The following is a 57671-nucleotide window of genomic DNA, read 5'->3' on the forward strand; positions in this document are numbered from 1 at the left end:
GGTGCATGCGTTCCATATACGTCCGAAAAGAAGAAGGCAACCAGTCTTCCACTTCCCGATAACCTTTGAGATGAATGTAAAAATCCTGATCGGACGCCAACATGACGGGAGCGATGTGAACACGCGCATATCCCACGAAATCAAAAAAATTGACAGGGCTTGCGGCCGGCAACAGAAAAAACTCAACCGGCAGTTTGGTGATGCGCGACCAACTCCGGTGCCCAAGCAATGCCAGAACCACTTGCGTCAAGGAGCCCGCTTTCGTTTCCATGCCGCGGGAAAGCAGGAAGTCGCGCGCTCTTTTGAGCGAAGGATCATCGGGCGTTTTCACCCCGGAATACAAAAGCGCAAGGGAGGCATCCAAAGTGGCGGAAACATTCCCTTCCTTCTCATCCGGAAACGCTTTCCAGGTTCCATCACCGGTTTGTTTGTCCAGAATACGTTCCAAAACCGGCGCCAAGGTGCCGGGGTCAGGACGCTTTAACACTTGATGCAACAGGACATAATACGCGTCGGTCCCAATTCCATTTTCAAAGCAAAACGGCCACGTTCCATCCGGGTTCTGTTTTTGGATCAACTCTTTTTTCAACCGGTGAATCATCGCTTGAACATGAAGAATCCATTGACTTTGCATCGCACTGCTCCTTCATTCCTGCTAGTTAAAACATATTCAGGGCGCGATGACAAATGACTAAAATTTGAGAATGGAATTTTCCATGATATTTTCCTGATTTTAGAGTAAAAATCTATTCCGTTTCCTGATAGAATAGAGATTACGATCAACATCGATTGCAGGAGGAAGGTTCGTGATGAAACGGATCAACAATGTGATGGTTCCGGTGGGCAAAAACGTAAAAGCGGTCGACAAAGAACGGCAGTTAAAGCTCCTGCTTCAATTTCCGCTGGTCGAAGAATTCAGGAAGCAACATCCTGAACTTCCGACAGAAGTTTATCAGCGTTCTTTCTCCTTCCTTCAGCAATTTGTGATGGAACGTTCCAATTGCCAACAATGTCCGGGGCTGGACCGATGCCCCAACATGATGAAGGGACATTACCCGGAACTGGAAGAGTATGGCGGTTATCTGGACTTGACCATGCATGAATGCAGCAAATGGAAAGCGGAAAAACAAAAATCGCTGATTCAAAGCCATTACATCGCCAAAGAAATTCAACAATCGACGTTTGAGCAGATTGACTACGACCACCCGGAACGGAACAAAGCCATTTTGACCGCCATGGATTACTGCATCAGTTTCAAAGAATCCCCTCTTTCTTACGGCCTGTATTTATACGGGGCGTTTGGGGTGGGCAAAAGCTACATTGCCGGTGCGATCACCAATGAATTGGCCAAACACAACATCTCTTCGATCATGGTTCATTTCCCCGCCTTGGTCGAAGAATTGAAAGCATCCATTGCCGATAATCAAATCAGCCGGAAAATCGAGGCGTTAAAAACCACGCAAGTCCTGATCCTGGACGATATCGGCGCCGAGTCCTTGACCCCCTGGCTGAGGGACGAAGTGCTTTCCGTCATTTTACAAAGACGGATGACGGACCAACGGCCGACCATCTATACATCCAACATGACATTGGATGAGTTGGAAGAACACTTCAGCTATACGGCAAAAGGCGGATGGGAAATTTTAAAAGCCAAGCGGTTGATGGAACGAATTCGTCCTTTTGTGCAACCGGTGTTGGTTCAGGGACGAAACCGGCGCTATCCCGCTGAATGAAAAACCTTCATCAAAAAACCCCTTTCCCGTGAGAAGGAGCTTTCTGATGAAGGTCACAACAAAGAGCGGAGCCATATTTCTGTCATGAATGCCCAAATCAGCCCTTTGGTCGACAACATCAGCAACCGCTGGTGTTCCAGGCATTCTTTCAGCCGTTCACAATGGATGATTCCCCAATCCGCCAAGATCGAGTCTTCATCCAGCAATTCTTTGACTTGTTCCCGGTGCTTCAGCAAAAAACGGGCCTCCATCGGCAACACCCGGTACTGCCGGGGCACATAGGCAATCACTTCACCCGGCAGCCAATCAAAAAACGCCTGTCTCAACACCGGTTTTTCGATCCATTGCCCCCCGCGAAACAGCACTTTCATTTCAGAAGGCAGGGAAATGGCGATTTCCATCAGTTTTCTGCTGACAAAGGGAAACAACATGTTCATTTGATGCGGGGACAATTGATGCAACTGAATAAGGGACTCCTTGTCCCGGTTTAATGAATACCCCATCGCTTGCCGGGCACTGGTTTTTTCTTTCAGCGAGCCTAGATAATTTTTGGCTTCTTTTGCCGCCTTGTCGGTAAAAAAAAGCGGAATCGGGATGTCTTCCGGATGATTGGCCCACGTCGGGCGAAGCATTCCCAGCTTTTCCATCAGCCGTCTGGATAACGTTTTGTTCCATATCCGCTTGGAAAAGCGTCCGGTTCCGTCATAGCCGAAAATATAGTCGCCAAAATACCCGGAAGCAAGCAGGTTGATCCCGTCCTTTTGGCTTTGCCTGCGGGCTTCTTTGATCATCAGGTAATCCAAGCCGGGATACGGCAAATAAAATTGGTTGGCATCTTTTGTTAACGCCTTCAAATCCCCCGGTTCAAGGATAATGAGCGGGACATTCGCCAATCGTGTCACCTTTTCCGCGCTGAAACGGACCTTGGACTTTTCGCCGCGCCATCCCCAATGATACGCAACGACCGGGATCTGGCAGGATTTTAACATCATGAGAATCGCCGAGGAATCAATGCCTCCGCTCAGCAAAACCCCCACCCGGTCGGCCGGTTCAATCCGGTCCTGGATCGTTTGGGTCAGGATTTCGATCACCAAATCCGCCGCTTGGTCCCATTTTAACTTGGCATAATCCGGCCGGGGACGCAATTGGTCAAACAGGGTCATCTCTTCATTCTCCCGGTGGACGCGGATCATGTGCCCGGCCGGCAGCTTTTTGATATCCCGAAAATAGGTCTGGGATGGCTCCTGGACTTCCGCAAAACAGGACCCCACCAGTTCTTCCTTTTTCACTTTGGACAAATAGGGACGGTCTTCTCCCAGTACCTGTTCAATCCGGGTGGACCAAAAGATCTGCCGCCTGGTCCGGCGCAGATAAAGGGAATATTTACACAACAAACTTCGGTAAATCAATCCGGTTCTTTCTTTCCTTTCAAAATAAACGACAATAAAAGCACCGTCGATTTGTTTTAAAAAACCGGGCCCTTCTTTCAACAATGTTTTGAATTCTTTTTTGGCCTCATGCCAGTTGTTGTTTTGGATCAGCTTCATCAAAGGTTCCAACCGGGGCGGATAACCCCAGACCTCACCGTAAAATTGGAAAAAACTCTGAAAAAAACCGAAATCAATGAATCCCTGGATCGGATCAAATTTTCTCAATGGACGTCAAACCTTTCCGGAATACGCTTAATTTCTCGAAAGTGCCATTCAACCTCCCATGATTCATTCAGGGGAATCTGCCGGAGTTCAACCCAGACATGCAAATTTTCAATCACATGGTCGTCACTTTTTTCCCCCAACACCATTTGCGCCGGAATCCCCAACTTTTTAAGAGACGCACACAATGACAGGGAACGGAGGAAAGAATCAATTTTTCCCGCATTCAACAGGGACACCACAAATTGCGACCAGACCATCACCCGCCTGGCGAACAAAAATTCCGCCAACGGATTTTTAATGCGCACGGGATCTTTGCATCGGATCGACTTGAGCCGGTCCATGGCTTTGTTTAAACCGTAAATCCGGTAAATCAAAAGCATCCAAACCGAAATCACGATCACCCGGAGCAACCGCTTGAACGGTAATGGAGGAACTTTGGCCGCCCGGTCCTTGGCAAACAAAAGAACAAAATACAGATTCACCCAAGAAAGCCTCCAATCCATAAAAAAAGCACAGTATTCCCGAACCCCTACTGTACTTTTCCTCTCACTTATCACTCTATCTGTCAACGGTTTGGCATGATTCAGCCATCAAGAAAAATCCCCCAGTTAATTCCATTTTAATGCAAATTTTTACATCTTTCAATAAACAACTCCTTTCAGCGGACGCTTGCAGCCATGGATGTTAAAAAAGGCGGAAGAATGAAAGCGTTGCCTCCGGGAGGACGTGAAAGTCCTTTCCAGGGCAACGCTTCAGCTTTGTTGAGGTGTAAACAGGTTCTCTCTCATTTTTTCCGCCGTGCATCCTTGTTTTTGATGGTTCTATGAAATGACGTGCCATCGCACAAGCACGAGAAATTTTACATTCCATCAATATGATAAAATCATTACGTTCCAAAAATGTCAAAGGAGCGTCCGGTAATGATTTTTTTGCCGTCTTCCATCTCCACCTGGATGACATCGATCAACGGAAGTTGAATTTCCAACCCGTCACCCGTCGACAATTTCACCATTTTGATGCGGTGCTCCGGTTTGTGCTCCACGTAACAAATCACACGGATTTCTTCTTTTTCCTGAAAATTGGTTTCATCTCGCAAATATTCGATTTGCGAACGTTGTCTCAATTCCGACAAAAATGGTCCGACCTTTTCCTTTTGGCCTTCAACCTGCACCTTCAACATAAGCAACTCCTCCCAAAATTTTGCGGTGTTTCAACCACTGAAACCAATCGGCATCTTCCTGACTATAGTTTATAAATCTATTTCTTACATTGCAAATCGATACAAAATTACTAATAATAGAAGGAATTTTGCAGATTTGTGCCAAACTAGATAAATAAATAAAAATAAAGCAAAAATGTTCACTCAGATTTTGCATATTTGCATGAAAAGCAACAAAAAAACAACCGAAAATAAACAAAAATTTTTTTATTTGCGGAGGTGAGTTCGTTGCTCCCTCTTGACCATGAGAATGCGGGGCGTGTCATTCGGAAAAGGCGGAAGGATTTGGGGCTCAGGCAAAGCGATTTGGTGGATAACATGATCAAACTCCATACCATCCGCAAAGTCGAAAAAGGCGAAGTGGTGAATGAGGATATATATCTGCACATATGCAACAAGCTGGATCTGGACATCAAGCAGTTATCCAAGTCTTATGATGACGAGAAGGAACGCGAAGAACAATTGAAATTCAAATTATTCGCGATCGAGCATGACATCGACATGGCGGGTCCGGACAAAGGTTTGGAAGAACTCAGGAAAACCGAGATTGACAAAAACTCCCCCTTGCTTCCCACATACCTCTTTTTAAAAGGAAAATGCATTGCCCGGAAAAAACATTGGAAAAAAGCACAGGCCCAATTTTTGAAAACGTTGAGCACACTGAAACAGTATCCCGATTGGAAATCAACCAACGTGCAAGCCGCAACCTACAATGAACTGGGCCGTTGTTGTTATTATTTGAACAATATCGAACAAGCCCTCCATTATATTGAAAAAGGGTTGGAATCCTATGACCCCTCCGGTGAACGCGAATATGTCGTGTACCATTTAAAAATGAGCAAAGTGATTTACCTTGAAAAATTAAACCGGAATGAAGATGCTTTCCGCACCTTGGAAGATATGTGGAAAGAAGTCGACAATATCGAGAGCATCGAGATCCGCAGCAGTATGTATGAAGTGCACGCCACCTTGCTCAGCAAACAGGAACTGCATGAAAAGGCTATCGAATATGCCACCAAAGGCCTGCATCTGGCCCGTGTGGACCAAAATGTGGACCGCGCGTTTGAGCTCTGGACGGCGCTCGGGGATTGTTATCAAAACATGGGGGATTATTACAAAGCAGAAGTTGCATTTCGCACAGCATTAAAACTAGAAAAAAAAATCGGAAAAAAAAATATGTTGGTATCTACCTATACGAAACTAGGTATGCTATACTTAAAAACAAAAAAAATCCCCTTCGCACAAAAAGCTTTGCAGAATGCCGTACAAACAGGACAAAAAACAAACGATGCTTTAAAATACTGCAATGCTCTCATTGCTCTGGGCGATTGCTACATGCGCCAAAACAAAAACGGCGATGCACGCAAATGCCTGCAAAAAGCACTCACGATCTCCGAAAAACATGCACTCAAAATCCTTGAACCGGAAATCCTCGTCAAACTTGCAAAATGTTGCGAAGAGGAAGATCCTGTCACTTATGAAAAATATAAAAACAGATTTTTTCAAACTTACTGCCAATTACTTGAAAAAGGCGAGGGAAAATTGTAACCCCTTTCCCTTCCTTTTCCTAGAAAGGAGGGATCCGGATGAAACGCCTTTTCGGCGGAGAACCGCCCGCTGTTTGATCGTACTTTTCCAATCCAATCTTAATCTTAAGGAAGGGAGTTTAACACAATGACTTTTCTCTTTGACGGAGAACCGCCTGCCGTATAATTCCAAACCAAGCCAACTTTTCTTTTTGCCTGAATGATCACAAAATTCGCGCAGCCATTTGGGGGAATGGCTGCTTTTTTTATTTGATCTTTATAGAAAGTTTATATTAATTTTACAGAATTGTCAATGTTCTCTACCCTTTCCCAGACCGGATTGGAAAAGTACCGGTCACTATATTATTCGTAACCCGGTTCGAATTTGCATCCCTTCTCTTCCACTTTTTTTGAGAAATTTGCCATAGTCTTTTCAATTGAATTCACCACAGGCATTCAGTATGATAAAATCATTGCTTGATCATAGGGAAGGGAAGTACCATGTTGAAAAAAACTCTGCTGATTGTTTGCACACTCCTTCTTGCATCCGGTTGTTCAGTCTTCGCCGATTACCAGCTTTCACACCAACTGGTTGAGTCGATCGAACAGTTGGTCGTGCAACACAATGACACTGAACATACCCGGAACAAGATGGAAACGTATTATAAAAACATGGAAAAAAGCATGAACCAATTTCAACGCAGCATTCAAGAAACGGGAAAAGCCGATCCCAATGAGTTAAAAGCGCTCTTAAGCGATATGGACCAAGTGATCGCTGAACTTCGCAACTATCAAACAGAAGAAGAAAAAGCCCTGAAGCAACTGGACCAATTGATGAAAAAAGCGGAAGAAATGTCCGGTGACAAAGGTCAGATGGCAAAGGACACCTTAAATTTGTTTAAACAGCTGGTTCAGCGTGAATCCAGACTGGCCGAAGTGAATATCGGGATTTTGACGGCGAATAAAAATTACTACACCGCCATCGCCAAGAAAAATACGCCTCCCAAAGACCAATTTGAATCGTTAAATCAGGAAAGAAAGAAATTGGAGAAAGAAACGGAAACGCTCATTCAAAAATTTAATCAGTCTTGGGGCCGCTTCAGCGAGGAAGTCACAGGACAGCCTTTGAATAAAAGCAACAGCAATCCATCCTTATAATCCGTTTTGCCTGCCTTTTCTCTCCACGATGCAGAGAAAAGGCTTTTTTGTATGCAGGTGATCATATTTTTCAAATCCTTCCAAAAAAGAGGGAGACGCCGCTTTCGGCCACTCCCTTTTGACACAGCGGAAGGGACCGGTCGGCTGCGACGGTCCCTTTGATCATAATAAGCAAACCGGTTTTTAAACTTTGACAATCTGTTTTCCCAGGTTCTCTCCGTGAAACAGCCCCAAAAAGGCATCGACGGTGTTTTCGAATCCTTCCACAATGTTTTCTTTATATTTCAGCCGGCCGGCATTTACCCATTCTGCCAACTGCTTTAACCCTTCATCAAATTTGTCGGCGTAATCGGAAACGATAAATCCTTTCATCAAAGCGCTTTTAATCAACAATTGCGGCTGGATTCTCGGTCCGATATCCGGTTTTTCCAGATTGTACAGGGAGATTTGTCCACAGAGCGGAATCCGGGCCTGATGATTTAATAATGAAAGGACTGCATCGGAAATGTTCCCACCCACGTTGTCAAAATAGATGTCCACCCCGTCGGGACAAGCTTTTTTCAGTTCTTCCCGGATGGAGTCCGTCTTTTTATAGTTAATCGCGGCATCAAAACCCAATTCGTTCTTCAAAAATTCCACTTTCGTCCCGGAACCGGCAATCCCGACCACTCGGCAACCCTTGATTTTGGCAATTTGTCCCACGGTCATGCCGACGGCTCCAGCGGCACCGGAGACCACCACCGTTTCCCCTTCCTTGGGCTGTCCGATTTCCATCAGTCCAAAATAAGCGGTAAGCCCCGGCATGCCCAAAACGCCGAGAGCGGTGGAAATCGGAGCCAGATCCGGATTCACCTTGGTCAATTCATCTTCCCCGGCCACGGCAAATTTCTGCCAACCGTAATTGCCGAGGACAATCTCTCCTTCATCAAACAGTTTGGATTCCGATGCAATCACCTCACCGACCACTCCGCCGGTAATCACTTCATTCAGCCGGTAAGGCGGTACATACGATTTTTGGTCGTTCATTCTCCCGCGCATGTAAGGATCGACGGACAGATATAACGTCTTGACCAGAACCTCTCCGCTTGACGGTTGAGGAATCTCCTCTTCCACCCATGCAAAATCTTCAGGCACCGGCATTCCTTGAGGACGTCTGGCCAGCAAAATTTTTTGGTTTCTCTCTTTCCCCACGGATAACTCCCCCTTCATTCGACATTTAATAACGATATTATTCCCGCAACCTGTTTCATTCAAACGGCTTTTCAAATAAAATGAAAATGAGAAGGGATGTGATGACCGCGATGCAGCCGATTCGTTGCCTTGAGTGCTACAAACAGCGTCCGGGCGGCCGTTGTGACTTTTGCCCGCTGCACCGGAAAAACCGCGACAAGTATCAAGCATTGGGAGACGGATGGTATTTGCCGAAAGAAGAGAAGCAACCTGTTGAATCAGATCACCTCTCTTCTCGCAAATCCCCACCAAGCCAAGAAAATAAACAAGACATAGTGAACCGCAAGCATCACCAATGAGAAGCCCAAGGTCATCCCGTCAAATGCCGGGAATCCTCCAAAAATATAATTCGCCAAATCCACATTCGCAAAGAGAAGATATTTTCCCCATTGGACATCGAACCCCCGGAGCAATTCCACCCAAAAATACCCGGTGAAATACAGAAACAGGGTAAGTCCGATGGACAGCGAATTTTTGGTTGTCAAGGCCGAAATCGCAAAAGCCATGGTCACCATCATCACCATTTCCACCCACTTGCATCCGTAGATCACCAGGGCACGCGCCAAAAGCATCCCCGAATCTCCCCGGACAGGTGAACCGAAAAAAACCCATCCGTACAAGGCGGAAGTCCCCGCCAGCAACAAAACCCCTGCCAGCAACAAGAGTAAAACCGAGGCATACTTGGACAACAAGATTTTCAAACGGGAAACCGGGCGAATCCAAAGATACGTCATCGTCCCCCAGGCATATTCACTGCTGACGGCATCCGCGGCAATGATCAAAGCAAACAATTCCACCACCGGCAAAAGAAAAGTGTTCGTAAGAAAAAATCCCCAGACATCTTCCTTGATGCCGCTTACGGATTGCAAAAACAAACAGACAAACGCCATGACAAATCCGGCAAGCAAAAGAATTATAAAGAAAACCGATGTACGGGTCCTCAGAAAAATTTTCATCAACTCATTATGTACAAGCCGGTTCCAGTGGACCATCCGCTTCACCTTCAATCATTTCCAAATACTGATCTTCCATGGTCTGATGAACCACCCCGATTCCGTAAACTTTGACTCCTTGTTTCATTAATTCGGCAGTGAACTCCGGAATTTGTCCTTTTTTTAACATGATTTCAAATCCCTTGGGGACAGGCACAAATTCCTTTTCCCAATTCAATTCTTGTAAGGCGGTTTTCACGTTTTCCAGCGAATCCACTTCAAAACGGACCCAACCTGCCTCCGCTTCCTTGTCCGGTTCTCTCTTTAGCGAGCGGACCGCCACGCATTTTCCCGCATTCATCACCGCAAACCGGTCACACATCCTCTGCATTTCCGACAACAAGTGTCCGGATATGAGCACGGCCGTTTTTTGTTCCCTTGCCAGCTTGCCCAATAAATCGCGCAACCGGCGGATTCCTATGGGATCGAGACCGTTGACGGGCTCATCCAATATCAACAGGCGGGGCTTGGGAAGAATCGCCTGTGCCAATCCCAAACGTTGTTGCATGCCCGGGGAAAAGGTATGCACCGGATCATGAACGGAATCGCCAAGATCCAGGAAAGCGATTACTTCATCGATCCGCTCTTTTTCGACATCCGGCATCATCCGCGCAAAAAGGCGTAAATTTTGATACCCGGTTAAAAAGGGATACCACTTGGGACGTTCCACAATGGCGCCGACCGGCCGGATCGCCTTTTGAAATTGGGTGCGGACTGAATATCCGTCAATGAACACATCTCCCTGATCCAACTTCATCAAACCGACAATCAACCGGATCAACGTTGTTTTTCCCGCACCATTCGGGCCAAGCAAGCCAAACACCTCTCCCGGGTAAACATCAAAAGAAACTTGGTCAATCACCTTTTGTTTTGCAATCGATTTGGATATATTTTTGATCTCAAGTATCGGTTGCCGGTCCATGTTTTTCTCTCCTTCATCCAACGGCCTTGTCTTTCAAATTGTAACAAAACCGCACAGAGTGACAAGGAAACGTTTGATGAACGAACCAAACAAAAACACCGCTCTCAAAGGAACGGTGCCGGATAAAAAATTTTGCCGCTTATCTTTCCAACACCGGGTAACAGCTTTTCAGCTCAGAAATGCCATCCTGTTGATGGATGGAGGCAAGTACCCGGTTTAAATCGGCTTTGACCGCTTCATGTGTCACCAAAATAATTTCCGCACGGTAACCTCCGTTATAAGGTTTTTGAATCACTTGCTCCATGGAAATGTGGTTTTCCGCAAACAGTTGAGTCAGCCGGGCCAGCACTCCCCGCTCATCGGCCACCACCAGCCGCAAGAAATATTTTGATCCTTTCTCCTGGTCGGTTTTTAATCGTTTGGTTTCATAAGGCGCCACCATTCTTTGCCCGTTGACGCCCAGTTTCATATTCCGGATAATCGTCACAAGATCAGACACCACGGATGTCGCCGTCGGCAAAGAACCTGCCCCCGGGCCGTAAAACATGGTTTCCCCGACCGCTTCCCCTTCGATCAAAATGGCATTATTCACCCCGTCGATGGAAGCGAGCGGATGTTTTTGGGACAGGAATGTCGGTTGAACGCTCACTTCGACCTTATCGTGGTCCCGTTTGGCCAAACCCAGCAGTTTTAATTCATAGCCCAGATCTTTGCCCAACTCGATATCCTCCATGGAAACTTTTGTAATCCCCCGCACATCCACTTCATCCGGATGGACAGCGATGTGGAAACCCAGCGTGGACAAGATGGACATTTTATATGCCGCATCCCACCCGTTCACGTCGGAAGAAGGATCGGCTTCCGCATACCCCAGCTTTTGCGCCTCTGAAAGAGTGTTCTCAAAGCTTGCTTTGTTTTGGCTCATCTTGGATAAAATGTAATTGGTCGTCCCGTTGACCACTCCCATGATCTTGTGGATCCGGTCGGAGGAAAAGCTGTCCATTAAAGCCCGCAAAATGGGAATCCCGCCGGCCACACTGGCCTCGTAATAAACATCGCATTGATTTTCCTGTGCCACCCGCAAAATCTCCGCCCCATAAAGAGCCATCAAATCCTTGTTCGCAGTAACCACATGTTTTTTCCTTTTCAGAGCCGTAAGAATATATTCCTTTGCCGGTTCAATGCCCCCCATCACTTCAATCACCACATCAATTTCCGGATTTTCAATCACTTCCCCCGGATGAAGGGTCATTTGATCCGGATTCACATCGGTTTCCCTTTTTTTGTGCAGGTCTTGCACAAGGACTTTATGAATTTCCACATGCAGCCCGGTCTCTTTATACAGATCCTGTTGATGATCCGAAATAATCCGCACGACCCCTTGTCCGACAGTTCCCAATCCCAATAGACCCACTTTGACGGCTTGTCTTACCATATTCTCCCTCCCGCTTGATGTAAACAATGGACAAAAGAAGGTTTTGTCCTCCGTATAAATACATATGTTTTCCGTATGGAGACAGTATAACGAATTCAAAAAAAATTAGCAACCGATATGAAAAAGAAAAAACAGGAGATGATGGTTTCTTCTTAATATTGTCATTTTTTTCTCTTATAAATTTGATAAGATTACTATATACAAGATCATGAAAGCGTTTTTTTGGCATAAAGAGAAAAAAACCGGCGAAGTCCTTGTCTATTTCAATAAGGGGGTTCTTTCGCTTATGATGTTTAAAACCTTATTGGCCAAAATGGGGAAGGGCGGAGCACAGACAGACTTGATTCTGGAAAAGGATCGAGTGCATTTGGGAGATCAAGTGAAGGGAAAATTATTGGTTCGCGGAGGCATCATTGATCAAGAAATCCACCAGATCGCGACCGATCTGATGATTCATATCCGGATGGAACAACAAGTGCATTCCTATTCCATTGCATCATTCCCGTTTCATTCTCCATGCTCTGTTCGTCCCTCGGAAGAAATCACGTTTCCTTTTTCTTTTCGACTGCCTGCAAACCTGCTCGTTTCCGGTTATACCGTCTCCTATCAATTTGTCACCCGGCTGGAAGTGGGTACCGGTGAGAAATACACAAAAACCGATCCGGTCATTATCACCCCGCCCCGTTCTTTTCAACCTTTGTTAAATGCTTTGGAGCAATTGGGGTTCCATGAAAAATACGGCTCCCGCAGCTATGATGGAAAAATGCAAACGTTTGAATTTAATCCCACTGCTTTTTTGAAAAAGAAAGTCCGTGAATTAGAAATGGCTGTTGCCATCGGAAAGGAAACGGTTTATATGTTGGTACAACTGCCATCTCTGGCGGCTTGCCGGGAAATCAAGTTGAAACGCGAATGGTTCAATCAACCGGAACGGCTGAAAAACTTTTTGCAGGCATCTTTATGGGAAATGGTGTATTATCCGGAGCACTGTCAACAAAGCAAAGAAATGTTTTATAAAAAATACTGTTCTCTCCCCGGGTCCATCGGCGCTTTTGCCGGAGAGTGGTCGGAGCATTATGAACACCCGGACTGGGTGATCAATCAGAAAAAGGCTTGACGACGAATCCATCGCCAAGCCTTTTTTGCAATCATGATTCCAATGGAGCTTTCTCCATGGCATCTTCTTGATGTGGTTCCTTTGAATCCAGCGGAGAGACAATGATCCGGGAAATACGCAACTGATCCATCTCTTTGACGGTAAACACCCACTTGTCAAACGATACTTGATCCCCTTCCTCCGGCACTTTATCCAGCTCGGAGAAAAGCCAACCGCCGATGGTGTCATTATCCGGATCCTCGATCGAAATGTTGAAATGTTCATTGACATCCTCGATCAACAAGCTGGCATCGATCAATGTGTCTTCTCCGACTTTTTGGATCAACGGCAGTTCGTTATCAAATTCATCTTGGATTTCTCCAAAGATCTCTTCAATGATATCTTCGGTTGTCAACAATCCTGAGGTTCCGCCGTATTCATCCACAACAATCGCCATTTCCACGCGATTCTTTTGCAAGTTATGGAAAATATCCTTTAACTCCATGGTTTCCGGCACCACCACCACCGGGCGGATGATTTGGGAAATATCCGGCTTTTCCCCTTCCGCAATGTATTTATAAATATCACGGATGTGCACTATCCCTTTGATATCGTCTTTATCCTGACCGCAAACCGGGAAGCGGGTATGATGGTTTTCTTTTATGATTTCAAAATTTTCTTCAAACGAATTTCCTTCAAAAAGGCAAACCATTTTCACCCTTGGTACCATAACTTCCCTGGCGATTCTTTCCGTAAAGTCAAAAACGTTATCAAACAACGTCAATTCGGTTTTGTCAATCACTCCGCTTTTATGGCTTTGCGCGATCAGCATCCGGATTTCTTCTTCCGTATGCGCTTGCTGATCCGCTTTTCCATCGACACCGATTATTTTCAACGCCAAATTGGCTGAAGAGTTCAAAATAAAGATGAAAGGCTTAAACAAATTGTAAAACCAATTGAGCGGTGTTGCCGTCCATAAGGTTGTTTGCTCCGACTGGCGGATGGCCAGGGATTTTGGAGCCATTTCCCCCAAAACAATATGCAAAAATGTGATGATCAAAAATCCGATCACCGCGGAAATGGTATGAATGACCCAGCCGGGCATGCCGAAGTAAGCAAGCACCGGTTCAATCATTCTTGCAATGGCTGGCTCACCAACCCATCCCAATCCAAGCGAAGCCAAGGTGATTCCCAACTGCGTTCCTGACAAGTATGCATCCAAGTTCTTTACAACTTTTTTGGCTACCTGAGCACGGCGTCCTTTCATATTGGCAAGTTGCGTCGCTCTTACCTTGACAATGGCAAATTCTGCAGCAACAAAAAAGCCGTTTAAAAATACGAGAAAAAGCACCAGGATTAATTTCAATATAATACTTATCACTTCGTCCAAATCTTTTTCCCCCTATTAAACACCGCAAAAATCATGAAGTAAAAAGAAATCAAATCTTATTATAACGCATTTTTTCTCATGGGCGTTGATCATTTGATGAAATCATAAACCGGGCAAATCGTCAAGATCACCAGTACCAACAAGGTCAGGTAGTAATCCCGCTTCTGCTGTTTCATCACTGGTGTCTTCTTCATGAAACCGTCGATCCTGACATCCATCCATGCAGAGGAAAAGCCGGCCGACCCATGAATGGAAGACACGGGGGAAGATTGTTCCAAAATCTTCAAAAGAGCGGAAGCCAACGGTTTTAAACCGCATTGCCCGATGGCATGCCGGTCGGCAGCCAGTTCCTTTTCTAAATCATATTGTTTTGACCAGGTTCTGATTAATGGAAAATAAAAAAACCCGGCAGATGCACTTTTGGCAAACCATATTTTTAACGGATCCCTTTGTTTGCAGTGATAAACCTCATGTTCCAACACGGCTTTCAGCTCTTCCTCATGAAGCGCTTCCATCATTCCTTCACTCACCAAAATTTGCGGGCGGAACCATCCGTACGCAAAGGCAAAAGGCTGAGGATGTTTCACCACCTTAAACGGGATTGAGGTCTTCTTTTGCATCTGGTGAACCAACGGGAAAAAGGCATCGGATTGCCATTTTAACAGTTGGTTGATCTTTCGTTTTGTTCGGATCAGAATCGTTGCCGAACGGACGGAAAAAATCATCAGACTGAGGATGAAAATCCCCTGCACAAGATCATGATGGATCCACCGGGACTCCCCAAAAAACCTGTCACAACAGTGATCCATCCATCCGGCCGCAAACCAGTTGAAAACACCCCATCCCACGGTAAAGGCAAAAAGCTTTTGGAACGAACTCATTTTCGTTCCCCTTCCTCTAACTCATTTAACAACTGTTTCAACTTTCTCAGTCCGTCCGGTGCGTTGCCCACCGCATCGACAAATTGGGCAATCGCAATATCCCCGAAATCATCCAAGATACCTTGGATCGTATGAGAGGAAAAATGACGGATCAAATCTTCCGGTTGATAACGTGCTTTGTAAAGATATCTCTTTCCCTTTTTCTTCCGGCTCAACACGCTTTTTTGGTGGAGGCGGTTCATCACCGTCATAATGGTTGTATAAGCGTAATGCTTGTGCGCCGGCAATTGATCCAACACCTCTTGCACGGTTTGCCAATCTTTTTGCCAAATGATTTTCAGGACTTCCAGCTCCAAAGGACCGAATAATTTGCTTAACATCTTGTGTTGTTCTTCTGTCATCATCGTCGTTTCCTCTCCTTCTTTCTTCATTGTATCAGCCTCCGAACCTTTCGGTGGAAAAATTCCATCGAAAAAAGAACTCCGGCTACCGGAGTTCTTTCAACCATGTTCGTTAATGATGTCCCATATGTTCGCCATGCCCGTTGTTTCCCTGCATGGGCATATGCTCCTCATGTCCGGACCCGCCGCTTTTGGGCACAATCTCCAGCAAACGGTCGATTTTCCCTTGAACCGCAAACGGAACCGATTTTTCGGAACCGATCAGATAGGCGTGATTGTAAGGGCCTTCGGTCGGCTCCTTCTCATACCCGGGCTGAAGTGATGTTAAATATTGTTGCAGCGCCGCGGATAAATCGTTCCCCTCCAAAACAAGCATGGGGGCATGTTTTCCAAGATGGGCAAACGAAGCCGAAGCAATGGCGGTGTCCAATGAACCGCTCTTGACAAAGGTCAAGCCATGCCCGGGTTCGGTCACTCCCCAGCCAAATCCGGTTTTTTCATCTTTGAATTTGGCAAAGGCAATCGCATTTTCTTCCGGAACATCTCCTGCAATCCGGACCACTTCCCCATAGGACTGCAATTCTTTTTCCACTTTGGGGGAAATCACTTGTTCCGGCCCCAGCAAATATATTTTTGCTTGCCCCTTCCGTTGTTGAAGTGCCTGCCGGGTGGCTTCCGGAACCGCATCTTTGCTGACATAAAGCAACGGCTCGGGCATATGGGCGATCCAGCCGGCTGCCGGCAAAGTGTAGTCAAGCCGGTCGACCGAACCGACAATCACGTTTTTAGGATACTCTCCCCCGTTTACTTTTGCATAGTAAGCGTCCAGCTGCCGGGCCATTTCAGCAGGATCTTCCCCGTGAATGACATCCACTTTGTACCCTGCATCCGTGATTTGTTTTTTGGCCTTGGGAGCAAAAGAACCGATCATGATCACTTGGGTTCCCTGATTCATCGAACTTCCGGCCGGCTGAAGCCGCTTGATTTCATCCAGCGTCTCTTGCGGGATCTGATCTTTTTTGGCATACAACAGCGGCCCGTTATTCGGATGATGCACCAGAGTGACCGACGGCAAATTGAGTTTGGTTTTGCCGGCTTCTGCAATCAATACCGTTCCCGGCCGGTTTTGCGCATCCGTGGACGGCCAAATCATCCGGGAAATCAGAACCGCAGCCTTGACCGGATCATCCTCATTCACCCGCGTCACATTCTTGGTTTGCAGCACCCATTGTCCGGCGCCTTCCGGCCGGTCCGGTTCCTGCCCCCGGGAACCGCAACCGGCCATCAGCATCGCCACGGCCAGGATCGCCATCCATACCATCCGTCTTCTCCTCATTTTCTCTCCCCTTTTTACAGTCGAAACATTTTATACTACATCATTGTAGTAGTTTGACGGGGATGATTCAACAAAAAAGACGCCCCCTTCGGGACATCTTCGGTCAGGAACTGGAAAACGAAAAATATTTTTTATATTTGCGATGGCGGTAACGGTCCGATGATGAAAAAAACGGAGACGAATAACGGCGACGGCGCGGATATGAACTTGAATACTTGTGGTGGCGCGGGTAAGAGCTGAAATATTTACGCCGGCGGCGGTGCTTGTGCCGGGATGAGGAAAAGAGGCTGCCGAACAATCCGCAGTGATATTGCAAACATTCCAGTTCCTCCCCGATGCGGGACCGGTAAGCCTCTTTGTCCTCTGTAAAAAAGAAACGCCCTGTATCAATCACCCGGATCCGGTTGGTGTCCTTGTCCAACATCAAATTGTTCAGATGGAGATCAGACGGGATGATTCCTTCGTCATAACAATCCTCCACAATTTCCTCGATCTGCGCATAAGTCCGGCTGTCCAGCTTTTCTCCGGACCGGACGGCCTCCGCCAGTGTGAATCCGTCCACTTTCTCGACCACCATCCACCGCTTTCTTTGATCGATGTAATGAAATGCCGGAAATGCGGGATGGCTGTTTAAACCGCTCAATGTTTTGTAATCATCATTCTCGCTGTAATTTTCTTTATACACTTTGACTGCAAATCCGTCATAATCATATACTTTTCCGCTCAACCCTTCCCCAAGCAGGGGATACTCCTCGATTTTCCCGCTTTCAATCAACGCCTCCAAATGGCGGATGGCTCCTTTATCCGTTGCAAAATTCTGTTTTTGGATCACCTACATTTCCTCCTCCATGTTTTCTACCTGAGTATTTCTCGTTTCTCCCACGGAATAAACCTCTTTTGCCCCCGCGAATATGAACAAACGATGAACACAGCGGGTTGCCAAACGAAAGCGTTCACCGGAAAACTTCCCTTTACACAAGGCATCTCCGGTAAACGCTTCCGAATTCTTCAGGAGAATAAATGCCGCTCTTGAAATTCTTTTTCGATCTCCACTGCCAACCGACTCCAATAATGATTCATTTTTTGATCCATTCTTCTTTTGAATAAGGTATAAAGAATGCCGTTCAACCAATTCCATTTCCTGGTTCTTTGTGTAATGACCGTGAGCCGGGTTCCTGCTTCCACCCGTTTGAGCCGGTAAGTATGCGTCAGGTTTTCCTCTTCCGTGGAAACGGTTGTCTTTAATAAGGAAGGAGGAGCATATTCGGCAATTTTCATTTGGATGGTTTCCGTTCCGGCCGGTTTTTCGTACGTGATCCTGAACACTCCCCCCACTTCCGGCTCCATCTCCACCTCTAACACATCCTGATGGGCCCGGCGGCGGATTCTTTCATTCGTTAATTTGGAAAAGCAAAACTCCGGCGGTGCCTGAACATAAAAAACGGACACATGTTCAATGCAGATGGTGTCTTTATTCTTTTGTTTCAGTGGTTTCATGATGTTTCCCCTTATTCCTGATCTAATCTTATTTTACTGGAATTTTTCCACTGTCGATGGAGAAAATATGTTTGATTTCTGCCTGCTTCTCTCTGTTTGTTTTTGTCCACTGTGAGTAAACATTTTTGTGAAAATATGATAAATTAGTATCAGAAACGTTGATATAAAAAGACCGACGCACCTTAATATGTCCTCGTCATGCGGACATATGTGTTTGTGCTCAAGAAAACACGGATGGCGCAAGGAGGAGTTGCCATGGCAAGCAAAACATTAGACCAGTTTTTACATGACAACTTGGAGGATTTAAAAAGCCGGGGCCTTTACAACGTGATTGATCCGCTGGAAAGCCCCAACGGACCCGTGATCGAAATCGACGGCCGGGAATTGATCAATCTTTCTTCCAACAACTATTTGGGTTTGGCAACAGACGAACGCCTGAAAGAAGCGGCATTGGAAGCGGTTCAAAAATACGGCGTCGGTGCCGGTGCCGTTCGCACCATCAACGGAACCCTGAGTCTTCATGTACAGTTGGAAGAAAAACTTGCTGAATTTAAGAATACAGAAGCGGCAATCGCTTATCAATCCGGCTTTAATTGCAATATGGCCGCAATTTCTGCCGTGATGGATAAAAATGATGCCATCTTGTCCGACGAACTGAACCATGCATCCATTATTGACGGTTGCCGCCTTTCCAAAGCAAAAATCATCCGCTTCAATCACTCCGACATGGATGATTTGTATGCCAAGGCAAAAGAAGCCAAAGAATCGGGACAATACAAAAAAATCATGGTCATCACAGACGGCGTTTTCTCCATGGACGGCGATGTCGCCAAGTTGCCGGAGATTGTGGAAATCGCCAACCGTTTTGACCTGATCACTTATGTCGACGATGCACACGGCTCGGGTGTCCTGGGTAAAGGGGCCGGCACGGTGAAACACTTCGGACTGTCCGATCAAGTGGATTTCCAAATCGGAACCTTGTCCAAGGCGATCGGCGTCGTCGGTGGTTATGTCGCGGGCAAAAAGCTGTTGATTGACTGGTTAAAAGTCCGCAGCCGTCCGTTCTTGTTCTCCACCGCCCTGCCACCGGCCGATGTGGCTGCATGCATCAAAGCCATCGAGATTTTGATGAGCAGTACGGAACTGCATGACAAATTGTGGAGCAACGGGCGCTATCTGAAAAATGGCTTGAAGGAACTGGGCTTTGATATCGGTGAAAGTGAAACCCCGATCACCCCTTGCATCATTGGCGATGAAGTGCTCACCCAGAAATTCAGCCGGCGCTTGAATGAAGAAGGCGTTTATGCCAAAGCCATCGTCTTCCCCACTGTTCCAAGAGGAACCGGGCGTGTCCGGAACATGCCGACGGCGGCCCATACCCGGGAGATGCTGGATCGCGTGCTCGCGATTTATGAAAAAGTGGGAAAAGAAATGGGCGTCATTTAATTTGACGAGTTGTGACAGCAGGAGGCGTTTTGCATGAAGAAAATATTGGTTACCGGTGCTTTGGGACAAATCGGTTCGGAACTGGTAATAAAGTTAAGGGAAATTTATGGAGACCACAATGTCATTGCAACGGATATCCGAGAAACCGACAGTACGGTCGTCCATTCCGGACCGTTTGAGATTCTGGATGTGACCGATGGCAAAGCCATGTACAATATTTCCAAAAAATACCAAATTGACACCCTGATCCATTTGGCGGCATTATTGTCTGCCACCGCGGAAAACCGTCCGCTCATGGCCTGGAATCTCAATATGGGTGGACTGATCAACGCACTGGAAGTGGCACGGGAACTTCGTTGCCAATTTTTCACCCCGAGTTCCATCGGTGCTTTCGGCCCGTCTACTCCCAAGAAACATACGCCGCAAGATACGATTCAACGCCCCACCACCATGTACGGGGTAAACAAAGTTTCCGGTGAGTTGCTGTGTGATTATTACTATCACAAGTTTGGCGTGGATACACGGAGTGTGCGTTTTCCGGGGTTGATCTCATATGTGGCTCCCCCCGGAGGCGGAACCACAGATTACGCCGTCGAAATTTACTATGAAGCACTGAAAAAGAAAGCATACACTTCCTATATTGCCCCGGGCACTTACATGGACATGATGTATATGCCGGATGCCTTGAATGCCATCATCACGCTCATGGAAGCGGACGCAGCCAAATTGAAACACCGCAATGCTTTCAATGTGACCGCCATGAGCTTCGAACCGGAAGAAATTGCGGCGGAGATCCGCAAACATATTCCGGAATTTCAACTGGATTATCAGGTGGATCCGGTCCGGCAATCCATCGCCGACAGTTGGCCCGACTCCATTGATGCCACTGCCGCCAAAGAAGAGTGGGGCTTTCATGCCGAATATGACTTGGAAAAGATGACCCAAGACATGCTCACCCGTTTGCAAGAAAAATTTGCGGTGTTGTCGTAAAAAAAGCCGTCTTCCCTCTGATTCCGGGGAAGACGGCTTTTGTCATTCTTTCTCAGATCTCTCTTTTTCTTGCCGGATGATTTGGGTGAACGCTTTGGACTCCGCCACCACGACGCCGGACAAACCGATCAGGCCGATCAAGTTGGGAATGGCCATCAATCCGTTGAAAACATCCGCAATGGACCACACCAACGCCAAATTCAGTCCCGAGCCCAACAACACCGAACAAGTGAAGACCACCCGGTAACCCGTGACCGACCGGGAACCGAACAAATATTCAAAACATTTCTCGCCGTAATAGGACCATCCCAACACGGTGGAATAAGCAAAGAAAATCAAGCCGATCGTAACGATCCATCCGCCCGGGCCCGGCAACAAACGGTTAAAAGTTTCGGTCGTCAATGCCGCTCCCGTCAAATCGCTGCCGACATAGTAGCCGCCCATCACCAGACCGATTCCCGTGATGGAACAAACAACAATGGTGTCCAAAAAGGTTCCCGTCATCGACACCAGCGCCTGCCGTCCCGGATGGTCCGTCTTGGCTGCGGCTGCAGCAATCGGAGCCGATCCCATCCCGGCTTCATTCGAGAATACCCCCCGGGCCACTCCATAGCGGATCACCGTCCCGATCGCTCCGCCGGCAACCGCTTGTCCCGTAAACGCATCCGTAAAAATCAAGGCGAGGGTGGAAGGCAGTTGATCCACATGAAGCACAATGATGAGGAGCCCCCCCAAAACATAGAAGATCGCCATCAACGGAACCAAAAAGCTGGTCACCCGGCCAATCGATTTGATGCCCCCGATAATCACCATCCCGGTGATCACCGTCAATACAACGCCGGTAATCCAGGGATTCACACCAAAACTGGCCTTCATCGACTCCGCCACGGAATTGGATTGCACCATACTGCCAATACCAAACGCGGCAATCGATCCAAACAAGGCAAACAGAACCGCCAGCCATTTCCATCCCAGACCCCGTTCGATGTAATACATCGGTCCGCCGGCCATCTCGTTCCGCTCGCCAACCACCCGGTACTTCACGGCCAAAATCGCCTCTGCATACTTTGTCGCCATGCCAAAAATCGCGGTAATCCACATCCAAAACACCGCTCCCGGCCCCCCGGCAACCACGGCCGTGGCAACCCCCGCAATATTTCCCGTCCCAATCGTCGCAGAAAGGGCGGTCATCAACGATTGAAAATGGGAAATATCCCCTTGCGACTCATGATCCTGTTTCAAGGAAAAGGCGGTTTTCAAAGCGTAAGGAAGTTGGGAAAATTGCAAAAATGACAAACGAATCGATAAATAAATGCCTGTCCCCACCAATAAAACCAGCAAGGGAGGACCCCAAACCACATTCGAAATTTGATCCAACCATTGAGTAAATGATTCCATACCGTTTTCTCCTTTTTGTCTAACACATATCGAATGAATTTTTTTATAATTTTATTTAAAAAGATAATATCACGGCCCCTTCATTTTTTTCAACAGATGTTCACAATTTCCGAAACCGCCAAATAAAAAAGCTGCCCGCCATCGAGCAGCTTTCTTTCAAGAAAATGGATCAAAATACCAAGAAATAAATGATTACCGCCAAGACAATCCGGTATACGGCAAACGGCACCAACTTGACTTTGTTAATCAGTTTCAAAAAGTAGCGAATCGACAACAATGCAAAAAGAAATGCACTGATGAAACCGGCGATAAAGAAAGGAAGAGCATCCGCCGTAAAATACTCCCAGTTTTTAATCAGAGACAGACTGCTCGCCCCGGCCATGATGGGAACGGCCATGATAAAGGTAAAATCGGAAGCAGTCCGGTGGCTCAAACCGATCAAAACCCCGCCGGAGATGGTGGAACCGGAACGGGAAAAACCGGGCCACAAGGCAATACATTGAAACAACCCGACGAGAAATGCGTCTTTGTAACTGATTTGATCCAACGTTTCCACTCTCGGTCTGGTCGGACGGAACCAGTCTGCGACAATCATCAGGATCGCCCCGGCCACCAAACCGACGAGTACCGTGGACATGCCAAAGAGATGTTCATCGATCAAGTCCTCAAATAAAAAGCCCAACACGGCAGCCGGCAGCAACCCGACAAAGATTTGCCCCAAGGTCAGGCGGTCTTTCTTTTCGCCTTCTTCGGATCCTTTTCTTTTCAAGCCCAACAGATCCAGAATCCGGTCTTTAAAGACGATCACCACCGCCAAAATCGAACCCAACTGGATGCACACTTTGAATGTATTGGCAACCGGCTCGGAAAAAATCTCTTTCGTTTTAAAAAGAATGTCATCAACCAAGATCATGTGCCCTGTTGAAGATACAGGAGCAAATTCGGTCAATCCTTCGACCATCCCCAAGATGATCCCAACAAAAATTTCCCACAAGTTCAATGCGCTCACCTTTTCCTTCAGACTTAGTGATGTATTTCCTGTGAAGACTTCGGAAAAAGAAAATCTATCTCCTATAATGGCACAATTCCTTTTTTCTTGACAATGAAAAGTCCAACAGATTTTTTAAATGTTCATAACTATTTTTTATAAAATCGGAGAGAGCAACCGGGAAATCGATTCTTTAAATCGAATCCAGTTGGAACGCCGGTTATACACCTCTTTCGTCAACTCCCGCGAATTTTTGAGATCTTGCTCAAAAATGGTTTGCAGACGTCCGGCCACCTGAACATCAAATAAAAAGGCATTGACCTCAAAGTTTAATTTAAAACTGCGCACATCAAAATTCGCTGTCCCCACCGATGCAATTTTGCCGTCGACCACGATGGTTTTGGCATGGATAAATCCTTTTTCATAGATGAAACACTTCACGCCCACTTTCAACAGTTCCCCGATATAAGAATACGTCGCCCAGTAAACAAACATGTGATCCGGTTGGTTCGGGATCATCAGGCGGATTTCCACTCCGGACAGCGCAGCAATCTTTAAGGCATGCATCAAGCTGTCGTCGGGAACGAAATAAGGTGTTTGAATATCTATGCGTTCCTTGGCGGAATAAATCATTTTTATCATCCCGTTTTTGATTTGTTCCCACTCGGAATCCGGACCGCTGGACACAATCTGAAGTGCCGAAGTCCCTTGGGATGATTTTTCCGGAAAGTAACGTTTTTCATAACGGAGCTCCTTTTCCGAAGCATTGTTCCAATCCAGGAAAAACCGGGATTGCAAAGCATCCACGGAACTTCCCTTGATCCGGAGATGAGTGTCCCGCCAATAACCAAACTTCGGGCTTAATCCCAAATACTCGTCGCCGATGTTGAAACCGCCGACATAGCCGATTTTTCCGTCAATGACAACGACTTTGCGGTGATTCCGGTAATTCACCCGGAAGTTTAAATACGGAATCCATTTGGAAGGAAAAAAGGCAGCTACTTCTCCCCCGGCTTCGATGAGCGGTTTAAAAAAGCGGGGCGGCAGCCAGGCCGATCCCATATCATCATACAGGACGCGCACCTTGACCCCCTCTTTGGCTTTTCGGGTTAAAGCTTGCACAATTTGATTGCCGATCCCGTCGTTTTTAATGATGAAATAAAGCAGATGAATATGATCTTTGGCCTGATCAATATCCTTTAAAAGAGCATGGAATTTTTCCTTCCCGTCTGTGAATATTTTCACTTCGTTGTCCTGGGTGAGCAGCCCGTATCCGCTGACCAGATTCATGTAAATAATGGGCTGGTATTGTTCAATCTCCGGATCCCGGAATTGAAACCGCCGCTCCTCCAACTCCTTGGCTTGTACGGATAATTTACGGACAAAATCTTCGGTGTGCTCGGCATTGAGCTGGAAGATTTTCCGTTTGCTCAGATTTTGTCCAAAAATAATATACAGCATAAAGCCGACAACAGGCAGAAACAGCAGGATCAAAATCCAGGCCCAGGTTGTGGCCACGTTCCGCCTCTCTAAAAATATAATGACGATCGCCAACAGAATATTCACCATGGTTAACAATGAAAGCGAATGTACACCCATGTCCACGAAATTCATCCCACTTCCTCCGCTTTTCCCATATTTTTCATAAACTCTCCAAACAAACCATATAAAACATATGAAAAGGAGAGAAATAGCCATGTCATTCGGTCCCCGTTTTTCCCGACGCATTCGTTTGTTTGCGAGAAGACGCTTTAAAACACACAAAAGAAGACCGAGGTTTGCCCGCTCGTCTTTCAGAACTTCCAATACGTTTTTGAAGCCATCTTCAATGATTTTTCTTGTCTTTCTCGGATTCACTGTATTGACCGGTTACCTTGGTTATACCTTTGTGAACCACCAATTGAAACCCGTATTGGTCGCTCTCGCTGAAGAAGAAGCCAAAAAAACGGCACAAAAAGCATTTTTAAAAGGCATTGAAGAAATGCAGCAAAAGGTGAACCCGGTGGCCACCTTGCAAGTCGACAAACAAAACCGGATCACCGGGGTCCAGTTCAACAGCCAGATGGAAGCCAAAGCCTATCAGGTGGTGACGCAACGGATTCTGAAAGAATTGAGTAAAGAAGAGAACCGGCTGAAACACATTTCTTTTGGGAAAATCTTGCAGAGCAGCATATTTGCCGATATGGGCCCCAATATCCCGGTTCATATCTGGGTCGAAGGAACCCCGCATGTCACCTTTACATCCAGTATCGAAGGAAAAGGAATCAATACCACCTTGATTACCGTAAACCTGCAGGCTGTCATCGAAATGCAGTCGTTATTGCCTTTAACCAATGAACATTATACCCTAAAATTCAACCAGCCCATTGCCCGGCAAGTGATCGTGGGGGAAGTGCCGGATTTTTATCCTTTGGGCCTGAATCCAATCCCCCAAAATGATTAGACTGTTATAATGAAAGAAATGGCTTTTTTCCGCCTGCACCCATCATGACAGGAGGACTGTTTATGCATTCGCATCACCATCATCATACCCCTTCCACCCGTAACCGCCAAAGCCTGACCATGGCACTTGCAATCACTGCAAGTATAATGGTTTTGGAGTTTGCAGGCGGATTATGGACAAAAAGTCTGGCTTTGATATCGGACTCCGGGCACATGCTAAGCGATTGCATCTCACTCGCCCTGAGCCTGGCGGCCTTATGGTTTGCCGCCCGGCCGCCATCAGCCCGCAAAACATACGGCTATTACCGGTTTGAAATCTTGGCGGCGCTTTTTAACGGCGTCACCTTGTTCATCATCGCCGGGTTCATCGTGTGGGAAGCCATCCAACGTTTTTTTGCCCCGCCCGAGATCCAAGGGAACATGATGATGGCCATTGCAACCATCGGACTGATCGCCAATGTGATGAGCGCCTGGATTCTCTTTAAAAAAGGGGATGTGAAAGAAAACCTGAATGTCAAAAGCGCCTACCTGCATGTATTGGGTGACGCCTTGGGTTCACTGGGCGCCATCATCGCCGGCCTCATGATCAGTCTGTTTTCTTTTTACCTGGCCGATCCGCTTCTCAGCATCATCGTTGCCGTCATCATCCTAAAAAATGCATGGGGAGTGATCACCCATTCGGTCCATATCTTGATGGAAGGCACACCTGTCACGGTGGATCGCGAAAAAGTGGAACAAGCATTAAAACAGATTCCCGGTGTCATCAATGTCCATGATCTTCACATCTGGACCATCACGTCGGGCATCGATTCCTTATCTTGCCACTTGCTGGTGGAAAAGGATACAGACCCGCAACAAATCTTAAAAACCGCCATCGAGGTGATCGAACAACAATTTGCCATCCAACACACCACCATTCAAATCGAAACCACTGATTTTCAGCATCAAGCCGGACACCTTCTTCACTGACCAACTTGACAGAAAGGAGCATTCATGATGCAAAACGAAGAACACAAAGAAAACGCAAAACAAGAGAAAAAAATATTATTTACCATCGTTTCCTCCGCCTTTTTGATTGCACTTCTCATCTTGATTTTTGCCATTTCCATCACTTCATAACAAAAGCCCCGGCCGATGTGGCGGGGCTTTTATTCTATCCATTTTCCCGATTGAAAAGCTGTCCCCAAAACCCGGATTGCACCCGGCTTATGGGGTATAAAATTGGAGTTGAGTATTGAGAATTATATCGAGGAAAAAAATATCAAAAGCTGTAGTAGGGATGCAAAACTAAGCCGAAAAATCCAGTCAGTATCAGAGTTTATGAAAAGCAACGAAATATTAGAAAAAGACGATTTAAAGCCTGTACATTTAATAGTTTCCTCTCAAGATTCCTTAGCTTCTACAAATACTCTTAATTCATATGTACACAATCCCAATGTACAGCCTATTCCGAAGGATCTAAAAGTAGCATGGGATAATATTGAAAAGTTTATCAAAGCCCTTTGGGATTAGACAGGTGTGAATGACCTGTCTGTTTTTTTACTCCCCATTCAAGCATGAATCCGCCTTTTTAAGAATAACATTCAGCAAATCCATCCGTTTTGGGGAGCGACGTAAATGAATGAAAAAATCGATATCCGGCAATTCAAGCGTGCCAGTAAAACGGCCGAGTTTGCCGCTTTGTTCCGCACGTTGGAATACTCTTTTCCCAAAGAACGGCGTTTGGTGGAAGATCCGTTTGCATTTCATTTTTTAAGCCGGCCATTGAAATTAATTGCAGCATTGGCCCGCATTCCGGTTGCCAGCTGGTGGATTCCCGGACTGATTGATCGCGTTGAACCCGGAGCCAGGGCTTCCGGCGTGGCCCGAACCCGCCTCATTGACGACCATTTGATCTATGCTTTGTCCCGGGGAATATCACAAGTGGTGATCCTCGGTTCCGGATACGATTCCCGCCCTTACCGCATCCCGGAATGCCGGAAAACCCGGGTGTTTGAAGTGGATCAAGCAGGAATCTTGCGTTTGAAAAGGACAAAACTGGATCGCCTTCTTCACCGGTTCCCCGGGAATGTCTCTTTTGTTAAAACCGATCTGAACATTGAAAAGATCAACGAAACATTGCGGCAACACGGGTTCAACAAAAACAAGCCCGCTTTTTTTATCTGGGAAGGTGTCACCCAATATCTGACCCGCCGCGCAGTGGACCAAACCATGGATTTTATCAGCGGGACGGCCCCCGGCAGCTTTCTGCTTTTCACCTATGTCCATAAAAAAGCGATTGAACAGTGGTTGAACGGGCCAAAAGCTAACTGGATCCGCCGTTGGGTCAAGCAAATGGGGGAACCGTGGATCTTTGGTTTTGATCCCAAAGAGCTCCCGGATTACTTGTACCGTTATGGGCTGGAATTGGTGGAAGATGTGGATTCCAAAACGTTCCGGCAGCGTTATATGAATCCACGAAGTCCCCATATCGAAGAATACCGGTTTTACCGGGCGGCTCTGGCCCGCGTTAAAAGCGAAGAACAACCCCGGATCCGATTCTTTCGATCTTTTTTTCGCCAAATGGAATAAAAAAAGAAACCAATGCCTACAATGAACCTTAAAGAGGCACTGGTTTCCCGTTTAATCCTGATGGTACGCAGGAATATCCAAAAGTTCATTCACGGTGACAAACTGGTAGCCTTCTTGTTTTAACTGTTGAATCAGCCGGGGGAGGGCTTGAACCGTTGCCGAACGATTGCCTCCTCCGCTGTGCTGTAAGACAATGCTGCCGGGTGATGCATGTTGGACCACATTTTGAAAAATCCGGTCCGGTGTCTGTCCCGGTTCCCAGTCCAATGTGTCGATATCCCATTGAATGACGGAAATCCCCATTTGATGGATCAATTTTTCTTTTCCTTTGACAGCCCCGTATGGCGGTCGCAGCATCGCCATTTTTTTGCCTGTCAGTTTTTCCACGATTTGATAGGTTTTGGTGATTTCCTGCCGTACTTTCGCATCATTCTCCTTCACCAAATTCGGATGGCTCCAGGTATGACTGGCAATCACATGTCCTTCATCCACAATCCTTTTGACCACGTCTGGATGGCGCGGCACTTGATTGCCGATCACGAAAAATGTGGCAGGCACCTGCTGTTGCTTTAAAATGTCCAGAACCTGACTGGTATATGTAGCATCCGGTCCGTCATCAAAAGTGAGTGCAATTTTTTTCTCTTTGGTCGCGCTCTGGTAATAAGTTGCAGCTGGTTTCGCGTGATAATAAAAAGAAGGGACAGAAGCCCTCTCCGCAAGTTTATCCGGCATGGCAAGCGTTTTTTCGTTCAATGCATCCGGCTGCTCTTCCGGATTTGCTGCAAACAAAGGCGTGCCTGCACAACCGCTGAGCAAAAAACAACACGACAACAGTAAGATTAACTTTCTCATCGATGAACTTCCTACTCTATTCTTCTATATAGTAAGCGATCCTATATTAAATCTATGCCATCTATGAATCTAAATTCAAGCGATGATCCGTGGAAATTTTTGATGATCATGTGAACCTTTTGCATTACAATGACACCACATCTGCGATCGTTGATCCTTATGTCATTTTAAAGAAAAATATTCTTCCATGACCAGTCCTTTTTCATTCAGCTCTTTGGCCAATTCTTTGCCCACATACCGAATATGCCACGGCTCATAAGCATAACCGGTCACGTCTTCTTTTCCTTTGGGATACCGGATAATAAAGCCATGCTCCGCCGCATGATCGGCAAGCCAACGTCCGGCTTTGGTTTCTCCGAATGATTCAATCAACTGATAATTAACGATGGAACTGGAAACGTCCATCGCCAGTCCGGTCTGATGTTCGCTGTGTCCCGGCCGGGCATTATACTTCGACGTATCGGCCATCCCCTTGCGTTGCAAAGCAGACTGATACGTCGCTTGTTGCCGCTTATATGAACGGTAACCGGATACGGCAACCAGATCAACCCCGTCTTTTTCAGCCGCCTTGAACAATTCCGCCAAGGCTTCTGCCGCTTCCTTTCGCATCAATTTCTTTTCAGCGGTGCCGGCAAAAGAAAAGGTCACATCCGGTTCAACCAAATCCGGGGGAACATAATCCGCCGGAATTTCTCTCTTTTTATTCACCACCACCGTGATCGAATCCGGCGTATCAATATCCCATTTTTCCTGCGGCGGTACCGGTTTGGGTTTCTCCTGTGTCACCTTTTCCTGTTTGGGTTCTATATTTTTGGCATCAGCCGGCACATCCGTCTGAGTACAGCCGGCCAATAGCACTGTGCCTGCAATCAGTGGAATCGAAATGGATTTGAAAAACATTTTTTTCATATCTGTCCTGCCTCCAGTGTGCATATCCGTCCAAGCGAACGTGTCAACGGATAAACCATTGAACTTCCTCATATCATTATATCGCTAATCCAACGGTATGTGCGGGGGAACTCTTCGTTGTTCGAAAAAATATCAGCCTTTTTTACCGTTTTTAACCATTTTGTAACATGAAAGCAGAAGAAAGAATTACTCTTCCCCCTTCTCCCGGTTCAAGGCGCAATCGGTATCCCGCCTCATTTTTCTATGTATTATGAATGGAAATAACCTTTTGCAAACAACACGATGGTATCCAGGACATTGAGTCCGATCAAGATCCAATCTTTCTCAACATCAGCGATACAACGGCCCACAAAAGAGAAGCAATGCCGAAAGGTGACCAAAGAAACACAAAAAGGATAACCACCGTAATCCTCGAACTGAGATCGGGCAGCAAAAGGATTATGTTATATGTCACCACAAATTTGACAAGGAGCGTCACGGCTGCCATCACATTATAACCATTGATTTTTTTCAGTACTTTTTTCCAGCCTTCTTCTTCCCCCGGGAGAGTGTCTTCTTCCAGAACTTCATCTCCTGCCTTCTGTTGATTGATCAGATACTGCAGATAGAAAACCCCCAGAAAAAAGGCCAACAGATAGGTGACGATTTGATTGGCGAGGTCGGTGCCTTTCCCCTCATGCTCCAAAAACATGCCCCGTAAATAAACGGGAATGATCCGGTTTAGAACAAACAAAACCGGGAAAATCACCAAAGCAACAAATTCAAGATAGAAATCTAAAAATTCGTAGGAAAACTCAAGTCCTGCCAATCCCGCAAACAACCATACAAAACTCATGGCAAAATCAAGCAATGCGGCGATCCAGATATACCAAAACGGGAAACGCTTTTGGGTGTTTAATTGCTGAATCGCTTTTTTTTCTGCCCAAATACCAGTAATAACCATAAAACCGCCATGTCACCACTTGCAAAAGAATCATTGCCACTACCGGAATTTTTTTAAATCCGGCTGCCCGGTATGTTTTTTTCAGTCCGGCATGACCAATGGCTTCCAAATTAAAATCTCCTTTTCGGAAATTATAATTCTATTCATTTATCTTATCATAAAACTGTTTCACAAGAATTATCGCAACCCCCGGAATAAAACATTAAAAAAGGCTGTTGACTTTTAATAAGCCAACAGCCTTTCAGTCTGCCTTCATACGGGATTATGATTGAAATTTCCCGAGGACGTCAGCGATATTGACTCCCAAAGCATCCGCCAAACGAGTGCCGTATTCTTCATCCGCACGGTAGAAGTTGTAGATGGCCCGTTGTTTCGTCTCTTCATGCACTTCTTTCAAATCATTTGTCAGGTTTTTGATCAAATTGTCCTGCTCTTCTTTTGTAAACGAACGGTAACGTTCGCCTGCCTGCTTAAAGTCGAGGGTTTTATAGATTTTATTCCGTCCGGCGTTTCCTTCCAGCGGGGTTTCGCTTTCCAAGTATGCCGGATCTTCTTTCGGACGGTCGTCATAGCGGTTGGGTTCATAGTTAACGGTCGGGACATCTTGCTTCATTTGCATGGGTCCGTCCGTTTGATAGTTATTCACCGGAGCAATCGGCCGGTTGATCGGGAGGTGCAGGTAGTTTGCCCCCAAACGGTGACGTTGCGTATCCGGATAAGAAAACAACCGTCCTTGCAACAATTTGTCTTCCGACGGCTCAATTCCCGGAACCAGCGCACTCGGGGAAAATGCCGCTTGCTCGACTTCGGCAAAGAAGTTTTGCGGGTTCCGGTTCAAAGTCATGCGGCCGACCAATTGCCACGGATACTCGTCTTCCGGCCAGATTTTGGTTGCATCCAGCGGATCAAAATCAAATTTATCCATATCTTCCGGCGGCATGATTTGGACGTAAAGATCCCATTCGGGATAATTTCCTTTTGCAATATTTTCAAACAGATCGCGTGTGGCATGGTTTGCGTCTTTTCCTTGGATTTCCATTGCTTCTTCCGCGGTCAAATTTTTGACACCCTGGAGGGGTTTCCAGTAATATTTAACATATACGACTTTACCTTCATGATTTACCCATTTAAACGCATGTACACTAAACCCTTCCATTTGCCGGTAGTTCGCGGGAATGCCGTAATCGGAAAACAGCCATGTCATCATATGTGTGGATTCCGGACTCAGTGTCATGAAATCCCAATACCGGTCCGGCGACTGGATATTGGTATCGGGAGCCGGTTTCAGCGAATGAACCATATCCGGAAATTTGATGGCATCGCGAATAAAGAATACCGGCAAATGGTTCCCCACCAAATCATAGTTTCCTTCCTCAGTATAAAACTTCGTTGCAAAACCGCGCGGATCCCGGGCCGTTTCCGGCGAACCTTTGGAATTGATCACGGTTGAGAAACGGACAAATACCGGTGTCTCTTTCCCCACTTCTTGCAAGAAAGCCGCTTTCGTATATTCTTTCATGCTGTTGATCACACGAAACACACCGTGTGCGCCGGCACCCCTCGGGTGAACCACCCTTTCCGGAATGCGTTCACGGTCAAAGTGCGCCAGTTTTTCGATCAAATGATAATCTTCCAACAGGGTGGGACCACGCCGGCCTGCGGTGCGGGAATTTTGGTTGTCGCCAACAGGAGCCCCCTGGTTCGTGGTTAAACGTTTTTTGGATTGATCCATCTGTCTATCGACCCCTTTTCAAGGTGATTATTATTATCATTCTTTATTAATAATAATTATAATCTAGAAAAAATGCAATGGGTTTTCCGGAAAAAGATTTGACATAAAAAAAAAGCGATCCCGTCCAGGACCGCTTTCATAAATCCGGGGAACATCTCTTCTTTCTCTCTGATAATATTATTCGCAAACGGACCTGCGTTTACGTCTCCGAAACAAAAAAATCATGAATCTGTTTCATTTCTTTTAATAATCAGCTATAAAAATAGCAATGAACACGCTATACTTATGTGGGAATAATCATGGAAATGGATGAGGAGTTGAAACACGCAAATGGAGAACTGGATTATTGAATTCATGGAAAAATTCGGATATTTTGGCGTCTTTTTAATGATTGCTTTGGAAAACATCTTCCCTCCCATCCCTTCGGAAGTGGTTCTCACCTTTGGCGGATTTATGACCACCAAATCGGAACTATCCGTTTTCGGCGTGGTGGTTGCAGCTACATTGGGAGCCGTTGTCGGAGCCGTCATCCTGTATCTGATCGGGTTTTTGTTGAATGTGAACCAACTGGAAAAGATCATTGACCGTTGGGGACATATCCTGAAAATTAAGAAAGAAGATATCCATAAGGCAGATCGTTGGTTTGAACGTTATGGCGTATGGACTGTTTTCTTTTGCCGCATGGTTCCCATTGTGCGCAGCCTGATTTCTGTTCCGGCCGGCATGGCCCGCATGAACATGGTTATATTTTTGGTTTTCACCACCATCGGAACCCTGATCTGGAACACCATTTTGGTCATGCTGGGAGCTGCTTTCGGTGAAGCTTGGACCACGGTGTTGGATTATATGAGCGTTTACTCCAACGTTTTCTACGTCATTTTTGCCGTTTTGTTCATTTTGGTGATCGCTTGGTATGTCAAAAAACGCAAAGCTTATTAAACAAACAAAAGGTAGGGAAAGGGAACTTCCCTACCTTTTGTTTGTTGCCAAATATCTTTTGGTCGTCTCCATGCTTTGGTGTCCGGCCAAACGGCAAACGGTTTTTAAATCGGCTCCGGCTTCGATTAACCGGCGGCAAAAGGTGTGCCTTAAGGTATGGGGCGAATACTCTTTTAACCCGACCTCCTTCAAATATTTTTTCACCAGGTAATGAACCCCCTGCCTGGACATTTTTTCCCCGTTTTGGGTGCAAACCACCGTCCCTTTGTTTCCCCCTTCTCTCCGCCAGTCATTCAGCGCCCGGTAAAGACGTTGCGTGACCGGAATCCTTCGTTCTCCCTGTTCGTTTTTCACTAAAATTTCGTGATCTTCCCACAATATTTGCTCCCAATCCATCGTAATCAGCTCAGAAACCGTGCAACCCGCGTCCAGCATCAACAACAACAGGCACCGGTTCCTTGATCGTTTCCAATCATTTTTCTCCAGCTCCACCCGGTTCAGCAACCGCTTCTCTTCCTCTTTACTCAACCAGGAGTGGGGAGGCAAAACGGTTGGGGAAGAAGGTGTTTTCCAATCAATCTCCAGCAATGGATTGGTTCCCGCCAGATTTTTTTCGATCAAAAAGTCCCAAAAAGATTTTAATGAAGCCATATATTTATGAACCGTGGCGATCGAAAGCTTTCTCTGCGTTAACAATTCCTGTTGAAAAGCAATGATATGAGAGCTCAATACCTGGGTAGGCAAGGCCAATGAAGGATATTTTTGCTGAAACCATGCCGCGAACATCAACACCGTCATCACATATTCATCAATCGTCCGCTGCCTTCTTCCTGTGTCAACCAACCACTTCACAAACTCATCCACAAAATCCGAAAAACTGCTGAAATCCACAAATCACACCTCCCTTGGTGTCTCCCATTATAACATCCGGATCAGTTGGCAAATTGTTGGAAGTTGAAACATATAAATAATCAAAAACGGACAAGGTTGGTTTCGCTGATGTACAAGCTTATCATGCGCATGCTGTGCTACCCCGCCGGTTTGATCATCAAATCACTGGGAATCACGCTGATGATCGTCTCCCGGGCGGGAACCGATGCCTGGAACGGATTATATGTGGGAATGAGTAATCAGTTTGGATTCACCGTCGGGACATGGGTGATTCTCATCGGAATGCTGATCATTTTGCTCAATGCCGGTTTAAAAAAGAGCAGGCCGGATCTTTTTTCATTGCTGACGGTGCTCATTCTCGGAACCTGCATCGATTTTTGGCTGAACATCCTTTCCTTTTATCCGGTCAATCGCTTGGAGCAAATGCTCACGTTTTGGGCCGGACTGCTTTGCACCTGTTTTGGCATTTCGGTCTATGTACAAGGAAAATTTGCGCTGACACCATGTGATGATCTGATGTATGTCCTGTGCCGGCGGTTCAGGCTGAGCCTGGCTGTATCCAAAACCCTCATGGACGGCTTCGCGCTTGTTTTCGCATTGATGCTTCACGGGCCGATTTCGGTCGGAACTGTCATCTTCACCTTTTTAAGCGGCCCTTTGGTGCAGTTTTTTGCCCCCAAAATCGATGGGTTGTTGGAACGGGTAAAATAATCCATCCTCTTCGGCAAAAAAACGGCCATCCCTACGAAGCCAGGGATGGATCATTGCCCGGAGGCGCCAACGCCTTGATCTCCAGGTTTTTCCCAATTCGGAATATCAGGCGGGTCCCATCCGGATATTGGCTCAATTGTTCTTGGATCCAGTTTTCCACCACCCGGTTGTTGTCACTGGGAACATAATCCACATACGAACCGGCTCCGCCCTCCTTGCAGACATGAAGCGGCCACTCCACCCGGTCATAACCATCTTTTACGGGATGGTTTTTAAAAGCGGCTTCCCTCCGTGCTTCGGCATTGGCCCGGTCGAGGGTGCAAACATGGATCTTGGTAGTCCGGAAAGCATTCCGGAAAAACCTGGCCCTTTCGGCAAACGTCTTGTCCAAATAAAAAACGGCCCCTTTGCTGAAATCAGCACTCTGGTTTTCCCCGCTTGCCGAACATCCCGTGACCAGCCAAATCAAACTGAACATCACAATCCAAAAGCGCATCGGTTTCCTCCTTTATGGCAAAACAATTTCCGGAATCAACACATGTTTTCAATTTTTAATATGGACGGATCCATCCCTTTTTATAAGCGCCATTTGCCAAGCGAAAGTTGGTATGCCCGCCATCAAAGCCTGACCAATATCTTTGCCATCCGGATCACTCTTTTGGTTCCCGACCTTCAGATCCTATATAATGAATAATAGGAATGTTTTTATAAATATCCAACCGAATTCATCCGGAGGTGTCGTTTCCATGACCCGAAAACATGGATTAAAAATTGTCGCCATCGGCGGCGGGTCCAGCTATACGCCGGAACTGGTCGAAGGATTCATCAAAAGATACGACCATCTGCCTGTCCGGGAATTGTGGCTGGTCGATATTCCCGAGGGAAAAGAAAAATTAAACATTGTCGGGAATCTGGCCAAACGCATGGTGAACAAAGCCGGACTGCCCATCCGCATTCATCTCACGTTAGACCGGCAGCAAGCGCTTCAAGGTGCGGATTTCGTCATCACCCAGTTCCGGGTCGGAGGCCTTCGCGCCCGGGCATTGGATGAAAAGATCCCTCTTCGATACGGTGTGATCGGACAGGAAACCAACGGGCCGGGCGGCCTTTTCAAAGGACTTCGCACCATCCCCGTCATCCTGGATATCTGCAAAGAGATGGAAACCCTTTGTCCCGATGCCTGGCTGATCAATTTCACCAATCCGGCCGGCATGGTCACGGAAGCCATCCTCCGATACAGCCCGCTTACCAAAGTGGCCGGCCTTTGCAACATTCCCGTCGGAATGAAAATGAGCGTGGCCCAAATGCTTCAGGTCGAGCCGGAGCGGATTCATATCGACTTTGCCGGATTAAACCACATGGTCTTCGGGCTCAACGTTTATCTCGACGGGCAAAACATCACCGGACAAATCATTGACCGGATCGCCCAAGGAGACACCTCCGGCATCCGTGCCAAAAACATTATTGACTTGGGCTGGGAAAAAGAGTTTATCAAAGCGTTGGGCATCCTTCCTTGTCCGTATCACCGGTACTACTTCCAAACGGAAAAAATGCTGGCCGAAGAACAAGAGCAAGCGCGAAAAACCGGAACCCGCGCCGAAGTGGTGCAAAAAGTGGAAGCTGAACTGTTTGAAAAATACAAAGACCCAAAGCTCGCCGCCAAACCGCCCGAACTGGAACAACGCGGCGGCGCTTACTACAGTGATGCCGCCTGCAACCTGATCGACTCCATTTATCATGACCGCAAAGACATCCAAACCGTCAATGTAAAAAATCAAGGCGCCATCGCCAGCATCCCCCACGATTCCGCCGTCGAAATCAACTGCGTCATCACCGCAAGCGGCCCCAAACCCATCGCCATCGGAGACCTGCCCATCCCCGTCAGAGGCCTCGTCCAACAGATTAAATCCTTCGAACGGGTTGCCGCCGAAGCCGCCGTAACCGGCAACTACCATACCGCCCTGCTTGCCATGACCATCAATCCGCTCGTCCCTTCCGACTCCGCCGCCAAAAAAATCCTGGATGAAATGCTGAAAGCCCACCAAAAATATCTGCCGCAATTTCAACAATAAAAAAGGCGGGGATTCATTCCCCGTCCCAACCATAAAATTAGAGAACCGGATTAAACACAACGCACCGAAATCAGCGTATTTCGGCGAACTCTCCGGACAATCGTTCTCCGGATGCGCCGCCCTCTGCAGACAAAAATAAAGGTTTGTCTGTGCCGGCCCCGGCCGCAGATGACCACCAAAACTTCACCGGGGCGCAAAAAAAAGCGGCGAATGCGCACCACTCTTCTTCCGCAGCGCACAATTCTTCTCTCTCCCCGGCGGAGAACGAAAATTCTCCTTGCCTGTGCCGCAGTGACCCCATGATCTTGGCCAAGGTGGATTCCAAACTCTGTCATCCTATCCCTCCTTTTTGCAAAGCTAAATTATTCTATGAATTTCCCTGCAATTGGTCTAAACCAAGAACCAAATTTCATGAAATTAAACTTCTTCTTGATTCCCCCTGTCATTTGCTTTGCATGCAGATGCAAAATTGCTCTTGACACTCTGAAACAAAAGGATCATCATGACCGTGCGAAGAAAAAACAGGGAGAGGAGACAAAACATGGAGAATGTACCTGCCAGCGTGATAACCGAATCCATCCAATCCTTTCAATCCACCATCCGCAAATCGGAGAATGCCTTGGATCAGATGACGCAAAAAGGCGCAAACACCTCCCTCATCCGGAAAAGGCTCAAAGCCTTTCACATCGGCTTGGCCATGCTGGAATACGCCTGGTATCAAAGGCCTCATCCTTTCACATCTGAAGAGCTGACCGAAGCCCGCCAAATTCTCACCGGTTTGCTCCCTTCCATTGAAAAGATTTACGCAAAGTCAAAAGAAGGAAGTCCGCAAAAAACGCTTTTGGAAAGAAGAATCCAAGCGTTCAACCTGGCCGTTCAAGCAATTGACGATTCAGCGAAAAAGTAAAGGACAGGCCGGCCGCCGTGCGGTCTTCCTGCCCTTTCGTATTTAATGTTGCAATTGTTAAGATCATTATATATATACTGTCTAAGTGGCTCAGCCATAAATTTAGGGATGGGCCGATTTCTTTCTGCCCATCCCCGTTTCTCTATTCTTTAATGACTGTCTTATATTGATTCAGATCATGATGATCAATGTCTATGTTTTGGATATCTTCAAAATGAATATTATAGCGGTATAAGGTATATTGACTTTCTTCAGCTTCCTTTGGTGCTGATTTTAATTCATCATCTGCAACAAAAATTGTTACTCCAACTTGGTTAAAGTTTAACCTTTTTAATTCTTTTAGAAAGTTTTTGATTCCTTGTTCATATTGACCATTTTGCTCATAAACCCTTAAGGTCACATTTAGCTTATATTCTGGATCCCCTCCATTTTTCAAGACTTCAAACACAGATGGAATCTCTCCGGTATACTTATTTTTTTTGGTTCCGTTTGAAAAACCAATATTTTCGATTTCTCTTACATCAAAATTTTTTTCAACTAAAGACGTGATTTTGGGTTTTAATTCTTCCGTCCATAATGTTGCCACATAGGTATCCCTGATTTCATTCGGTTCCATAATGATTGCCACATAAGTGTTTTGACCATCTTTTATATTCCCTTCAACGGTATAAGTCTTGCCAGTAAAAAGATCTTTCCTGACCTCGGATACTTCATAATCTTTATTATATGTATCTTTGATATACTGGATCGCTTTTTCTTTGATCTCTTTCTCTTCTGCTCGATTCATATCTCCCATGCCTCCCGTTCCTGTGCATCCAGCCACAAGGAATACAAACAACAGAATGAAAACCATCCAGCTTCTTTGGATATTCACCTTTTCCACTTCCTTCCTATCATCAATCAATTCCTAAGGCCATTATATAAATTTCTCTGTCCCATTAACTTAGCCATAAATTTAGGGATGGGCAAATTTCTTTCTGCCCGTCCCCGTTTCTTTATTCTTTGATTACTGTTTTATATTGATCCAGATCATGATGATCAATGTCTATGTTTTGGATATCTTCAAATGATATATTATAGCGGTATAAGGTATATTGACTTTCTTCGGCTTCCTTCGGTGCTGATTTTAATTCATCATCTGCAACAAAAATTGTTACTCCAACGTGGTTAAAGTTCAGCTTTTTTAGTTCTTCTAAAAAGCTCTTGATTCCTTTTTCATATTGGCCATTTTGTTCATAGACTCTCAATTTTACGATTAGCTCATAATCCGGAGCCCCTTCATTTTTCAAGACTTCAAACACCGATGGAATCTCTCCGGTATACTTATCTTTTTTCGGGCCATTTGAATAAGCAATGTGCTCAATCTTTCTCTCATCAAAATGTTTTTGAACCAATGACGTGATCTTTGGTTTGAGTTCTTCGGTCCATAATGTTTCCACATAAGTATCCCTGATTTCATTCTGTTCCATAATGATTGCTACATAAGTGTTTTTATCATCTTTTATATTTCCTTCAACTGTATATATCTGTCCGCTTAAAAAATCTTTCGTCACATCAGAAACTTCATATTCCTTATTATACGTATCCTTGATATACCGAATCGCTTTTTCTTTGATCTCTTTTTCTTCAGCTTTATCCATATCTCCCACTCCTCCCGTGCCTGTGCATCCTGCCAGCAAGTATACAAACAACAGGATGAAAACAATCCAGCTTCTTTTGAAATTCATCTTTTTTACTCCCTTCCTATCATCAATCAATTGTTAAGATCATTATATAAATTCCGCTGTCCCATTGACTTAGCCATAAATTTAGGGATGGGCCAATATCTTTCTTGCCCATCCCTGTTTCTCTATTCTTTGATTACCGTTTTATATTGATCCAGATCAAGATTATCAATATCTAATTTTTGAATGTCATCAATAGATATATTATATCGATATAAAATATAATCATTTTCTTTTTCGTTATCTGTCGCTGTTTTTAGTTTGTCGTTTGCTACAAAAATCTCCATTCCAATATGGTTAAAATTTAACTCTTTCATCTCCTTTAAAAAGCTTCTGATCCCTTGTTCATATTGACCATTTTGTTCATACACCCAAAATGTGGTGTTTAATGCAAAATCAGGATCTCCTCCATTTTCCAGCACTTTAAAAACAGAAGGAATGTCCCCTTTATATTTATCTTTTTCCGTTCCATTTGAATAAACAAAATGCTCAATCTTTCTCACATCAAAATACTTTTTAACTAATGTTGTTATCGTTGGTTTTAATTCTTCGGTCCATAATTCATCCACATACGAATCTCTGATTCCATCGGGTTCGATAATAATTAACACAGAGGTGTTTTGATCATCTTTTATATTCCCTTCAACGGAGTATGTCTGACCTGTAAACAAATCTTTACTTACCTCGGATACTTCGAAATCTTTGTTATATGTATCCTTAATATACTGAATTGCTTTTTCTTTGATTTCCTTCTCTTCTGCCCGATCCATGTCTCCCTCTCCTCCCGTGCAACCGGTTAGTAAAAAAACAAACATACATACCACAGCTATTAAGTGTTTGCTCCAACCCATCCCTGCTCACTCCTTTTCTCTCGGAACAATATTACCATCTTCACCATACAAAGCCACAACGGGTGTGTCTACTTTTTTACCATCGTCATATCCAGTAAAATTCGATATGCTATGGCCCCAACTGAGATTTATTTTATTATCCAGTCCCTTGTCATCTTCCGCCAATTCAACACTTCCATCCGGTAGAATATTATATGTTTTCCCAGGACGATACCCAAACGAACCGACAAGATCATCCTTATACCTATAGTTCCTTATTAAATCATCATAAGCACCAACTTTTTCATTCTCGACAATCTCCCGAATTTGTGGATCTGATATATTCGCTCTGTAATGATCTCCCGACTTGACAAATTCCGGAACGAACGGCACTTTTTGAATTAGCTCAAATGTTTTCTCTCTTACTTTACTGATATTGAGATTATCATATAAATTCATCCCGGCTGCATTAAATGTTACCGTAGGGATCTTATATCTGGCGCCGCAATCCGAAGCCAAGTAGCCTCCAAGGGAGTGGCCGGTTAAAGCAATATTATATCCCTTATACTTAGGATCATTTATTATTTTTTCCACATATTTTCTCGCTTCCACTGCTTGCGGATTATAACGATCAAAACCGTTTGCTATAAAAATATCAGCGAATAAGTCTTGTGCCACATCAATTACCGTGGTATCTTTCGTCAAAGGATCTGATTCTGTTCCTCTAAATGCAATAATTATTTCTTTAGTTTCTGGGTTCTTAAAAACATGAGCTTGTAAACCGCTTATGTGATCTTTGTATAACACCTTTTCCTCTTGCCATTGATTTCCCAAATTCATATATATATCTCGAGGCTTTATTTCATCTTTATATGCCAATTGCGCAGCATAAGCTAATTGTTGATCAGTAATATTTGAATCACTCAGCTTTCCATAAGGATATTGGCTGTTCCCCCCTGCCATTCCGGCATTCCCCAGACTGGCGGTCAGATTTTGTCCTTCCAATCCCTTTCTCGCAAAAAGATTTTTCAAACTCGTATAGGCCGATTGGATTCCTCTGGCGAGGGGTTGTCCGAATTTACTCAACAATCCGGTAAGGGCTGTGATTCCAAGCACAATTCCCCCGGTGATTTTGCCTGCTGTGGAGGTCATCCAATCCCAGGCTTTTTGGGCCGCTTTCTTGGTGGCGGATGCGGCGGTGTCCCAAGTCTTTTTCGCGCCGTTTTTCAGGTTGTTCCAAGTGTTGGAGACCCCGTTTTTTAATTTGTTCCAAGAACCGGAGACAAAGTCTCCCACTTGGCTGAAGAAGCCTTTCTCCTGCTTGGACGGGGCAACGTTCAGCTCCTCCGTCGGCTTGGGAGCCGGAGCCGGTTTTCCTTGGTTGAAATCCTCATGGATCTGCGGAACATCGAAACTCCCGCCGCCGGTTGCATAGGCAGTTGGTGTGGCCAGTACACATGCAACCAAAATGAAGCATAAGAAGAGTTTCCCATGATGTATCGTTTTCATTTTGGCAACCTTTCACCTCTTTTGCATGATGCGTCCCCTTGCTGAAGGGGAATTCTGAAAATTCTATGATTTTCTTTTGCCCATCCCCGTTTCTCTATTCTTTGATGACTGTCTTATATTGATCCAGATCGTGATGATCGATATCTACTTTTTGGATATCTTCAAAATAAATATTATAACGGCTTAAAATATGATTACTATCATTGGTACCCTCGGGTGTTGTTTTAAATTTATCCTCTAAAACAAAAATCTCCATCACAACTTCATTAAAATGCATCCCTTTCAAAGCTTTTAGGAAATTTTTGATTCCCTGCTCGTATCGACCATTTTGTTCATAAATATTAAACACTAAAGCCAGCTCGTATTCTGGCTCCCCTCCATTTTCCAAGATAGTAAAAATAGATGGTATTTCTCCGGTATACTTATCTTTTTCGGTTCCATTTGAATATGCAATATGTTCAATCTTCCTTACATCAAAATGTTTTTCAACCAATGACGTGATTTTGGGTTTCAATTCCTCCGTCCATAATGTTGCCACGTATGTATCCCTGATTTCATTCGGTTCCATAATAATGGATACTTGAGTGTTCTTTTGATCTTTGACATTCCCTCTGACTGTATAAGTTTGTCCTGTGAAACGGTCCTTACTTACCTCGGATACTTCATAATCTTTATTATATGTATCCTTGATATACTGAATGGCTTTTTCTTTGATTTTTTTCTCTTCTGACCAATCCATGTCCCCCATGCCTCCTGTTCCTGTGCATCCGGCCAACAGGAATACAAACAACAGGATGAAAACAATCCAGATTCTTTGGATATTCACCTTTTTTCTACTCCCTTCCTATCATCAATCCCTAAGGTCATTATATAAGTTCCGCTGTCCCGTTGACTTAGCTATAAATTTAGGGATGGGCGATTTTTCCTGCCCATCCCCGTTTCTCTATTCTTTGATTACTGTCTTATATTGATCCAAGTCAAGACTGTCAATATCCACTTTTTGAATGTCATCGATCACAATATTGTAGCGATACAGAGTATAGCTGCTTTCCTTAACGTCTTCAGGGGCCGATTTCAATTCATCATCTGCAACAAATACTTCCATCATAACTTTATTAAAATTCATTGATTGGGCTTCTTTCAAAAAGTTTTTCAGACCTGATTCATACAGCCCATTATCGTTATAAATTCGTGCAGTAATCACTAAAGTAAAGTCCTTATCTCCACCATTTTTCAACACTTCAAATACAGATGGAACTTCTCCGCTATATTTATGGGGCCTCTTCCCATTGCTGTATGAAATACTTTCAATCCGCCTTACATCCATATATTTGTTTATCATTGCTGTTATTTTGGGACTCAATTCTTGCCTCCATAACGCTATTACATAAGTATCTTTGATTTCATTGTCCTTCTCCCAAATCACCGTCACTTCCGTATCCTTTCCATCTTTCACTTTTCCCCGTACACGGATGAGTCCGGCAGCTTGTCCCTTGCTCACTTCACTCACTTCAAAATCTTTATTATATTTTTCTTTAATATATTTAATTGCCTTTTCTTTGAGCTGTTTCTCTTCTTCTTGACTCATTTGCTTTCCCTCTTCCTGTATTGTTTCTATCGAATTTGTCTGACAACCAGTTAACAACAAAGCAAACATAAATATTACAAGAAACCATCTTTTTCTAAACACCTTTAATTTACACCTCACCTTTTTACAATGTTTCCATCTTCATCATATACATCGGGAATAGGTGTATCTACAGGTTTTTTTTCACCTCTGTCATATCCGGTAAAGTTGGAAATCCCGTGACTGGATAATCCAAGTCCGATTTGATTATCCAATCCGGTTAACTCGTCCACCCTTTTCACACTTCCATCAGATTCTATCTCATAAGTTTCACCCGGACGATATCCTAATGAACCAACAAGGTCATCATCATAACGATAATTTCTAATTAGATCATCATAAGCACCTGCTATTTCCTTAGCAGCTATTTCACGAACTTCGGGATTTAACAGGTTTGTAAAATAACTTCTTAATGTTCCCCCAATACCTCCTAGGATAGTGCTGGCATTAACATTAGGAAACAAATTTTTTCCAGGAGCATTAAATGTTACTGCTGGAATTCCATATTTAGTTGCTGAATCTAATGCCAAATATCCTCCAAGAGAATGTCCAGTCAATACCATTTTGTATCCTTTATATTCTTCACTATTAACTATATTTGAAATCATTTTTCTTGCTTCGATTGCTTGTGGATTTATATCATTCCCTAAAGCAATCGGACCATCACCAATTACAATATCTTCCCATCGGTCTGGCTCAGTTCCTCGAAAAGCAATCACCATTTCCTTAGAATATATATTTTTGAATACATACATTTGTAATCCATTTTTTAAATCAAGGTTTAAATTTGAATCTATCTCCCACTCTTCACCTAAAACTATATCCAAATCATCTTTTATAACAGTTTCATCAGCATAAACTAAATCAGATAACTCAGCCAACTGTTTATCTGAAATATTGATATCACTCAGCTTTCCATGAGGATATTGGCTGTTTCCCGCTGCCATTCCGGCATTCCCCAGACTGGCTGTCAGGTTTTGTCCTTCCAATCCCTTTCTCGCAAAAAGATTTTTCAAATTTGTATAGGCCGATTGGATTCCTCTGGCGAGGGGCTGTCCGAATTTGCTCAACAATCCGGTAAGGGCTGTGATTCCAAGCACAATTCCCCCGGTGATTTTGCCTGCTGTGGAGGTCATCCAATCCCAGGCTTTTTGGGCCGCTTTCTTGGTGGCGGATGCGGCGGTGTCCCAAGTCTTTTTCGCGCCGTTTTTCAGGTTGTTCCAAGTGTTGGAGACCCCGTTTTTTAATTTGTTCCAAGAACCGGAGACAAAGTCTCCCACTTGGCTGAAGAAGCCTTTCTCCTGCTTGGACGGGGCAACGTTCAGCTCCTCCGTCGGCTTGGGAGCCGGAGCCGGTTTTCCTTGGTTGAAATCCTCATGGATCTGCGGAACATCGAAACTCCCGCCGCCGGTTGCATAGGCAGTTGGTGTGGCCAGTACACATGCAACCAAAATGAAGCATAAGAAGAGTTTCCCATGATGTATCGTTTTCATTTTGGCAACCTTTCACCTCTTTACCTGTGAGTCCGTTTCATTAAAGACTTTGAAATCGATGGATTTTCTTCCTTTTTCTTTTGCCAATATTAATAATTATAATAAAAAATTCCATATTTGAGTTAAAAAATGAAGGAATAACTTGATAAATTATCCTTTGTCGACTTGCGATAAGGCAAAAAGATGGGCAGAATTTGTTCTGTCCATCTTTTTTAATGTTGGATCACGGTTTTATATTGATCCAAATCAAGGTTTATCCATTTAACCTTGTTCTTTCGGTTTCCTTTTGTGATGATCCGAAGAATATAAAAAACCCCCGCCTTTTCAGCAGGGTTGAAAAGACGGGGAGAATTCTCATTCATTGGAGGAAAAGAGTTTGGACAAGGCTTCTTTGAGAGCCGGATTGGACAGTTCCTCCTGTTGTTTGAGATAGCGATTGATTTCTTTTCGCGAGACTTTGCTTTTTTGCTCTTTTTCCATCCGTTCTTTGAAAGAGGCGTATTTTTCCCGAAAACCGCAAGAACAGACAAAGATGCGCCCCTCTCCTTCCCCGCGCAGTTCCATCCGCTTTCTGCATTCGGGGCAGTGGACATTGGTGATGCGGGCTAGGTTTTTCCGGTAACCGCAGGACCGGTCCTGGCAAACCAGCATTCTTCCTTTTTTGTTCTTGACTTCAAGCAGCCGCTTGCCGCAGTCCGGACAGCGGGTGGCCGTCAGGTTGTCATGGCGGAAGGTGCGTTCGCTGGCTTTGATCTCATGGACCACCCGTTTGGCATAATCCCTCATCTCACGCAAGAAGCTATCTTTTTTCAATTTCCCGTTGGCGATCGACTGCAGTTTTTGTTCCCATTTCGCGGTGAGTTCCGGCGATTTCAACTCCTCCGGGACCAAATCGAGCAGTTGTCTGCCGGTGGAGGTGAGGTAAATGTATTTTCCTTTCTTTTCAATATAATAGCTGTCAAACAATTTCTCGATGATATCCGCCCGGGTGGCCACGGTTCCGAGCCCGCCCGTTTCCCCGATCGTTTTGATCAAATCTTTCCGGTCGGTTTCCATGTATTTCACCGGATTTTCCATGGCGGCGATCAAGGTGCCTTCGGTAAAGCGTTCCGGCGGCTCCGTTTCGCCTTGCGTCAACTTCAAAGACCGGACGTTCAGCTCCTCGCCGGGCTGAACCCGGGATAATGCCGGGTTGATGTCGGCTTCCGGTTCGCTGCCGGCCACTTGTTTCCAGCCGGGGGACAACACGGTTTTCCCGCCGGCGATGAATGGTTCCCCTCCGATGGTTCCCTCCAACTTGATCTCCTCATATTCAAAGGGTGGGAACAACACGGCAAAAAACCTTCGCACCACCAGATCAAAAATCTTTCGTTCCCGGGGGCTGAGGTCTTCCAACCGGACCGGCTCTTCGGTCGGAATGATGGCATGGTGATCAGAAACTTTCCGGTCATCCACGAAATGGGCGCCGGCTTTCACCCCTTGTTTTGCTTGCCGGGCAAACTCCGCATACGGACCCACCCGGCAGGCTTCGATCCGCTCTTTTAACGTATCCACGATGTCAGAAGACAAATAACGGGAATCCGTGCGCGGATAGGTGACCACTTTGTGTGTTTCATACAATTGCTGAAGCGTCGACAAGGTTTCTTTGGCGGAAAATCCGTACCGCTGGTTGGCTTCCCGTTGCAATTCGGTCAAGTCGTAAAGGGCAGGCGCCCATTTCTTTTTCTTTTTCCGGCTGGCATGGGTGATGGAAAGTTTCTTTCCTTTGCCTGCGGACACGATGTTTTCGCAAATTTCTTTGCGAAAGCTCCGGCCTTTTTTCCAAGTGAATTTCAATCCTTTGTCCGTGACCGCTTCCACCCCGTAAAACGGCTTCGGCCGGAAATTTTTGATCTCCTCTTCGCGGCGGGCAATCATAGCCAATGTGGGAGTCTGGACCCGTCCGCATGAAAGCGAGGCATTATACTTGCTGGTCAACGCCCTGGTCGCATTAATGCCAACCACCCAATCCGCTTCCGCCCGGGCCACCGCGGAACGGTATAAGTTTTCGTACAGTTTTCCGTCCTTCAGTTTTTTAAAACCTTCTTTGATCGCCTTGTCGGTGACGGAGGAAATCCACAAACGCTTGACCGGCTTTTTGACCCGGGCTTTTTCAATAATCCACCAGGCCACCAGTTCCCCTTCCCGGCCGGCATCGGTGGCAATGACAATGTTTTTCACATCCGGTCGGGACATCAGCTTCTTGATCTGGTGAAATTGTTTGCTCGTTTTCCGGATCACCACTTGTTTCAAGGGTTGGGGCAAAATCGGCAGATCTTCCATCCGCCAGACTTTGTACTTTTTGTCATAGGCTTCCGGTTCCGCCAATGTGACAAGATGGCCGAATGCCCATGTCACGATATATTTGTCTCCTTCCATAAAGCCATTTCCTTTTTTGCGGCAACCGAGGACACGGGCAAGATCCCGGCCGACGGAAGGTTTTTCTGCAAGTACCACTGATTTTTTCATCTTGATTCTTAACATCCTTTCAATCCACGCAAAAAAGATTACCAATCTCACTCTACCACTGTTTTCGGCAGAGTACCAGTTTGCATCCCCCCCTTGTGGAAAACAGGCAAAAAAAATAAGCCTGATCCATCCCATACAGGCTTATGGTTCATCCCGCCGGTGGACATCGTGGGCTGCCCGGATTCCGGATTCAATCGCTCCCTGGATCCATGTTCTCGTATAGGAAGCATGTTCCCCTGCAAAGTACACCCTTCCTTCCGGCGCAATAACGGCCGGAAACAACTCGCTTTCCTGTTCCGGTTTAAACATCGAGAATCCACCGTTGGTATGCGGATATTTTTGCCAACTGAAGGAAGCGCCCGTCACGACATGGTTTTCGATCGAGGGGCCGAAAACTTTCATCAGCTCATCCATGCATTCTTTGATTTGTTGATCCAGGGACAATCCATCCCAAATCAATGCATGATCCTCCCATGTGTAACTGGCCAGCACCACGCCGGTGTCACTGCCAAACCCATGACTGGGAAAATAGGTGAAGCGGGTCGGCTGGTCGGTGATCATTTTCCCGCCAAACAGTCCCGCGTCTTCCCAAAACCGTTTGTTAAACTGGATTCCGATTTTGGTGGAAGCCACATAATGCAATTGCCGGATCGCCTTCCATTTGGCATGCGAAAAGGAATCGTACGGCTCGACGTCCACATATTGAAAAGCGGAAAAAGGAATCGTGATGATGGCAGCATCTCCGGTCACTTGAACCGTCCTCGAATTTTGATCCAGGGCATAAATGGTGACTTCCCGTTCATTTTGCACAATCCGGGTCATCTTGTGCCGGAACAAAATGTTGGGCCGAAGTTGCGGCAAAAAGGCTTTCGGCAATTGATCCATCCCTCCGGCCACCTCATAAAAAGAAACATCCGGGCTTTCAAGAAGGATCAGTTCACGCAACGCCTCTAGAAAAGACAATTCGGGAAGCCCTTCCAAATCCGCGAGCACCAGGATTTGTTCAATCGCTGCCGGCGACAGGGTCCATCCCACCGGATTGTACCGGAAAAATGAATCGACAGAATATTTGTCAAATTCTTTGATCACCGTAATCCACCGCTGTTCCGGATCTTCTTCGATGAACTGAGTGATCGGGGAAACGGCCAGTTTGAGCAAATTGCTGATCGTTTTCCCTTTTTCATATGCATTGACCGGAAACCTCAAGACATCCGGATTTCGTTCATACTCTTTCTGCCGCACCAACACATTATTGACAAAAATCAGATCGTTGGGAGTGGAATTCACAAACGGCCGAAGCATCAGCCCGAATTTCCGGATATACGCCAATGTCAAATGATGGGTATTGGGAATGCGCATGGCTCCGGCCTCCATATACTCCCCGTTTTCAAACGGTGACCGGATGGTATAAACCCTTCCTCCCACACGATCTGAGGATTCCAAAAGGATCACTTCATGCCCGGCTTCTTTCAACAAAGAAGCAGCCACCAATCCGGCCATTCCCGCTCCAACCACAATGATCCGTTTCGGTTGGGATGTCCGGCCGAGTCCTTTTTGGATGATGGAGATCATTTCTTCATTGGATAACGAGGGGATAAAAGGATTCATGATTTACCTCCAAGGACATGGAATACTATATCCTATGCGTTTCCAGTCCTTTTAAGCATCCAAGTCCCAGTTTTTCCCCATCCGGTCGGATTTACGCGAAAATATCGTAGGACTTAAATTTCCACACCGATTTTTTCTCTTCTTTGAAAACCTCCAAATCCCAACAAGGAATTTCAATCATTTTCCCGTCTTCAGTCTGAATCCGGACCCGGGTGTGTTTCACTTTTTTGGCCTCACAACAAACCTCGGTTCTTTCTTCATTGCCATCGCGTTTGACCGCGACATACAAGTACATTTTTTGCATGTCCTGCAAAAATTTCTCCACTTCGCTTTCGGTTCCTTCGATGTTTAACTTCAACACGGTTCACTGTCCCCTTCCTTGGATTTTCCATGAAATGGTTGAAGATTTATCCGAAAATAGTATATAATTTACGAAAAATATTTGCAAATTTAGCAAAAATAATTAAATTCTCTCATTTATTCATGATATTTCTGAATGCGAATTAAATATTTAAACAAACCCTCCGGATATTTGGATTACCAAACCAAATAAACGGAATGTTCCCCCAAATATATCAACAAAACCGGACGGAAAATTTTTTGAGGTGAATGGAATGAACAAAGAACAAATTGATCGCTTAGCACTCGGGAAGTTTGTCCGCCAGCAGCGGAAAAAACGAAAACTCCGCCAGACGGATCTGACGGATGAAAAGTTGACCCAACCCGTTTTAAGCTCGATTGAAAACGGCAAAGGGCAAGTCAGTGAGGAAAAATTGGAATATGTCCTGAAAAAGCTGGGAGTGGAAGAAGACTTAACGTGTTTTTCCATGCAAAAGACAAAAGAAGAAAAGATCAATGAGACCGTCAAATTGAAGCTGACGGCCGTCGAAACGATCATCGATCTGATCAGCCCGGACCCGGGACTGGCACAATTAAGGGAACTGAACATTCACGATGACCATCCGCTCTCTGTGTGGGCGCATTATTTGAAAGGCAAAGCTTACGCCGGGAAAAAGAGGGGGAAAAAAGCGCAGAAACATTTTACGGAGGCGATTTTACAACTGGAACAACAATATCCGGAGATGGCCGAAAGCAACTTGCATTCTGCCAGTTACAACGGGTTAAGCCGGCTGGAGTACATGGCAGACCAATACGGTTCAGCACTCCGGTATGCCAAACAGGCACGGGAATGTTTTCAGGAAGAGGGGGAAAGAAGGTATTTAAAAGAAATCATTCTGGTCAATCAGGCCATTTATCTTGAAAAACTGAACCGCCTGGAAGAAGCGCAAAACACCTTGAATGAATTAAAAAAAGAGCAAGCCGGCTATCTCAGCAAAGAAGCTCTCCTGCATCATTATGACGTCCGTTCTTCCATCTTGGCCAAAGCCCGGATGCACGCTCAGGCCATCCAATCGGCATTAAAAGGAATTGAACTGGCCCGCGTGGATAAGATGGCGGATCGCCTGATGAAGTTTTGGGGAATGCTGGGCCGGATTTACATCGATTCCGGACAGCTTCATCAAGCGGAAATCTGTCTGGAAACCGCGCAACAGTTGGAAAAAAAGGTGCGAAAGGCGGGATTGTCCGCTTATCTTTACATACAGCTGGCCACGTTGCATGAAAAAAAGAAACAAGCGGAACCGGCCCGCAATTATTCCCTCAAGGCGTTTGCATCCAGCAGAAAAGCAGGCCTGGCTTACCATGAGTGCGAAGCCTTGATGCTCATGGCAAACAGCTTTTTTCTGCAAAACGAAAACCTCAAAGCTTTTCAAACATTAAAGCAAGCGCTCCAAATCGCGACAAACTATTCGTTTTCCGACTTAACCGACCGGATTCATCTTCTGATCGGCACGCATCTGGACAAGCTGGGAGAACTTCATACCCATGCCTTTGCCTTGGATTTCCTCCATTCCCATGTCAAAGGCAGGAAGAAGGAAGAAACCCTGCCCGTGATCCTCCCCGCTGACTCCCCTTAAAAACACGAACACCTCCCGGTCTCATCCCCGGGAGGTGTTCTTCATGGGATATCAGCAATGTTTGTCTCTATAAATATAACATATTTTCGACTTGTCAATCTAAATGATCCACATCCCAGCCTTTAATTTTGCACCTTTTCTTCCAATTGCCGTAACCGCTTCTCCCCCAACAGGGCTTTTCCGGCTTCGCTCAGAACCAGCCCGATGCTGTCGCGGATGAGTTGATCCGCCAAGGAATCAAGCGGTGTGGCACTCTGGTTGATGATGATAACATCCGAACCGGTTTCATGGGCGATCTCCACCAACCCGGCAAAAGGATACACTTGCAAGGACGTGCCCATCACGAGAATCAGATCCGCTTTCTCCACTTCCTGAACTGCCTCATTCCAGGAAGCCGTGTCCAGCGGTTCCCCAAACAGCACAATCGGCGGCCGGAGAGGAGCCTGGCACTGCTCATCGGTACAATAATAAGTGCCTTCACGATACGAAGTGGCCGGATACTCTTTTCCGCAGCCGGAACAAACCAGATGGCGCATGTGCCCGTGAATCTCGATCACTTTTTGGCTTCCCGCCCGCTGATGGAAACCGTCAATGTTCTGCGTCAGGATCGCTTTCACCATGCCTTCTTTTTCCAGTTCAGCCAACACATAATGGCCGATATTGGGGTGATGTTTCAACAACTCTTCCACCCGCATCTGGTAAAACTCAAAAAAATCTTTCGTCCCGATGGCACCCGGGGTGGCAATTTCATTGGGATCCCTGCCGCTCCAAAGCCCGCCTTGCGAGCGGAAATCCGGGAGCCCGCTTTCCGTGGACATCCCCGCCCCGGTCAAAACCACGAGATGGTTGGCATTTTGAACCTTTTTCACCCATTCTCTCATGCCCTTACCCTCCTTCTCCCATCCATGTTAAGACGATTTTGATCCGGAAGCCAGTCTCGGCTTTATGAACAGATCCACCGGTTAACGCGGTTGATGATGTCTTGGTATTTCGGTTTGCACTGAATCATCATCCGGCTGACCGGATGATGCTCTCCATAGCGCTTCACCACGTCCCGGCCCCTTTCATCCAAACTGACTTTTTCCCCTTGCGGCGAGGTTTGAACATCACAATAAGTGACCAAGTCTGTAAACAGCCGGTCTTGTTCATCCAACAGTTCATGATTCAAAGAATAGGTTGGAAGCAAATCGCTTCTTTTTTCCTTGACCGTTTCATAAGCTTCCGAATGAAAAAGGACTGCGGCAATCACCGGCTTGTTAAAACCGGCCTTAAGAGCAAAACAAGCTCCGTCAAAGGGATGAAAGTTGGTTTTGTTTAACTTGGGACTATAACCGATATCGTGGAGAAAAGCGGCTTGAATCAGTTCTCTTTTCACTTCCTCATTCAAGTTTAACTTTGGCAAAATCTCTTTCATAGAACGGACAACACCCAAGATATGATGATACCGGTTTTCTTCAGGCGAAAGAAAGTCTGCCAGTCTATCTGCATTAAACGGTTCGGGAGTTTTCCCGGACGATCTGAGAAGTTTCATCTTCACCAAAAATTTCCTCCTCATTCAAACCGCAATGATTGAAGAGCTTCCTGCCCGATCCCGTACCGGGCCAATGTTTTGATGGTACTTTCACCGGTTAATTGTTCTTCCTTCACTCCAAGCTGTAAAGCCACTTGGATCACATGCTCTTTGGACTCTCCTTCAATCTCCAGATACGGAGGGATACCCGGCCACTCGTCAATCTCCAGTCTCGCACCACTGAGCAAAAAACGGGTTCTCCGGTTTTCCTGGTACCCCTTGGAACGATACCCCAATTTCCCGAGCAACCGGTCGGCCTCCTCAAAGCTGCTCACGGTGATCTCAATCTCTTCCGTTCCGCCGATTCCGTCATGGTACACTTCTTTCACCGCCAGCGTGACTTCTTCACCCGTATCGCGCAGTCGGATCCATTTGCTTTGATCTCCCGGAGTGATTTCATAGACATAACGCCGCATCAAAAATTCGCCGGACTTTTCCCCGCCTGCTTGCAAGATCCGTTCCATCATTTCAGCCGGATCGATTTCCAGGACTTTGGCTTCAAATTCAATGGGCATATGGACTTCCCCCCTTTCTTTTTATTATAAAATCACGATGCTGCCGGGCCGAACCGATTTCCCGCAGGTCTGCACACCGGAAGACCATTTTGTCCAACACTTGGTCCCAGGCTTGAATGAATCGGCGGAGTTGATCCGCTGTCCATTTTTTCTCCCGCTCCCCGATGATGGCCTCAACCGCTTTCGGAGGTTTTTGACATGCACGGCCGATGACCCGGTTTTCGTATAGAAGATGCTTGTCCCGGTTGTATACTTCCAAAACATCAAAAAGTTTTTCTTTCTCAATCCGTTCCACAGTTTTCAGCATACCGCGATAAGCCGCATCATGCGACGCTTTGGCCACCGGCCTTCCATATCCGAAAATTTGTTTTTGTTCTTCATGCCGCTCATAAGTCCCCAACAGGCTGACACACGCATGTACCGCCATCACTCGGACGATCACACGGTAGCCTTGTTGTTTCAAACGCTGAAGCGTGTTGCAAATCGGGCCGTCGGTTCTCATGGTTCCCTCAAAAACGAGATTCCGCTTGGTTCGGATCGCATATTCGAACACATCCCTTGTCCACCGGCGGACGTCAGGATCCGTCAACCGGGCGTAATCCTCCTCTTGCTTTAGCAAAATTTCTTTACTCATGGGATGTTCTTTCCGGAATTCATCGCCATTGATCACCACAAAAGAATGACCGGAAAACCCGTTTTCCGCAAGTGCAATCAGCCCGCCTTTCCCGGCTCCGGGCTGGCCGCCCAAAATCACGGCGGCCGGATGTTTTGCCGGAGCGGTGAACTCCTCCACTTCCTGTTTCAAACGCTCCAAAATTTCGTTATGTTCTTCCTCCGATAACGGATCCATGCATGAATCAACCCGTTCAACCCCCGTGTATTTTTTTCTCACCTTGTTTCCGTATACGGTTAAGATCTTGTGGATGACCTCCCGGTTTCCTGAGTACATGGCTTGTCTTTCTTGCAACAGTTTCCTTTTTTCAGCTTTTAACCGCTCCAGTTTCTCCCGATCGGGCTTTTCTTTCTTTTCCTCGTTCGCGATGGCCCGTCTTTGATCCGAGAGCACTTCGGCCATGACTTCAATAGCGACATCCAGTTTCACCCACTCCGGCATCGCCCGCACAACATCCTCCAAACTCCGGAAGCAAACATCCGACACGAGCACGTTCCCTCCTGTTCCCGTAAATTTTGCCGATAAAACCACTCCTGTCTTTATTCGCCAGACTGTTGTATATTCTTTGTAACAACCTTAACAAGGGAGAATGGACATGACAAAGTGGACAAAAAAAGAGTTCGTCGATGAAGATTTCAGCCATCAACGCATTCCCGACGTATCCATGGAAGACTGCCATTTTCTCCGCTGCCGTTTCAGACAAACGTTTTTGAAGGAAATCAGCACCATCCGTTGTGTCTTTGAAGAATGCCATTTTGCTCATGCAATCCTGAACGGCTCCACGCATCAGGGATCGGCCTTTTTCAATTGTCAATTTGAACACGCCCGGTTGTTTGCTTCGGTTTTTGAAAACTGCAAAATGACCGGCTCTTCCTTCGGCGAGGCCGATTTCACCGGGGTTTCCATCCAAGGCGGAGACTGGTCTTACACCTTGTTGCGAAATCAGCATTTTAAACGTTGCGACCTTTCCGGAATCCGGTTCAAAGAAGCCGACTTATATGGTACAGAGTTTGAAAAATGCAATTTAAAAGAGGCGGATTTATCTTACGCGAATATCCAAGGGGCTTCTTTCAAAGGATCCGATTTGAGAGGCGCCGTCTTGGAAGGAGTGGATTTGAAAAGCTCCAACTTAAAAGGAACCCGCATCGACCTTGCGCAAGCCATCCAACTCGCTCGCTCGTTTGGTGCAACAGTTGAGTAAATTTCAGACGGTTTATCTATGAAACATGTAACTACATCTATACTGATAAAATATCCGCCAGGTTAAAACAACAAAAATCAACCCGGTGACGGTTGGTTCGCCACCAGGTTGATGAAAAGGCTCCGGGCTTCAGATGGTAAACAGCAGGTACAAAGCCGTGCCCCACATAATGAAAGCCGACACCTTGTTCAACATGTTGATCACGTCGGCGGATTGATGGAGCCTTCCCACTTGCTTTCCCATCCATGCCAGGGAAAAGAACCAGATCCAGGATACGGCGACACAGGCAAGCGTAAAAGCAAGCTTTTCGACACCGGTGTAGGAAAGGGAACTGGTGCCGATCACCCCGATCGTATCCATGATGGCATGCGGATTGAGCAATGAAACGGAAACAGCAAAAGCGATTTGCTTTTTGGGGTAAAGCGATGACTTTTGCGGCTGATCCGGGTCCGGTTGGCTTTTGAAAGTCACCCATCCCATATAGATTAAAAAGAGGGCGCCTGCGAGGATCAGCATCACCTTGACCCAATATACGCCAAAAACCACAACCGATACGCCCAAAACAGCCAAAGAGATCAGGAGCGTGTCACAAACCGATGCAGTGAGAACCACCGGCAAAGCCCGGAGGAACTTGGGTTGCGTGGCCCCCTGATTAAAAACAAAAACATTCTGAACCCCGAGCGGCAAGATCAGCCCGAAAGACAAAATGATTCCATGAATCACGGCTTGGATCATTTTATACTGCTTTCCTTTCCGGATCACTTTCAGATTTCTGTTTCTTAACAGAGTAATTTAATTCAGCAAACGCTAAAGAATCCCCTTCTTGAAATCTAAAATCATTTCGCAAAAAAGCATATCTCTTCAGCTGGATCACAAAAGCAGCCGTCTTCTGAAATCGGTGATCTTCTATTGATCTTTTTCTTTCAGTCCAACCGAAGCTGTCAAACCATTTGCCTTTTTTGTAGTTATCAATGGCCCTTAAAATATACGGAATCGTGTTTACCGGTAATTGATCCAACGGGAAGAACCTTAAATCATCGCATTTATGAGGTTCTTGATTCTTTATTTCTCCTTCCCATTCTTTCATGGTTGCAAAGAAATCGATCCGCTCATCCCCGGCTTTGCGATGCATGACACCGACGATTTCAATGTTCTCTTCTGTCAAATGTACTCCGGCTTCTTCCTTTGCTTCGCGAACGGCAGCTTGTTTAACAGTCTCTCCGCCATCCAAATGACCGGCGACAACAGAGTAATTCCCGTCTTCATAACCCGTATTGAAACGACGAAGCAACAAAATTTGATGATCCTTGATAAAAAAGAGATGAATCGTGACCGGTGCAGTAAATCGCTTGGTTGCCATCTCGGACAACTCCTTTTAGATCAAATCCCGAAATAATCATTATTTTACCAATTCTCTTTCTATCTGTCTATTTAGTACCCCAATCATTGTCCAAAAGAAAAAACACCTCCTCAAAGAGAAGGCGTTTTTTGATTCAAGTCTCTTTCTTTCCAAAAAAGTGCTTCAGCGCATCATAGACTTGCCCTTTTTCCCGGATGACAAAGTGGGCAAAGCGCGGCACTTTCAAATGGCGATACGCACTCATCAAGGTGGAATGGCGGTTATATTGGTTGACTTCCCCGTAGCCAAACATATTGGAACGTTTGAGGATTTCGCGCACCAATTGAACGCAGCGTTCATTATCCGAACTTAAATTGTCTCCATCCGAAAAGTGGAACGGGTAAATATTATACCGGTCATGCGGATAGCGGGAATCAATAATTTCCAGAGCTTTCCGGTAGGCGGAGGAACAAATGGTTCCGCCGCTTTCCCCTTTGGTGAAAAATTGTTCCTCGCTCACTTCCTTGGCTTCCGTGTGATGAGCGATGAACACGATCTCGACATTTTCGTACTTGGTGCGAAGGAAACGGGTCATCCAGAAAAAGAAACTACGGGCAATATATTTTTCAAAAACCCCCATCGATCCGCTGGTGTCCATCATGGCGATTACGACCGCATTGGAATGCGGCACGACGATGTCTTCCCATGTTTTAAAGCGGAGATCATCAACGGAGATTTGGGTCTTTTTGCTTCCTTTCAGTGCATTTCGTTTAATGGCCGCCAGCAACGTGCGTTTTTTATCGATGTTTCCCATCAATCCTTTTTTGCGGACATCA

The 57671-nt window shown here is 45.8% G+C and carries 59 protein-coding genes (2 of these 59 running past the window's edge); 17 read left to right on the forward strand and 42 right to left on the reverse strand.

Annotated features, from left to right (window positions below):
• A protein-coding gene (locus tag I8U23_RS10320) for a terpene cyclase/mutase family protein (protein ID WP_049719746.1) crosses the window boundary here: on the reverse strand, positions 1–634 show its 5' portion. The gene continues 1259 nt to the left of window position 1, outside the view; 634 of the gene's 1893 nt are visible here — the first part of the coding sequence; the start codon lies at positions 632–634; its stop codon lies beyond the left edge, outside the window.
• A 175-nt stretch (positions 635–809) separates the two neighbouring features.
• Here I8U23_RS10320 and dnaI point away from each other — a divergent pair, with 175 nt between their 5' ends.
• Positions 810–1733 (forward strand): primosomal protein DnaI, encoded by a 924-nt coding sequence (gene dnaI, locus I8U23_RS10325; RefSeq protein ID WP_198051028.1) that lies wholly within the window; start codon positions 810–812, stop codon positions 1731–1733.
• A gap of 53 nt (positions 1734–1786) precedes the next feature.
• Here dnaI and I8U23_RS10330 read toward each other — a convergent pair whose 3' ends face one another.
• The 3 genes from I8U23_RS10330 to I8U23_RS10340 all read right to left on the reverse strand — a co-directional run bounded on the left by I8U23_RS10330 (position 1787) and on the right by I8U23_RS10340 (position 4568).
• Positions 1787–3388, reverse strand: coding sequence for an asparagine synthase-related protein (locus I8U23_RS10330; RefSeq protein ID WP_049719744.1), 1602 nt, complete (start codon positions 3386–3388; stop codon positions 1787–1789).
• Complete coding sequence (locus I8U23_RS10335) at positions 3385–3870, reverse strand: transglutaminase-like domain-containing protein (RefSeq protein WP_037994357.1); 486 nt, start codon at positions 3868–3870, stop codon at positions 3385–3387. Before I8U23_RS10335 ends, I8U23_RS10330 begins: the two co-directional genes overlap by 4 nt.
• A gap of 404 nt (positions 3871–4274) precedes the next feature.
• The gene (locus tag I8U23_RS10340; RefSeq protein ID WP_037994354.1) at positions 4275–4568 is read right to left on the reverse strand and encodes a hypothetical protein; all 294 of its coding nucleotides are present in this window, start codon (positions 4566–4568) and stop codon (positions 4275–4277) included.
• Between the two features lie 267 nt (positions 4569–4835).
• On the opposite strand from I8U23_RS10340, the gene I8U23_RS10345 reads away from it, so the two are divergent.
• Positions 4836–6155 carry a helix-turn-helix domain-containing protein gene (locus I8U23_RS10345; protein WP_037994352.1) on the forward strand — a complete coding sequence of 440 codons (1320 nt, stop codon included), beginning with the start codon at positions 4836–4838 and terminating at the stop codon, positions 6153–6155.
• Positions 6156–6634: 479 nt separating this feature from the next.
• Positions 6635–7291 carry a hypothetical protein gene (locus I8U23_RS10350; protein ID WP_037994349.1) on the forward strand — a complete coding sequence of 219 codons (657 nt, stop codon included), beginning with the start codon at positions 6635–6637 and terminating at the stop codon, positions 7289–7291.
• A 183-nt stretch (positions 7292–7474) separates the two neighbouring features.
• Here the strand turns inward: I8U23_RS10350 and I8U23_RS10355 are convergent, their stop codons facing one another.
• The 4 genes from I8U23_RS10355 to I8U23_RS10370 form a co-directional block, all read right to left on the reverse strand.
• On the reverse strand, positions 7475–8500 hold the full coding sequence (locus I8U23_RS10355) for an NADP-dependent oxidoreductase (protein ID WP_037994347.1): 1026 nt from the start codon (positions 8498–8500) through the stop codon (positions 7475–7477).
• Positions 8501–8739: 239 nt separating this feature from the next.
• Positions 8740–9513: an ABC transporter permease gene (locus tag I8U23_RS10360; protein ID WP_037994344.1), complete on the reverse strand. Its 774-nt coding sequence runs from the start codon at positions 9511–9513 to the stop codon at positions 8740–8742.
• Positions 9485–10435, reverse strand: coding sequence for an ABC transporter ATP-binding protein (locus I8U23_RS10365; RefSeq protein ID WP_198051029.1), 951 nt, complete (start codon positions 10433–10435; stop codon positions 9485–9487). The genes I8U23_RS10360 and I8U23_RS10365 overlap by 29 nt, the downstream gene beginning before the upstream one ends.
• 139 nt (positions 10436–10574) lie before the next feature.
• Positions 10575–11870 carry a homoserine dehydrogenase gene (locus I8U23_RS10370; RefSeq protein ID WP_062842854.1) on the reverse strand — a complete coding sequence of 432 codons (1296 nt, stop codon included), beginning with the start codon at positions 11868–11870 and terminating at the stop codon, positions 10575–10577.
• 286 nt (positions 11871–12156) lie between these two features.
• Here I8U23_RS10370 and I8U23_RS10375 point away from each other — a divergent pair, with 286 nt between their 5' ends.
• Positions 12157–12987: a sporulation protein gene (locus tag I8U23_RS10375; protein ID WP_165489709.1), complete on the forward strand. Its 831-nt coding sequence runs from the start codon at positions 12157–12159 to the stop codon at positions 12985–12987.
• Between the two features lie 31 nt (positions 12988–13018).
• On the opposite strand, the gene I8U23_RS10380 is transcribed toward I8U23_RS10375, so the two are convergent.
• The 6 genes from I8U23_RS10380 to I8U23_RS10405 all read right to left on the reverse strand — a co-directional run bounded on the left by I8U23_RS10380 (position 13019) and on the right by I8U23_RS10405 (position 18471).
• Positions 13019–14347, reverse strand: coding sequence for a hemolysin family protein (locus I8U23_RS10380; RefSeq protein WP_309485139.1), 1329 nt, complete (start codon positions 14345–14347; stop codon positions 13019–13021).
• Positions 14348–14445: 98 nt separating this feature from the next.
• Positions 14446–15237 (reverse strand): M56 family metallopeptidase, encoded by a 792-nt coding sequence (locus I8U23_RS10385; protein WP_049719743.1) that lies wholly within the window; start codon positions 15235–15237, stop codon positions 14446–14448.
• Positions 15234–15668, reverse strand: a complete 435-nt coding sequence (locus tag I8U23_RS10390; RefSeq protein WP_231564581.1) for a BlaI/MecI/CopY family transcriptional regulator — start codon at positions 15666–15668, stop codon at positions 15234–15236. The genes I8U23_RS10385 and I8U23_RS10390 overlap by 4 nt, the downstream gene beginning before the upstream one ends.
• An 82-nt stretch (positions 15669–15750) precedes the next feature.
• The gene (locus tag I8U23_RS10395; protein ID WP_138615104.1) at positions 15751–16959 is read right to left on the reverse strand and encodes a cell wall-binding repeat-containing protein; all 1209 of its coding nucleotides are present in this window, start codon (positions 16957–16959) and stop codon (positions 15751–15753) included.
• Between the two features lie 118 nt (positions 16960–17077).
• Positions 17078–17806 (reverse strand): BUD32 family EKC/KEOPS complex subunit, encoded by a 729-nt coding sequence (locus I8U23_RS10400; protein WP_198051030.1) that lies wholly within the window; start codon positions 17804–17806, stop codon positions 17078–17080.
• A 176-nt stretch (positions 17807–17982) separates the two neighbouring features.
• Positions 17983–18471, reverse strand: a complete 489-nt coding sequence (locus I8U23_RS10405; RefSeq protein ID WP_037994334.1) for an SRPBCC family protein — start codon at positions 18469–18471, stop codon at positions 17983–17985.
• A gap of 255 nt (positions 18472–18726) precedes the next feature.
• On the opposite strand from I8U23_RS10405, the gene I8U23_RS10410 reads away from it, so the two are divergent.
• The gene (locus I8U23_RS10410; protein WP_037994332.1) at positions 18727–19917 is read left to right on the forward strand and encodes a glycine C-acetyltransferase; all 1191 of its coding nucleotides are present in this window, start codon (positions 18727–18729) and stop codon (positions 19915–19917) included.
• 33 nt (positions 19918–19950) lie between these two features.
• Entirely contained in the window at positions 19951–20907 is a 957-nt protein-coding gene (locus I8U23_RS10415; protein WP_049719740.1) for an L-threonine 3-dehydrogenase, read from the forward strand.
• A 42-nt stretch (positions 20908–20949) separates the two neighbouring features.
• On the opposite strand, the gene I8U23_RS10420 is transcribed toward I8U23_RS10415, so the two are convergent.
• From I8U23_RS10420 to cls, 3 genes are all read right to left on the reverse strand, one after another.
• Positions 20950–22305 (reverse strand): alanine/glycine:cation symporter family protein, encoded by a 1356-nt coding sequence (locus tag I8U23_RS10420; RefSeq protein WP_037994295.1) that lies wholly within the window; start codon positions 22303–22305, stop codon positions 20950–20952.
• Between the two features lie 169 nt (positions 22306–22474).
• Positions 22475–23305 carry an undecaprenyl-diphosphate phosphatase gene (locus I8U23_RS10425; protein WP_269747553.1) on the reverse strand — a complete coding sequence of 277 codons (831 nt, stop codon included), beginning with the start codon at positions 23303–23305 and terminating at the stop codon, positions 22475–22477.
• A 144-nt stretch (positions 23306–23449) separates the two neighbouring features.
• The gene (gene cls, locus I8U23_RS10430) at positions 23450–24907 is read right to left on the reverse strand and encodes a cardiolipin synthase (protein ID WP_049719739.1); all 1458 of its coding nucleotides are present in this window, start codon (positions 24905–24907) and stop codon (positions 23450–23452) included.
• 214 nt (positions 24908–25121) lie between these two features.
• Here cls and yunB point away from each other — a divergent pair, with 214 nt between their 5' ends.
• The 5 genes from yunB (at position 25122) to I8U23_RS10450 (ending at position 28306) form a co-directional block, all read left to right on the forward strand.
• Complete coding sequence (yunB, locus tag I8U23_RS10435; protein ID WP_165489710.1) at positions 25122–25736, forward strand: sporulation protein YunB; 615 nt, start codon at positions 25122–25124, stop codon at positions 25734–25736.
• Between the two features lie 62 nt (positions 25737–25798).
• On the forward strand, positions 25799–26704 hold the full coding sequence (locus tag I8U23_RS10440; RefSeq protein ID WP_084712821.1) for a cation diffusion facilitator family transporter: 906 nt from the start codon (positions 25799–25801) through the stop codon (positions 26702–26704).
• A 27-nt stretch (positions 26705–26731) separates the two neighbouring features.
• Positions 26732–26854 (forward strand): hypothetical protein, encoded by a 123-nt coding sequence (locus I8U23_RS13625; RefSeq protein WP_255347158.1) that lies wholly within the window; start codon positions 26732–26734, stop codon positions 26852–26854.
• 102 nt (positions 26855–26956) lie between these two features.
• Entirely contained in the window at positions 26957–27247 is a 291-nt protein-coding gene (locus I8U23_RS10445; RefSeq protein WP_049719736.1) for a hypothetical protein, read from the forward strand.
• A gap of 105 nt (positions 27248–27352) precedes the next feature.
• Positions 27353–28306, forward strand: coding sequence for a class I SAM-dependent methyltransferase (locus tag I8U23_RS10450; RefSeq protein ID WP_049719735.1), 954 nt, complete (start codon positions 27353–27355; stop codon positions 28304–28306).
• A gap of 51 nt (positions 28307–28357) precedes the next feature.
• Here the strand turns inward: I8U23_RS10450 and I8U23_RS10455 are convergent, their stop codons facing one another.
• The 5 genes from I8U23_RS10455 to I8U23_RS10475 all read right to left on the reverse strand — a co-directional run bounded on the left by I8U23_RS10455 (position 28358) and on the right by I8U23_RS10475 (position 32742).
• Positions 28358–29158, reverse strand: a complete 801-nt coding sequence (locus tag I8U23_RS10455) for a polysaccharide deacetylase family protein (protein ID WP_049719734.1) — start codon at positions 29156–29158, stop codon at positions 28358–28360.
• A gap of 162 nt (positions 29159–29320) precedes the next feature.
• Positions 29321–30067, reverse strand: a complete 747-nt coding sequence (locus tag I8U23_RS10460; protein ID WP_049719733.1) for a M15 family metallopeptidase — start codon at positions 30065–30067, stop codon at positions 29321–29323.
• Between the two features lie 307 nt (positions 30068–30374).
• A complete protein-coding gene (locus I8U23_RS10465; RefSeq protein WP_131470846.1) occupies positions 30375–30902 on the reverse strand; it encodes a hypothetical protein in 528 nt (175 codons plus the stop codon).
• A gap of 7 nt (positions 30903–30909) precedes the next feature.
• Positions 30910–31119, reverse strand: coding sequence for a hypothetical protein (locus I8U23_RS10470; RefSeq protein ID WP_049719731.1), 210 nt, complete (start codon positions 31117–31119; stop codon positions 30910–30912).
• Positions 31120–31272: 153 nt separating this feature from the next.
• Positions 31273–32742 carry a catalase gene (locus I8U23_RS10475; protein WP_049719730.1) on the reverse strand — a complete coding sequence of 490 codons (1470 nt, stop codon included), beginning with the start codon at positions 32740–32742 and terminating at the stop codon, positions 31273–31275.
• A 330-nt stretch (positions 32743–33072) separates the two neighbouring features.
• Here I8U23_RS10475 and I8U23_RS10480 point away from each other — a divergent pair, with 330 nt between their 5' ends.
• Positions 33073–33681 carry a DedA family protein gene (locus tag I8U23_RS10480; protein ID WP_037994282.1) on the forward strand — a complete coding sequence of 203 codons (609 nt, stop codon included), beginning with the start codon at positions 33073–33075 and terminating at the stop codon, positions 33679–33681.
• Between the two features lie 30 nt (positions 33682–33711).
• Here the strand turns inward: I8U23_RS10480 and I8U23_RS10485 are convergent, their stop codons facing one another.
• On the reverse strand, positions 33712–34572 hold the full coding sequence (locus I8U23_RS10485) for a tyrosine-type recombinase/integrase (RefSeq protein ID WP_049719728.1): 861 nt from the start codon (positions 34570–34572) through the stop codon (positions 33712–33714).
• A 108-nt stretch (positions 34573–34680) separates the two neighbouring features.
• Here I8U23_RS10485 and I8U23_RS10490 point away from each other — a divergent pair, with 108 nt between their 5' ends.
• Complete coding sequence (locus tag I8U23_RS10490; protein ID WP_037994277.1) at positions 34681–35283, forward strand: YczE/YyaS/YitT family protein; 603 nt, start codon at positions 34681–34683, stop codon at positions 35281–35283.
• A gap of 31 nt (positions 35284–35314) precedes the next feature.
• On the opposite strand, the gene I8U23_RS10495 is transcribed toward I8U23_RS10490, so the two are convergent.
• The gene (locus I8U23_RS10495) at positions 35315–35779 is read right to left on the reverse strand and encodes a hypothetical protein (RefSeq protein WP_049719727.1); all 465 of its coding nucleotides are present in this window, start codon (positions 35777–35779) and stop codon (positions 35315–35317) included.
• 250 nt (positions 35780–36029) lie between these two features.
• Here I8U23_RS10495 and I8U23_RS10500 point away from each other — a divergent pair, with 250 nt between their 5' ends.
• On the forward strand, positions 36030–37355 hold the full coding sequence (locus tag I8U23_RS10500) for a 6-phospho-beta-glucosidase (protein ID WP_181732542.1): 1326 nt from the start codon (positions 36030–36032) through the stop codon (positions 37353–37355).
• Between the two features lie 50 nt (positions 37356–37405).
• On the opposite strand, the gene I8U23_RS10505 is transcribed toward I8U23_RS10500, so the two are convergent.
• Positions 37406–37690 (reverse strand): hypothetical protein, encoded by a 285-nt coding sequence (locus tag I8U23_RS10505; RefSeq protein WP_131470847.1) that lies wholly within the window; start codon positions 37688–37690, stop codon positions 37406–37408.
• 206 nt (positions 37691–37896) lie between these two features.
• Between I8U23_RS10505 and I8U23_RS10510 the strand changes: the two genes are divergently transcribed.
• Positions 37897–38262, forward strand: coding sequence for a hypothetical protein (locus I8U23_RS10510; protein ID WP_037994271.1), 366 nt, complete (start codon positions 37897–37899; stop codon positions 38260–38262).
• A 142-nt stretch (positions 38263–38404) separates the two neighbouring features.
• Here I8U23_RS10510 and I8U23_RS10515 read toward each other — a convergent pair whose 3' ends face one another.
• The 10 genes from I8U23_RS10515 to I8U23_RS10560 all read right to left on the reverse strand — a co-directional run bounded on the left by I8U23_RS10515 (position 38405) and on the right by I8U23_RS10560 (position 49922).
• Positions 38405–39136, reverse strand: a complete 732-nt coding sequence (locus tag I8U23_RS10515) for a hypothetical protein (protein ID WP_198051031.1) — start codon at positions 39134–39136, stop codon at positions 38405–38407.
• Between the two features lie 121 nt (positions 39137–39257).
• Positions 39258–39989, reverse strand: a complete 732-nt coding sequence (locus I8U23_RS10520; protein ID WP_049719725.1) for a hypothetical protein — start codon at positions 39987–39989, stop codon at positions 39258–39260.
• 122 nt (positions 39990–40111) lie between these two features.
• On the reverse strand, positions 40112–40837 hold the full coding sequence (locus I8U23_RS10525) for a hypothetical protein (RefSeq protein ID WP_198051032.1): 726 nt from the start codon (positions 40835–40837) through the stop codon (positions 40112–40114).
• 6 nt (positions 40838–40843) lie between these two features.
• Positions 40844–42325 carry a Tle-like phospholipase domain-containing protein gene (locus I8U23_RS10530; protein ID WP_198051033.1) on the reverse strand — a complete coding sequence of 494 codons (1482 nt, stop codon included), beginning with the start codon at positions 42323–42325 and terminating at the stop codon, positions 40844–40846.
• Positions 42326–42419: 94 nt separating this feature from the next.
• Entirely contained in the window at positions 42420–43064 is a 645-nt protein-coding gene (locus I8U23_RS10535) for a hypothetical protein (RefSeq protein ID WP_198051034.1), read from the reverse strand.
• Positions 43065–43268: 204 nt separating this feature from the next.
• Positions 43269–43913 carry a hypothetical protein gene (locus tag I8U23_RS10540; RefSeq protein WP_198051035.1) on the reverse strand — a complete coding sequence of 215 codons (645 nt, stop codon included), beginning with the start codon at positions 43911–43913 and terminating at the stop codon, positions 43269–43271.
• A gap of 116 nt (positions 43914–44029) precedes the next feature.
• Positions 44030–45445 (reverse strand): Tle-like phospholipase domain-containing protein, encoded by a 1416-nt coding sequence (locus I8U23_RS10545; RefSeq protein WP_198051036.1) that lies wholly within the window; start codon positions 45443–45445, stop codon positions 44030–44032.
• 354 nt (positions 45446–45799) lie between these two features.
• Positions 45800–47953, reverse strand: coding sequence for a DNA topoisomerase III (locus tag I8U23_RS10550; RefSeq protein WP_198051037.1), 2154 nt, complete (start codon positions 47951–47953; stop codon positions 45800–45802).
• A 141-nt stretch (positions 47954–48094) separates the two neighbouring features.
• Positions 48095–49564, reverse strand: a complete 1470-nt coding sequence (locus I8U23_RS10555; protein WP_369792442.1) for a flavin monoamine oxidase family protein — start codon at positions 49562–49564, stop codon at positions 48095–48097.
• Between the two features lie 88 nt (positions 49565–49652).
• The gene (locus I8U23_RS10560; protein WP_049719708.1) at positions 49653–49922 is read right to left on the reverse strand and encodes a hypothetical protein; all 270 of its coding nucleotides are present in this window, start codon (positions 49920–49922) and stop codon (positions 49653–49655) included.
• Between the two features lie 253 nt (positions 49923–50175).
• Here I8U23_RS10560 and I8U23_RS10565 point away from each other — a divergent pair, with 253 nt between their 5' ends.
• Complete coding sequence (locus I8U23_RS10565; protein ID WP_049719707.1) at positions 50176–51537, forward strand: helix-turn-helix domain-containing protein; 1362 nt, start codon at positions 50176–50178, stop codon at positions 51535–51537.
• 122 nt (positions 51538–51659) lie between these two features.
• Here I8U23_RS10565 and I8U23_RS10570 read toward each other — a convergent pair whose 3' ends face one another.
• From I8U23_RS10570 to I8U23_RS10585, 4 genes are all read right to left on the reverse strand, one after another.
• Entirely contained in the window at positions 51660–52418 is a 759-nt protein-coding gene (locus I8U23_RS10570) for an NAD-dependent protein deacylase (RefSeq protein WP_049719706.1), read from the reverse strand.
• Between the two features lie 62 nt (positions 52419–52480).
• Positions 52481–53068 (reverse strand): HD domain-containing protein, encoded by a 588-nt coding sequence (locus I8U23_RS10575; protein WP_232335523.1) that lies wholly within the window; start codon positions 53066–53068, stop codon positions 52481–52483.
• 20 nt (positions 53069–53088) lie between these two features.
• Positions 53089–53622, reverse strand: a complete 534-nt coding sequence (locus tag I8U23_RS10580) for a class IV adenylate cyclase (protein WP_049719704.1) — start codon at positions 53620–53622, stop codon at positions 53089–53091.
• The gene (locus I8U23_RS10585) at positions 53612–54781 is read right to left on the reverse strand and encodes a zeta toxin family protein (RefSeq protein ID WP_049719703.1); all 1170 of its coding nucleotides are present in this window, start codon (positions 54779–54781) and stop codon (positions 53612–53614) included. The genes I8U23_RS10580 and I8U23_RS10585 overlap by 11 nt, the downstream gene beginning before the upstream one ends.
• 109 nt (positions 54782–54890) lie before the next feature.
• Between I8U23_RS10585 and I8U23_RS10590 the strand changes: the two genes are divergently transcribed.
• Positions 54891–55496 (forward strand): pentapeptide repeat-containing protein, encoded by a 606-nt coding sequence (locus I8U23_RS10590; protein WP_037994249.1) that lies wholly within the window; start codon positions 54891–54893, stop codon positions 55494–55496.
• A gap of 129 nt (positions 55497–55625) precedes the next feature.
• On the opposite strand, the gene I8U23_RS10595 is transcribed toward I8U23_RS10590, so the two are convergent.
• The 3 genes from I8U23_RS10595 to yhbH all read right to left on the reverse strand — a co-directional run.
• Positions 55626–56231 (reverse strand): LysE/ArgO family amino acid transporter, encoded by a 606-nt coding sequence (locus tag I8U23_RS10595; protein WP_049719702.1) that lies wholly within the window; start codon positions 56229–56231, stop codon positions 55626–55628.
• Position 56232: 1 nt separating this feature from the next.
• The gene (locus I8U23_RS10600) at positions 56233–56856 is read right to left on the reverse strand and encodes an NUDIX domain-containing protein (protein ID WP_082813458.1); all 624 of its coding nucleotides are present in this window, start codon (positions 56854–56856) and stop codon (positions 56233–56235) included.
• A gap of 133 nt (positions 56857–56989) precedes the next feature.
• On the reverse strand, positions 56990–57671 hold the 3' portion of the coding sequence (gene yhbH, locus I8U23_RS10605; RefSeq protein ID WP_037994248.1) for a sporulation protein YhbH. Its footprint extends 464 nt past the window's final position; the window shows 682 of its 1146 coding nt (coding positions 465–1146); the start codon falls outside the window, past its right edge — the gene reads right to left on this strand; its stop codon occupies positions 56990–56992.

It is taken from the genome of Thermoactinomyces sp. CICC 10735, assembly GCF_016055175.1.
GTDB lineage: Bacteria > Bacillota > Bacilli > Thermoactinomycetales > Thermoactinomycetaceae > Thermoactinomyces > Thermoactinomyces vulgaris.

Excerpts from the sequence above, each read along its gene's own strand:
- dnaI (WP_198051028.1), top strand. The coding sequence starts at position 810 with ATGAAACGGATCAACAATGTGATGGTTCCGGTGGGCAAAAACGTAAAA.
- I8U23_RS10340 (WP_037994354.1), bottom strand. The coding sequence starts at position 4,568 with ATGTTGAAGGTGCAGGTTGAAGGCCAAAAGGAAAAGGTCGGACCATTT.
- I8U23_RS10350 (WP_037994349.1), top strand. The coding sequence starts at position 6,635 with ATGTTGAAAAAAACTCTGCTGATTGTTTGCACACTCCTTCTTGCATCC.
- I8U23_RS10355 (WP_037994347.1), bottom strand. The coding sequence starts at position 8,500 with ATGAAGGGGGAGTTATCCGTGGGGAAAGAGAGAAACCAAAAAATTTTG.
- I8U23_RS10360 (WP_037994344.1), bottom strand. The coding sequence starts at position 9,513 with ATGGTCCACTGGAACCGGCTTGTACATAATGAGTTGATGAAAATTTTT.
- I8U23_RS10365 (WP_198051029.1), bottom strand. The coding sequence starts at position 10,435 with ATGGACCGGCAACCGATACTTGAGATCAAAAATATATCCAAATCGATT.
- I8U23_RS10370 (WP_062842854.1), bottom strand. The coding sequence starts at position 11,870 with ATGGTAAGACAAGCCGTCAAAGTGGGTCTATTGGGATTGGGAACTGTC.
- I8U23_RS10375 (WP_165489709.1), top strand. The coding sequence starts at position 12,157 with ATGATGTTTAAAACCTTATTGGCCAAAATGGGGAAGGGCGGAGCACAG.
- I8U23_RS10385 (WP_049719743.1), bottom strand. The coding sequence starts at position 15,237 with ATGAGTTCGTTCCAAAAGCTTTTTGCCTTTACCGTGGGATGGGGTGTT.
- I8U23_RS10390 (WP_231564581.1), bottom strand. The coding sequence starts at position 15,668 with ATGAAGAAAGAAGGAGAGGAAACGACGATGATGACAGAAGAACAACAC.
- I8U23_RS10395 (WP_138615104.1), bottom strand. The coding sequence starts at position 16,959 with ATGGTATGGATGGCGATCCTGGCCGTGGCGATGCTGATGGCCGGTTGC.
- I8U23_RS10405 (WP_037994334.1), bottom strand. The coding sequence starts at position 18,471 with ATGAAACCACTGAAACAAAAGAATAAAGACACCATCTGCATTGAACAT.
- I8U23_RS10410 (WP_037994332.1), top strand. The coding sequence starts at position 18,727 with ATGGCAAGCAAAACATTAGACCAGTTTTTACATGACAACTTGGAGGAT.
- I8U23_RS10415 (WP_049719740.1), top strand. The coding sequence starts at position 19,951 with ATGAAGAAAATATTGGTTACCGGTGCTTTGGGACAAATCGGTTCGGAA.
- I8U23_RS10420 (WP_037994295.1), bottom strand. The coding sequence starts at position 22,305 with ATGGAATCATTTACTCAATGGTTGGATCAAATTTCGAATGTGGTTTGG.
- cls (WP_049719739.1), bottom strand. The coding sequence starts at position 24,907 with ATGAATTTCGTGGACATGGGTGTACATTCGCTTTCATTGTTAACCATG.
- yunB (WP_165489710.1), top strand. The coding sequence starts at position 25,122 with ATGATTTTTCTTGTCTTTCTCGGATTCACTGTATTGACCGGTTACCTT.
- I8U23_RS10440 (WP_084712821.1), top strand. The coding sequence starts at position 25,799 with ATGCATTCGCATCACCATCATCATACCCCTTCCACCCGTAACCGCCAA.
- I8U23_RS13625 (WP_255347158.1), top strand. The coding sequence starts at position 26,732 with ATGCAAAACGAAGAACACAAAGAAAACGCAAAACAAGAGAAAAAAATA.
- I8U23_RS10450 (WP_049719735.1), top strand. The coding sequence starts at position 27,353 with ATGAATGAAAAAATCGATATCCGGCAATTCAAGCGTGCCAGTAAAACG.
- I8U23_RS10455 (WP_049719734.1), bottom strand. The coding sequence starts at position 29,158 with ATGAGAAAGTTAATCTTACTGTTGTCGTGTTGTTTTTTGCTCAGCGGT.
- I8U23_RS10460 (WP_049719733.1), bottom strand. The coding sequence starts at position 30,067 with ATGAAAAAAATGTTTTTCAAATCCATTTCGATTCCACTGATTGCAGGC.
- I8U23_RS10465 (WP_131470846.1), bottom strand. The coding sequence starts at position 30,902 with ATGAGTTTTGTATGGTTGTTTGCGGGATTGGCAGGACTTGAGTTTTCC.
- I8U23_RS10475 (WP_049719730.1), bottom strand. The coding sequence starts at position 32,742 with ATGGATCAATCCAAAAAACGTTTAACCACGAACCAGGGGGCTCCTGTT.
- I8U23_RS10480 (WP_037994282.1), top strand. The coding sequence starts at position 33,073 with ATGGAGAACTGGATTATTGAATTCATGGAAAAATTCGGATATTTTGGC.
- I8U23_RS10490 (WP_037994277.1), top strand. The coding sequence starts at position 34,681 with ATGTACAAGCTTATCATGCGCATGCTGTGCTACCCCGCCGGTTTGATC.
- I8U23_RS10495 (WP_049719727.1), bottom strand. The coding sequence starts at position 35,779 with ATGCGCTTTTGGATTGTGATGTTCAGTTTGATTTGGCTGGTCACGGGA.
- I8U23_RS10500 (WP_181732542.1), top strand. The coding sequence starts at position 36,030 with ATGACCCGAAAACATGGATTAAAAATTGTCGCCATCGGCGGCGGGTCC.
- I8U23_RS10505 (WP_131470847.1), bottom strand. The coding sequence starts at position 37,690 with ATGACAGAGTTTGGAATCCACCTTGGCCAAGATCATGGGGTCACTGCG.
- I8U23_RS10510 (WP_037994271.1), top strand. The coding sequence starts at position 37,897 with ATGGAGAATGTACCTGCCAGCGTGATAACCGAATCCATCCAATCCTTT.
- I8U23_RS10520 (WP_049719725.1), bottom strand. The coding sequence starts at position 39,989 with ATGAATTTCAAAAGAAGCTGGATTGTTTTCATCCTGTTGTTTGTATAC.
- I8U23_RS10525 (WP_198051032.1), bottom strand. The coding sequence starts at position 40,837 with ATGGGTTGGAGCAAACACTTAATAGCTGTGGTATGTATGTTTGTTTTT.
- I8U23_RS10530 (WP_198051033.1), bottom strand. The coding sequence starts at position 42,325 with ATGAAAACGATACATCATGGGAAACTCTTCTTATGCTTCATTTTGGTT.
- I8U23_RS10535 (WP_198051034.1), bottom strand. The coding sequence starts at position 43,064 with ATGGATTGGTCAGAAGAGAAAAAAATCAAAGAAAAAGCCATTCAGTAT.
- I8U23_RS10540 (WP_198051035.1), bottom strand. The coding sequence starts at position 43,913 with ATGAGTCAAGAAGAAGAGAAACAGCTCAAAGAAAAGGCAATTAAATAT.
- I8U23_RS10545 (WP_198051036.1), bottom strand. The coding sequence starts at position 45,445 with ATGAAAACGATACATCATGGGAAACTCTTCTTATGCTTCATTTTGGTT.
- I8U23_RS10550 (WP_198051037.1), bottom strand. The coding sequence starts at position 47,953 with ATGAAAAAATCAGTGGTACTTGCAGAAAAACCTTCCGTCGGCCGGGAT.
- I8U23_RS10565 (WP_049719707.1), top strand. The coding sequence starts at position 50,176 with ATGAACAAAGAACAAATTGATCGCTTAGCACTCGGGAAGTTTGTCCGC.
- I8U23_RS10570 (WP_049719706.1), bottom strand. The coding sequence starts at position 52,418 with ATGAGAGAATGGGTGAAAAAGGTTCAAAATGCCAACCATCTCGTGGTT.
- I8U23_RS10575 (WP_232335523.1), bottom strand. The coding sequence starts at position 53,068 with ATGAAACTTCTCAGATCGTCCGGGAAAACTCCCGAACCGTTTAATGCA.
- I8U23_RS10580 (WP_049719704.1), bottom strand. The coding sequence starts at position 53,622 with ATGCCCATTGAATTTGAAGCCAAAGTCCTGGAAATCGATCCGGCTGAA.
- I8U23_RS10590 (WP_037994249.1), top strand. The coding sequence starts at position 54,891 with ATGACAAAGTGGACAAAAAAAGAGTTCGTCGATGAAGATTTCAGCCAT.
- I8U23_RS10595 (WP_049719702.1), bottom strand. The coding sequence starts at position 56,231 with ATGATCCAAGCCGTGATTCATGGAATCATTTTGTCTTTCGGGCTGATC.
- I8U23_RS10600 (WP_082813458.1), bottom strand. The coding sequence starts at position 56,856 with ATGGCAACCAAGCGATTTACTGCACCGGTCACGATTCATCTCTTTTTT.